Origin of the sequence: Micromonospora rubida (assembly GCF_009908295.1) — a bacterium.
Classification (GTDB): Bacteria; Actinomycetota; Actinomycetes; order Mycobacteriales; family Micromonosporaceae; genus Micromonospora; species Micromonospora rubida.
Genome location: NZ_JAAALO010000010.1, coordinates 171677 through 229148, shown reverse-complemented (window position 1 = coordinate 229148; position 57472 = coordinate 171677). Strand labels below are relative to the sequence as shown.

The 57472-nt window shown below is 74.4% G+C and carries 50 protein-coding genes, 1 pseudogene and 1 riboswitch (2 of these 52 cut by a window edge); of the genes and pseudogenes, 23 read left to right on the top strand and 28 right to left on the bottom strand.

Going from position 1 to position 57472, the window contains the following annotated elements; all coding sequences use genetic code 11:
- Positions 1-992, top strand: the 3' portion of a protein-coding gene (gene fabF / locus GVV04_RS28005; protein WP_161691983.1) for a beta-ketoacyl-ACP synthase II. 235 nt of this gene lie to the left of the window's left edge; 992 of the gene's 1227 nt are visible here — the last part of the coding sequence; its start codon lies beyond the left edge, outside the window; the stop codon is at positions 990-992.
- A 171-nt stretch (positions 993-1163) separates the two neighbouring features.
- Here fabF and GVV04_RS28000 read toward each other — a convergent pair whose 3' ends face one another.
- The 3 genes from GVV04_RS28000 to GVV04_RS27990 form a co-directional block, all read right to left on the bottom strand.
- The gene (locus GVV04_RS28000) at positions 1164-1382 is read right to left on the bottom strand and encodes a hypothetical protein (RefSeq protein WP_161691982.1); all 219 of its coding nucleotides are present in this window, start codon (positions 1380-1382) and stop codon (positions 1164-1166) included.
- Between the two features lie 77 nt (positions 1383-1459).
- Positions 1460-2383, bottom strand: coding sequence for an aminoglycoside phosphotransferase family protein (locus tag GVV04_RS27995; RefSeq protein WP_161691981.1), 924 nt, complete (start codon positions 2381-2383; stop codon positions 1460-1462).
- Between the two features lie 897 nt (positions 2384-3280).
- Positions 3281-3721: a VOC family protein gene (locus GVV04_RS27990; protein WP_328822609.1), complete on the bottom strand. Its 441-nt coding sequence runs from the start codon at positions 3719-3721 to the stop codon at positions 3281-3283.
- A 221-nt stretch (positions 3722-3942) separates the two neighbouring features.
- Between GVV04_RS27990 and GVV04_RS27985 the strand changes: the two genes are divergently transcribed.
- A complete protein-coding gene (locus GVV04_RS27985; protein WP_161691980.1) occupies positions 3943-4659 on the top strand; it encodes a class I SAM-dependent methyltransferase in 717 nt (238 codons plus the stop codon).
- Positions 4660-4781: 122 nt separating this feature from the next.
- Positions 4782-5429: a lipoprotein gene (locus GVV04_RS27980; protein ID WP_161691979.1), complete on the top strand. Its 648-nt coding sequence runs from the start codon at positions 4782-4784 to the stop codon at positions 5427-5429.
- A gap of 72 nt (positions 5430-5501) precedes the next feature.
- On the opposite strand, the gene GVV04_RS27975 is transcribed toward GVV04_RS27980, so the two are convergent.
- The 8 genes from GVV04_RS27975 to GVV04_RS27940 form a co-directional block, all read right to left on the bottom strand.
- Positions 5502-6431: an ROK family protein gene (locus GVV04_RS27975; RefSeq protein ID WP_328822608.1), complete on the bottom strand. Its 930-nt coding sequence runs from the start codon at positions 6429-6431 to the stop codon at positions 5502-5504.
- Positions 6432-6468: 37 nt separating this feature from the next.
- A complete protein-coding gene (locus GVV04_RS27970; RefSeq protein WP_161691978.1) occupies positions 6469-7926 on the bottom strand; it encodes a lyase family protein in 1458 nt (485 codons plus the stop codon).
- Between the two features lie 65 nt (positions 7927-7991).
- Positions 7992-8945, bottom strand: a complete 954-nt coding sequence (locus GVV04_RS27965) for an amidohydrolase family protein (protein WP_161691977.1) — start codon at positions 8943-8945, stop codon at positions 7992-7994.
- Positions 8942-9943 (bottom strand): creatininase family protein, encoded by a 1002-nt coding sequence (locus GVV04_RS27960; RefSeq protein WP_328822607.1) that lies wholly within the window; start codon positions 9941-9943, stop codon positions 8942-8944. Before GVV04_RS27960 ends, GVV04_RS27965 begins: the two co-directional genes overlap by 4 nt.
- A complete protein-coding gene (locus GVV04_RS27955) occupies positions 9940-11733 on the bottom strand; it encodes an ABC transporter permease (RefSeq protein WP_328822606.1) in 1794 nt (597 codons plus the stop codon). Before GVV04_RS27955 ends, GVV04_RS27960 begins: the two co-directional genes overlap by 4 nt.
- The gene (locus tag GVV04_RS27950) at positions 11730-12803 is read right to left on the bottom strand and encodes an ABC transporter ATP-binding protein (RefSeq protein ID WP_161691976.1); all 1074 of its coding nucleotides are present in this window, start codon (positions 12801-12803) and stop codon (positions 11730-11732) included. The genes GVV04_RS27955 and GVV04_RS27950 overlap by 4 nt, the downstream gene beginning before the upstream one ends.
- A gap of 169 nt (positions 12804-12972) precedes the next feature.
- Complete coding sequence (locus GVV04_RS27945) at positions 12973-14034, bottom strand: extracellular solute-binding protein (protein WP_161691975.1); 1062 nt, start codon at positions 14032-14034, stop codon at positions 12973-12975.
- 54 nt (positions 14035-14088) lie between these two features.
- Positions 14089-15252, bottom strand: a complete 1164-nt coding sequence (locus GVV04_RS27940; protein WP_161691974.1) for an ROK family protein — start codon at positions 15250-15252, stop codon at positions 14089-14091.
- Positions 15253-15663: 411 nt separating this feature from the next.
- Here GVV04_RS27940 and GVV04_RS27935 point away from each other — a divergent pair, with 411 nt between their 5' ends.
- Positions 15664-18357, top strand: a complete 2694-nt coding sequence (locus tag GVV04_RS27935) for a sugar-binding protein (RefSeq protein ID WP_161691973.1) — start codon at positions 15664-15666, stop codon at positions 18355-18357.
- A gap of 317 nt (positions 18358-18674) precedes the next feature.
- Here GVV04_RS27935 and GVV04_RS27930 read toward each other — a convergent pair whose 3' ends face one another.
- The 4 genes from GVV04_RS27930 to GVV04_RS27915 form a co-directional block, all read right to left on the bottom strand.
- Entirely contained in the window at positions 18675-21020 is a 2346-nt protein-coding gene (locus GVV04_RS27930; RefSeq protein ID WP_161691972.1) for a hypothetical protein, read from the bottom strand.
- Entirely contained in the window at positions 21017-22063 is a 1047-nt protein-coding gene (locus tag GVV04_RS27925) for a glycosyltransferase family 2 protein (protein WP_328822605.1), read from the bottom strand. Before GVV04_RS27925 ends, GVV04_RS27930 begins: the two co-directional genes overlap by 4 nt.
- A 106-nt stretch (positions 22064-22169) precedes the next feature.
- Positions 22170-23906 carry a glycoside hydrolase family 3 protein gene (locus GVV04_RS27920; RefSeq protein WP_161691971.1) on the bottom strand — a complete coding sequence of 579 codons (1737 nt, stop codon included), beginning with the start codon at positions 23904-23906 and terminating at the stop codon, positions 22170-22172.
- Positions 23907-24012: 106 nt separating this feature from the next.
- Entirely contained in the window at positions 24013-24504 is a 492-nt protein-coding gene (locus GVV04_RS27915) for a DUF3145 domain-containing protein (RefSeq protein ID WP_161691970.1), read from the bottom strand.
- A 392-nt stretch (positions 24505-24896) separates the two neighbouring features.
- On the opposite strand from GVV04_RS27915, the gene GVV04_RS27910 reads away from it, so the two are divergent.
- The 5 genes from GVV04_RS27910 (at position 24897) to GVV04_RS27890 (ending at position 31113) form a co-directional block, all read left to right on the top strand.
- The gene (locus tag GVV04_RS27910; protein WP_161691969.1) at positions 24897-25226 is read left to right on the top strand and encodes a hypothetical protein; all 330 of its coding nucleotides are present in this window, start codon (positions 24897-24899) and stop codon (positions 25224-25226) included.
- Positions 25227-25475: 249 nt separating this feature from the next.
- Positions 25476-26399, top strand: coding sequence for an alpha/beta fold hydrolase (locus GVV04_RS27905; protein ID WP_161691968.1), 924 nt, complete (start codon positions 25476-25478; stop codon positions 26397-26399).
- A gap of 212 nt (positions 26400-26611) precedes the next feature.
- Entirely contained in the window at positions 26612-28729 is a 2118-nt protein-coding gene (locus GVV04_RS27900) for a HelD family protein (protein ID WP_161691967.1), read from the top strand.
- Between the two features lie 111 nt (positions 28730-28840).
- Entirely contained in the window at positions 28841-29755 is a 915-nt protein-coding gene (locus GVV04_RS27895; protein ID WP_161691966.1) for a cation diffusion facilitator family transporter, read from the top strand.
- 153 nt (positions 29756-29908) lie between these two features.
- Positions 29909-30038, top strand: a riboswitch (cyclic di-AMP (ydaO/yuaA leader).
- Between the two features lie 4 nt (positions 30039-30042).
- Entirely contained in the window at positions 30043-31113 is a 1071-nt protein-coding gene (locus GVV04_RS27890) for a coiled-coil domain-containing protein (RefSeq protein ID WP_161692024.1), read from the top strand.
- 96 nt (positions 31114-31209) lie between these two features.
- Here GVV04_RS27890 and GVV04_RS27885 read toward each other — a convergent pair whose 3' ends face one another.
- Together GVV04_RS27885 and GVV04_RS27880 are read right to left on the bottom strand one after the other, a co-directional pair.
- Complete coding sequence (locus GVV04_RS27885) at positions 31210-31680, bottom strand: SRPBCC family protein (RefSeq protein WP_161691965.1); 471 nt, start codon at positions 31678-31680, stop codon at positions 31210-31212.
- Between the two features lie 100 nt (positions 31681-31780).
- Positions 31781-32155 carry an STAS domain-containing protein gene (locus GVV04_RS27880; protein WP_161691964.1) on the bottom strand — a complete coding sequence of 125 codons (375 nt, stop codon included), beginning with the start codon at positions 32153-32155 and terminating at the stop codon, positions 31781-31783.
- A 353-nt stretch (positions 32156-32508) separates the two neighbouring features.
- Here GVV04_RS27880 and GVV04_RS27875 point away from each other — a divergent pair, with 353 nt between their 5' ends.
- Complete coding sequence (locus GVV04_RS27875) at positions 32509-32652, top strand: hypothetical protein (protein ID WP_161691963.1); 144 nt, start codon at positions 32509-32511, stop codon at positions 32650-32652.
- A 207-nt stretch (positions 32653-32859) separates the two neighbouring features.
- Positions 32860-33267 (top strand): hypothetical protein, encoded by a 408-nt coding sequence (locus tag GVV04_RS27870; RefSeq protein WP_161691962.1) that lies wholly within the window; start codon positions 32860-32862, stop codon positions 33265-33267.
- A 227-nt stretch (positions 33268-33494) separates the two neighbouring features.
- Here the strand turns inward: GVV04_RS27870 and GVV04_RS27865 are convergent, their stop codons facing one another.
- Both GVV04_RS27865 and GVV04_RS27860 read right to left on the bottom strand, forming a co-directional pair.
- Entirely contained in the window at positions 33495-36242 is a 2748-nt protein-coding gene (locus GVV04_RS27865) for a cellulose-binding domain-containing protein (RefSeq protein ID WP_161691961.1), read from the bottom strand.
- 215 nt (positions 36243-36457) lie between these two features.
- Positions 36458-38263, bottom strand: coding sequence for a hypothetical protein (locus tag GVV04_RS27860; protein WP_161691960.1), 1806 nt, complete (start codon positions 38261-38263; stop codon positions 36458-36460).
- 223 nt (positions 38264-38486) lie between these two features.
- On the opposite strand from GVV04_RS27860, the gene GVV04_RS27855 reads away from it, so the two are divergent.
- A complete protein-coding gene (locus GVV04_RS27855; protein ID WP_161691959.1) occupies positions 38487-39167 on the top strand; it encodes a BON domain-containing protein in 681 nt (226 codons plus the stop codon).
- Complete coding sequence (locus GVV04_RS27850) at positions 39164-39712, top strand: DsbA family protein (RefSeq protein WP_161691958.1); 549 nt, start codon at positions 39164-39166, stop codon at positions 39710-39712. The genes GVV04_RS27855 and GVV04_RS27850 overlap by 4 nt, the downstream gene beginning before the upstream one ends.
- A 96-nt stretch (positions 39713-39808) precedes the next feature.
- Here the strand turns inward: GVV04_RS27850 and GVV04_RS27845 are convergent, their stop codons facing one another.
- A complete protein-coding gene (locus GVV04_RS27845) occupies positions 39809-40378 on the bottom strand; it encodes a helix-turn-helix domain-containing protein (protein WP_161691957.1) in 570 nt (189 codons plus the stop codon).
- A 48-nt stretch (positions 40379-40426) separates the two neighbouring features.
- Between GVV04_RS27845 and GVV04_RS27840 the strand changes: the two genes are divergently transcribed.
- Entirely contained in the window at positions 40427-41215 is a 789-nt protein-coding gene (locus GVV04_RS27840; protein ID WP_201754246.1) for a class I SAM-dependent methyltransferase, read from the top strand.
- Positions 41216-41272: 57 nt separating this feature from the next.
- Here the strand turns inward: GVV04_RS27840 and GVV04_RS27835 are convergent, their stop codons facing one another.
- Complete coding sequence (locus tag GVV04_RS27835) at positions 41273-44353, bottom strand: LuxR C-terminal-related transcriptional regulator (RefSeq protein WP_328822604.1); 3081 nt, start codon at positions 44351-44353, stop codon at positions 41273-41275.
- Positions 44354-44488: 135 nt separating this feature from the next.
- On the opposite strand from GVV04_RS27835, the gene GVV04_RS27830 reads away from it, so the two are divergent.
- The 3 genes from GVV04_RS27830 to GVV04_RS27820 all read left to right on the top strand — a co-directional run bounded on the left by GVV04_RS27830 (position 44489) and on the right by GVV04_RS27820 (position 47435).
- A complete protein-coding gene (locus GVV04_RS27830) occupies positions 44489-44947 on the top strand; it encodes a hypothetical protein (RefSeq protein WP_161691954.1) in 459 nt (152 codons plus the stop codon).
- On the top strand, positions 44944-46119 hold the full coding sequence (locus GVV04_RS27825; RefSeq protein WP_161691953.1) for a zinc-dependent alcohol dehydrogenase: 1176 nt from the start codon (positions 44944-44946) through the stop codon (positions 46117-46119). The genes GVV04_RS27830 and GVV04_RS27825 overlap by 4 nt, the downstream gene beginning before the upstream one ends.
- A 131-nt stretch (positions 46120-46250) precedes the next feature.
- Positions 46251-47435 carry a saccharopine dehydrogenase family protein gene (locus GVV04_RS27820; RefSeq protein ID WP_161691952.1) on the top strand — a complete coding sequence of 395 codons (1185 nt, stop codon included), beginning with the start codon at positions 46251-46253 and terminating at the stop codon, positions 47433-47435.
- Between the two features lie 2 nt (positions 47436-47437).
- On the opposite strand, the gene GVV04_RS27815 is transcribed toward GVV04_RS27820, so the two are convergent.
- The gene (locus tag GVV04_RS27815) at positions 47438-48118 is read right to left on the bottom strand and encodes a lysophospholipid acyltransferase family protein (protein WP_328822603.1); all 681 of its coding nucleotides are present in this window, start codon (positions 48116-48118) and stop codon (positions 47438-47440) included.
- Positions 48119-48205: 87 nt separating this feature from the next.
- Here GVV04_RS27815 and GVV04_RS27810 point away from each other — a divergent pair, with 87 nt between their 5' ends.
- From GVV04_RS27810 to GVV04_RS27790, 5 genes are all read left to right on the top strand, one after another.
- A complete protein-coding gene (locus GVV04_RS27810) occupies positions 48206-48823 on the top strand; it encodes a TetR/AcrR family transcriptional regulator (RefSeq protein ID WP_161691951.1) in 618 nt (205 codons plus the stop codon).
- Positions 48824-48869: 46 nt separating this feature from the next.
- Positions 48870-49952, top strand: coding sequence for a DNA polymerase III subunit beta family protein (locus GVV04_RS27805; RefSeq protein ID WP_161692022.1), 1083 nt, complete (start codon positions 48870-48872; stop codon positions 49950-49952).
- 176 nt (positions 49953-50128) lie between these two features.
- Positions 50129-51415, top strand: a complete 1287-nt coding sequence (serS, locus tag GVV04_RS27800) for a serine--tRNA ligase (RefSeq protein WP_161691950.1) — start codon at positions 50129-50131, stop codon at positions 51413-51415.
- A 254-nt stretch (positions 51416-51669) separates the two neighbouring features.
- Positions 51670-51819 carry a hypothetical protein gene (locus GVV04_RS27795; RefSeq protein ID WP_161691949.1) on the top strand — a complete coding sequence of 50 codons (150 nt, stop codon included), beginning with the start codon at positions 51670-51672 and terminating at the stop codon, positions 51817-51819.
- A 78-nt stretch (positions 51820-51897) separates the two neighbouring features.
- Positions 51898-52800 (top strand): L,D-transpeptidase, encoded by a 903-nt coding sequence (locus GVV04_RS27790; RefSeq protein WP_161691948.1) that lies wholly within the window; start codon positions 51898-51900, stop codon positions 52798-52800.
- 6 nt (positions 52801-52806) lie between these two features.
- Here GVV04_RS27790 and GVV04_RS27785 read toward each other — a convergent pair whose 3' ends face one another.
- The 6 genes from GVV04_RS27785 to GVV04_RS27760 form a co-directional block, all read right to left on the bottom strand.
- Positions 52807-53430, bottom strand: coding sequence for a response regulator transcription factor (locus GVV04_RS27785; protein ID WP_161691947.1), 624 nt, complete (start codon positions 53428-53430; stop codon positions 52807-52809).
- The gene (locus GVV04_RS34610; protein WP_161691945.1) at positions 53427-54560 is read right to left on the bottom strand and encodes a sensor histidine kinase; all 1134 of its coding nucleotides are present in this window, start codon (positions 54558-54560) and stop codon (positions 53427-53429) included. The genes GVV04_RS27785 and GVV04_RS34610 overlap by 4 nt, the downstream gene beginning before the upstream one ends.
- 33 nt (positions 54561-54593) lie before the next feature.
- Positions 54594-55397: an ABC transporter permease gene (locus tag GVV04_RS27775; RefSeq protein WP_201754245.1), complete on the bottom strand. Its 804-nt coding sequence runs from the start codon at positions 55395-55397 to the stop codon at positions 54594-54596.
- A 1-nt stretch (position 55398) separates the two neighbouring features.
- On the bottom strand, positions 55399-56343 hold the full coding sequence (locus GVV04_RS27770; RefSeq protein ID WP_161691943.1) for an ABC transporter ATP-binding protein: 945 nt from the start codon (positions 56341-56343) through the stop codon (positions 55399-55401).
- 93 nt (positions 56344-56436) lie between these two features.
- On the bottom strand, positions 56437-56691 hold the full coding sequence (locus GVV04_RS27765; protein WP_161691942.1) for a hypothetical protein: 255 nt from the start codon (positions 56689-56691) through the stop codon (positions 56437-56439).
- Positions 56688-56954, bottom strand: a complete 267-nt coding sequence (locus tag GVV04_RS27760; protein WP_328822602.1) for a DivIVA domain-containing protein — start codon at positions 56952-56954, stop codon at positions 56688-56690. The genes GVV04_RS27765 and GVV04_RS27760 overlap by 4 nt, the downstream gene beginning before the upstream one ends.
- Between GVV04_RS27760 and GVV04_RS27755 the strand changes: the two are divergent.
- A pseudogene (locus GVV04_RS27755) lies at positions 56950-57472 on the top strand (DUF5753 domain-containing protein); its annotated part runs 134 nt beyond the window's last position; the annotation flags it as partial. The gene GVV04_RS27760 and the pseudogene GVV04_RS27755 overlap by 5 nt on opposite strands.

Sequence of the window (57472 nt, the reverse complement as noted above, 5' to 3'; positions counted from 1 at the left end):
TCGCGGCCAGACAGGCCTGGGCGGACGCGGGCCTGGCCGACTCCGGGTTGGACCCGGAGCGGCTGGCGGTCAGCGTCGGCTCCGGCATCGGCGGGGCCACCACCCTGCTCGCCCAGGACGACATCCTGGAGGCGTCCGGGCCGCGCCGGGTGTCCCCGCACACCGTGCCGATGCTGATGCCGAACGGCCCCGCCGCCTGGGTGGGGCTGGAGGTGGGCGCGAAGGCCGGGGTGCACGCGGTGGCCAGCGCCTGCGCGACCGGCGCGGAGGCCATCTCCCTCGGGCTGGACATCATCCGCTCCGGCCGGGCCGACGTGGTGGTGGCCGGCGGCACCGAGGCGGTCATCCACCCGCTGCCGATCGCCGGGTTCGCCTCGATGCGGGCGATGTCCACCCGCAACGATGAGCCCGAGCGGGCCTCCCGGCCGTGGGACACCGGGCGGGACGGCTTCGTCCTCGGCGAGGGCGCGGGCGTGCTGGTCCTGGAGCGTGCCGAGCACGCCGCAGCCCGGGGCGCCCGGGTGTACGCGCGGCTGGCCGGCGCCGGGATCACCTCCGACGCGTACGACATCGTGCAGCCGCACGCGGAGGGCGAGGGCGCGATCCGGGCGATCACGAAGGCGGTCGCGGACGCCGGCATCGCGAAGACCGACATCGTGCATGTCAACGCGCACGCCACCTCGACCCCGGTCGGCGACATGCTGGAGATCGGGGCGCTTCGCGCGGCGCTCGGCGACCACCCGGTGATCACCGCCACCAAGTCGATGACCGGCCACCTGCTCGGCGCGGCCGGCGCATTGGAGTCGATCGCCACCATCCTGGCCATCCGCGACAGTGTCATCCCCCCGACGATCAACCTGGACGACCCGGAGGCCGGCCTCGATCTGGACGTGGTCGCCCACAAGGCACGGCACATGGAGATCCCCGCCGCGTTGAACAACGCGTTCGGCTTCGGCGGGCACAACGTGGCTCTCGTCTTCACCCGGCCCTGAGACTTCCGGGGCCCTGAAGGCGGACCTGTCCGGACGACAGGGCCGGCATCGAGTGCGGGTACTACCTGACCGCGACGACGCCGGCGACCGTCCCGCTCCTGGCCCGGGCCAGGAGCGGGACGGCGTGGACTGCGGCTCGGGGGGCAGGCTGGGCTTCAGCTCGATCCCGGGTCAGGCGCGATTGCGGGGGTGCTGCCGCGCGGCGCGTTCGTTGCCCCGGCGGTAGTTGCCGGTCCACCGGGCCATCACCAGTTGCGGGTCTTCGTCGACCTCGGCGAGGAACTCCGCCGCCCGGCCGCCCCGCAGCGTGCCGGCCACCCGGCCGTGGTGCGTGATCACCACTGAACCGTCCGCCCGCTGGGCGTACGCGAAACCCTGTGCTTCTGCCATGCCCGGCACACTCCCACCCCGCCCCCACCTCCCGCACCCCGATTTCGCCCGGCCGCCGGACCCGGGTCATCGCCGCCCTACGCCAGGCGAGGGAGCAACAAGCCAGCGACGTCGAGAGCGCGGCTGATCGGAGACCGGTCCGCGGCGGGGGTCCAGTCCTCGGCCGACCACACATCGGACATGACCGCCTTGACGAATCCCCATGCCACCACCCGGTCCACCGGCATCGCCAGCTCGTCGGCAAGCTGTTCCACCCGCGACGGGACCAGCGCGGCCAACGCCTCGTCGCGATCGGCCGGATCGGGGTTGAACAGCAGCGCGCCGACCTCGTAGCCGGGATCGCCAACGATGCCGTGCGGGTCGATGGCAAGCCACGGCTCGCGGGCCGCGCGCAGGATGTTGTCGTGGTGCAGGTCGCCGTGCAGAACGACACGCTCGGTTGCCGACGCGCACAGCTCACGCATCAGAGCCCCGGCGCGCACGACGAGGTCCAGTGGCAGCGGCCCGGCATCCCCGTGAAGGGCCGCGTAGTTGTCGAACGCCGCAGCCTGGGCCACGGCCTCGGGCAGCGTGCAGCCGGGCGGTGGCGGCACGTGCAAACGCCGCATCACACCAACCGCTGCGGAGGTCGCCTCGCCATCCCGATCAGGCACCAGGTCACGGGCACGCCAACCGGGGGTGACGCGTTCCAACAGCAACGCGCCACGGTCGAGGTCCGCCCGCAGCAACCGGACCGCCCCGCGGCCGGCGAACGCTGCGAGCGCTGGCGCCTCCTCGGCCAGCGACGTGCCGGTCGGCACACCCAGCTTGAGGACAGCTGGCGTCCCGTCCCCGCGGGTGACTGCGGTGACGTAGTGGTAGGAGAGCTCGTACGGCGATCCGACCGTGAGGTCCCAGTCGTTGGCCAATTCCCGCAGGATGGCAGGCAGGTCCGCCAGCCATCGGATGCCGTCATCACCCCAGACTCCCTCGACGTTACGGGCCAACTCCTCGGTGATCACTCCCCAGACAGTAGTCAGCCCTCGCCCCGACCTTGGCGACCGAGCATCCACCCGTACTGAATCAATGGTTTTCATGGTTGGAGAAAATGGCGAAACCGCAGCGCTCAACCCGAAGCGGGATTGACCGTCAACTCCAAGATCCGCCACCCGGATCACCCGCTCATGACTCCATGACGAGGAGTGTCCAGCGCGGAAGCGAAGGCGGCGGTCGCTGAGGAGTCGGCCGGGCTTACTGCAGCAACAGGCCAGGACAGCGGCGGAGCGGCTCGACCTTTTCGTGAAGTGGCTGTAGCTGACGTAGATCATCTCCGCAGGGGGTGCCCCCGGGCTCCGGCAATGTCGCGGGGGGGCCTCTCCCGCGAATGCTCCGGGAAGGCCGGCCACCCCACGCCGCCCCGCACCCCGGGCAGTCGGGCGCCGGCCTGACGAATGCGCCCCGCGCCCGGTCGGGGACCTGTCCTCCGGTCCCTATGGAGCTGCCCCGCCTACGCTCCCACTCCACCGGTAGCACAAACGGGGCAGCTCCATAGGGACCAACGGAGGGTAGGCCAACCCGGCGGACGGCCGCCCCGGCGAAGGTCGACCCGGCGGGGGCCGACCCGGCAGGGGTCGATGGTGTCGGCAGCACGCGCATCCCCCTGAGACCTGCCAGCCGGAGACCCACGACTTTGCCGGGGCCCTGGGGCGCCCCAGGGGCATTGCGTAGGCGCGGGTGCGGTCCCCGGTTGGCCCGGGGACCGTGGCAGGGGTGGAGCTGAGGGCGAGGCGGTCGCTGCCGTGGAGCGGCGCCCACGCCGGGACCCCCAGACCTCCCGATCGAAGCGCTCCCGCCGACTTCGCAATCGCCCTGCCGCGACGCGACCCACGACGAAGACCGGTCCCGAATCCGCACCGGACCTAGCCGGGAGCTTTCTCGGCGAGGATTCCGGTGCCCTGGCCGAGCTCAATGAGATAGTTGTCGGGATCGCGCAGGTAGCACCGGATTTCCACCCCGTGGTCCTTCGGCTCGGTGAGGAACTGTCCGCCCCGCGAGCGCCACAGCTCGTAGACCGCGTGCACGTCGGTCACCCGGACGTTGAGCGCGCTGTGGAGCAGGTTCGGGTCCGTCGGCGCCTGAGCGACGACGGTCGGCTTGTCGTCGGTCGGGCCACCCTCGTCGTTGATGACGAGGTAGCTGTTGTGCAGCCGGAGGATGGCGGGCTGGCGTTCCCGTACCACCGTCGCGCCGAGCACCGTCCGGTAGAACTCACGTGAACGTTCCACGTCCCGCACGATCAACAGGTGGGTGAGCACCATGCCGTGTTCCGGCTGGAAGTAGTCCGGGGCCTCGTTCGTCACTGCCGCCTCCCTCGGGATGGCCCGTCGGGTACCCGCGTACGGCTGTGGCACACCTGGAACGCCTGGTCACGCCCGCCAACAGCCAGGTCCGAGGAGACCCGACAGGCGGCCCTGGTCCGCCGCCCGACCCCGGGTGCTTCCGCACACCCGGGCGGGGCGGGCGGAGCGGAGGGGGCGGGCCGCTAGGGTGGGATCCGCCGAGACCCTGCGAGGAGCACGCCGTGGAAGCGACCGAGATCCGCAAGCTCGCCGCCCTGGAGGACACCCACTGGTGGTACCGGGAGCGGCGGGCCCTGCTGGCCCGGGCGCTGCGCCGGCTCGCCGCCGCAGGCCACTCCCCCGGGCGGGCGCTGGACGTCGGCGCGGCCGGCGGCGGCAACACCCGGGTGCTGCGGGCGCACGGCTGGCGGCCGGTGGCCCTGGAATACAGCGTGGAGGGCGCCGGGGTGGCCCGCGAGCGCGGGCTCGACGTGATCCGGGCCGACGCCCGGCACCTGCCGCTGCCCTCGGCGAGCCTGGGCCTGGTGACCGCGTTCGACATCCTCGAACACTTCGACGAGGACCACCTCGCCACCGCCGAGATCCGCCGCACCCTGCGCCCCGGCGGCGTCGCCCTGATCGCCGTACCGGCCGACATGGCGCTCTGGTCGGCGCACGACGTGGCGGTCGGCCACGTCCGGCGGTACGACCGGGCGTCGCTGCGTGCCGTGGTGGAGAAGGCCGGCCTGGTGGTCGACGAGCTGTGGAGCTGGAACGTGCTGCTCCGCCCGGTGGCGGCCTGGCGGCGGCGGAAGTCCACCGGCAGCGACCTGGACGACCTGAACCCGGTGGTCAACCTGGGCCTGCGGACCATCGTCACCGCCGAGCGGTACCTGCCGGTGCGTTCCCTGCCCGGGGTGTCGCTGATGCTGCGCGCCCACCGCCCGACGGCCGACTGACGCCGACGGCCGACCCGACACGACCCCCGACGGGCGGCTGAGCGTGCCGCCCGACCCGCTAACATCCATCGGCTGTCCGGGGTGGACCGGGCGGCGCGGACGACCACGGGGGACGTAAAACGGTGTTTCGACGTATCGGGGCGGCCGTACTGGCTGTGCTCACCATCGCGACGGCGGCGGGCTGCGCCGAGGACGGGACCCGGCCGTCGGCGGCCCGGGCCGGGGTCGGCCCCGCACCGTCGCCCTTCGTGTCCGGCCCGCCCTGGTACGACGACGTGGCCCCGGCCGAGGCGGGCGTCACCGTCGGGGCGAAGGGCACCCCCTGCGAGCTGCCGATCACGTTCTCGCTGCCGGCCCGGTGGGTCGCCGAGCCGGTGGACGACGCGTCCGGGGTGACGCTGGGCGGGTCGCGGCTGCGCTGCGAGGTCGACGCGAAGCCGGCCGACAACGTGGGGTTCCTGCGGGTCTGGGCGGTCGACGCGGCGCCCCTCGGCGCGCGGGCCTCGCTGGAGGAGTTCCTGGCCGAGTACGGCCGGATCAGCGAGATCGAGTACCGGCGGGTGCGGCGCGGCCCGCTGGACCTGGTGGAGGCCACCTACCTCCAGCAGGACGGGCTGAGCGGGGGCCCGAACCGGCAGCGGGCGCTGGTCGCGAGCACCTCCTCGGGCGGGGCCGTGCTGCTGACCCTCGGCGGGATGGACACCGACGAGTTCGAGGCGATGTTCCCGGCGTACCAGCTCGCCACGAGCACCCTGCGGCCGACCGGCTGAACGACCGGCGGTTCCGGGTGCAGTTGTCGCGGCCGTGGCAACAACAACCGCACCCGGAAACCCGTGAACGGGTCAGCGGGGGGCCGGGACCGCCTCGCGGGCCAGGACGACCGCGCCGAGCAGCGCGGCGTCGTCGGCGAACCCGGACAGCACCACGTCGGGCCGGTACGGCAGCACGGCGGCCAGCCGCTCGACCAGCAGGCCACGGATCAGCTCGCTGCCGGCCACCCCGCCCACCAGCACCACCCGCTGCGGGTCGAGCAGCAGGCAGCAGGTGACCAGGTGGCGGGCCAACTCGTCGACCCGCGCCGTCAGCGCGTCCCGGGCCGGGCCGGGCCGCTCAGCGGCGGCGGCCAGCCCGGCGGCCGTCCCCGGCACCCCGAGTTCGTCGGCGAGCCGGTCCAGCGCCCGGCCGGAGAAGTCCAGCTCCAGCATGGTGCCGGGCCACGGGCCGCCCGCCACGGCGTACCCGATCTCGCCGGCCGCTCCGTGGTGACCGGCCAGCACCGACCCGCGCACGGTGAGCGCCGCCGCGACCCCGGTGCCGAGGCCGACGACCAGGCCGGGGTCGGCGTCGCGGAGCGCGCCGAAGCGCAGCTCGGCGAGGGCGGCGGCGTTCAGGTCGTTGTCGACCGCCACCGCCGGCACGCCGAACCGGTCGCGTACCGCGTCGGCCAGCCGGAGCCGGTCCCAGCCGGGCACGTTCGGGGCCAGGTCGATGCCATCGGGCCGGACCACCCCGGGCGAGGCGATCCCGGCCGCCGCGACCGGGCCGCCGACCTCCCCCACCAGCTTCGCGGCCAGGTCCAGCGCGCGGTCCAGGGCCTGCGGGGCACCCTGTTCGGCGTGCGTCGGCACACGCTCGCAGGCCAGCAGCCGGCCCTCGCCGTCGGCCACCCCGACGGCCATCTTGGTGCCGCCGAAGTCGATGCCGAGCAGCACGGGCGCGTCACCGGCCACCGGCGCGGGCTGGGCGACCCGCCCGGCCAGCCGCACGCTCACAGTTCGGTCCCGTCGGTCGGGTCCGCGACGCCCGCGCTCATCGGGACGCTCGCTCGGCGGCCACGGCGTCCAGCGCCTCGTCGGCCCTGGCCAGCCGGTCCCGCACGGCGGCCAGCCGGCCGGCGACGGTGTCGAAGGTGCCGCGCAGCACGGTCACCTGGGCCCGGACGGCGTACGCGCCGGGGCCGTCGACCTGGGCCCGGTCGAGCACCAGCTCGGGGCGGACGGCGGCGGCGATCAGGTCGCCGATCGCGTCGTCGTCGAGCCGGTCGGTGATGCCCTCGGCCGCCGCCCGGACGCCCTCGGGGGTCCAGGTGTCCGGGGCGCCGCCCCGGACCAGCCGGCCGACCACCGAGTGGGCGGCCCGGAACGGCACCCCGTGCCGGGTCAGCGCGTCCGCGGCTGCCGTGGTGGTGGCCCCGGAGGCGACGATCTCCTCCCGCGACGGCGGCTCCAGCGGCTCGATCTCGGCGAGGAAGCCGCCGAGCAGGGCGAAGAACCGGTCGGCGCGGTCGTTGCTGTCCCACAGCCGCACCTGCACGTCGGTGGTGGCGTTGTTGGAGTCCTCCCACCAGGCCGCGCCGACGTTGTTGAGCACGCTCGCGGCGTCGGCGGCGGTCGCCCCGGCCATCGACACCAGGTGCTCCAGCACCACCGGGTTGCGCTTCTGCGGCATGATGCTGCTGCCCTGGGTGAAGTCGCCCGGGGTGGTCACCCAGCGCCAGGTCAGCCAGTCCATCAGGGTGCGGGCCAGCCGCGCCCCGGTGGCCAGGGCCTGCGCGTTGAGGGTGCCGACCCGGACCAGGTGGTCGGCGCCGGCCACCGCCTCGTACGAGTTGGTGACCAGGCCGCCGAAGCCGAGCAGCTCGGCCACCCGGGCGGGGGCGATGTCCAGGTCGGTGCCGGCGAACGCGCAGGAGCCCAGCGGCGAGGTGTTGATCTGGTCGATCAGGTCGGCGTACGCGACGGCCTCACCGGCCAGGGCCTCGGCGTACCCGGCGAGGGCGTGGCCGATGGTGGTCGGCTGGGCCGGCCGGCGGTGGGTGTAGCCGGTGATGACCACGTCGGCGTACCGGTCGGCGGAGGCCAGGGCGGTCGCCCCGGCGGCGAGCACCCGGTCGAGCACCCCGAGGAGCTGGTCGCGCAGCAGCATCCGGAACACCCCGGCGTCGAGGTCGTTGCGGCTGCGCGCCATCTGCACGTCCAGCTCGGACGTGGGGATGCCGCACGCCTCGGCGATCCGCTTCTCCATGAGGTAGTACGTGTCCTCGAAGCTGCCGTCGAAGGCGGGCGCGGGGCCGGTGTCGGCGCGCAGCTCCGCCAGCCCGCGCAGCAGCCGGGCGCCCCGCGCGGCGGGGATCAGCCCCTGCTCGGTCAGCATGACCACGTGCGCCTGGCTGGCCCGCACCATCGCCGGGTAGAGGTACCCGACGTGGTGGTCGTATGTCGGCCGCAGGTGGTGCCGCTGGTAGGTGGTCAGCGCGGGTGTGCTCATCAGGAGTCTCTGCTTCCTTCCAGGCCGGGTGCGGCGCTGTTCGCCGCGCCCGGACGTCAGCCGGTCTACTCGTGCACGCCGAGCAGGCGCTCGGCGTTCCCGGCGAAGATCGCGCCCAGGTGGTCGTCGGGCAGGCCCAGTTCCCGGCAGATCCGCAGCTGGTCGTCGAGGTAGCGGGTGACGTACCCGCGCGGGAACCACGACGAGTCGCTGCCGTACACGATCCGGTGCGGGCCGATGGTCTCGTAGCAGCGCCGGAACAGCTCCTCCAGCGTGAGCTTGTACGGCATCCAGCGCACCCACTGGTTCGACCCGGACGTGTCGACGTGGATGTTCGGGCAGCCCCAGGCGGCGAAGAGCAGGTCCTGCACGTGCTGGACGCCGAAGTGCGGCACCACCACGGCCAGCTCGGGGAAGCGGCGGGCCATCCGGGCCAGCTCGTCCGGGCCGCCGTACCGGCCGTGGGACAGGCCGCCGGCGCTGCCGTAGTGCCCGATGTGGATCAACACCGGCACGCCGAGCCGCTGGGCGGTGGACCAGAGCGGGTCCAGGTCGGCGTGGTCGAGGGGCCCGCGCAGCAGCGGGGCGAACAGCTTCAGCCCGCGCAGGCCGCGCTCGGTCACCGCGCGGTCCAGCTCGCCGGCCGCGTCGGGACCGTACGGGTCGTGGTGGGCGAAGCCGAGCAGCAGGTTCGGGTGCCGGTCGACGACGTCGGCGACGGTGTCGTTGCCGCCGCCGGTGACGAAGACGGCCCGGCGGACGTCCACCCGGCGCAGCTCCTCGGCCCACCGGTCCGCCTCGTCCTGCCAGCGCTCGGCCGGGGGCTCCGGGTCGGGGAAGGCCCACGCCTGCCGCCACTGCCGGGCGTACGGGGCGGAGCCGGCGGCCCGGACGGCCCGCTCGTGCTCCCCGCCGGGGTGCATCCCGGCGGCGTGCTCACACGCCTGGATGGTCGAATCCACGCCGATGCGGAAGTGCAGGTGGAAGTCGACGATGTCGAGTCCCCGGTCGACGGTCATGATCCCCCCTCGGTCGGTTCGCGGGCCGGCGACGGCGCCGGGGTGGCAGCCGTGCTCGGCGCGGGGTCACCGGCCGGCTCCGGCAGCGGGTCGGCGGTGGGCGGGGCGGGCGGCGGGGCGGCCACCCAGGCGGCGACGATCTCGCGCAGCCGTGTCCCGGCCAGCTCCCGCACCCGCCGGCCGGCGGGCTCGTCGGCCAGCGAGATGTGCCCGGACCAGCCCTGCCACGGGTCGGGCCGGGACTCCACCAGCACGTACGGGTGGGTCACCGGCAGCTTCGGCTTCGGCGGCAGGTCGTCGACCGCGCCGAGCCGGACCGCGCCGGGGTCGAACCCGAGCACCCCGGAGGTCTCGTACGCCCCGCCGTGCCCGCGCGAGACCAGCGGGCCGTACAGCTCGGCGGTCTCGGCGGGGGTGACGAGCTGGAACCAGTTGACCAGCAGCAGGCTGGCGGTGCGCCGCCCGGAGACCCACTCCATGGCGGCCCGGACGGTGGACATGTTGGCGTCGTGCCCGTTGACGATGAGCAGCCGGGGGAAGCCGGCCGCGACGATGCCCTCGATCACGTCGGCCAGGTAGCCGACCGCGATCTCGGGCCGGATCGCCACGGTGCCGGGCCAGGGCCGGGTCTGGCCGGGACAGGCGGCGTACGGGACGGCGGGGAAGAGCACCCCGCGCGGGCCCGCCGCCGGTCGGCCACCGGCCGGGGTCGCGGCCTCGTCCGGGGTCCCGCCGCCGGACGAGGCCGCGTCGTCCCCGGCCGGGAGCGCGCCGGAGCGGGTCGCGCTCTCGGCGGCGAAGCCCTCGGCGAGGATCAGGTCGGTGCCCAGCGGCAGGTGCGGGCCGTGCCACTCGACCGCGCCGACGGGCAGCACCGCGAAGTCCGCCGCCCCGGCGACCGCCGCGAGTTCCCCGCCGGGGACCCGGGCGACCGGGACCAGCCCGCCGTGGGCGAGCCAGGCGGCCACGTGGTCGCCGTCGGGGATCACGCCGGTCACGCCGTCCACTTCGCCGCCTCCCGGGTCGATCGTCCGCCGCCCTCCAGCCGACCGGAGACCACCATCACCACGAAGATCAAAACCACCTGGAGCATGCCGTACGCGGCGGCGGTGCCGACCTCGAACGAGTACATCCGGTTGTTGATCTCCACCGAGATCGGTGCGGTCTCCGAGGTGTAGATGAGCACCGAGGCGACGAACTCGCCGACGCCGTGCACGAAGGCGAGCAGCGCGCCGGCCAGCACGCCCGGCAGCATCAGCCGCAGGGTGACCGTGCCGAACGCCCGCCACCAGGACGCGCCGAGGTTGCGGGCGGCCTCCTCCAGCGACGGGTCGAGCTGCGCCAGGGCGGCCGAGCTGGACCGGAACACCAGCGGCAGGAACCGCACGAAGTACGCCAGCGGCATGATCCAGAAGGTGCCGATCAGCACCTGGCCGAAGCTGAACGCGTTGCCGGTGCTGAACGCCGAGATCAGGTTGATCGCCACCACCGTGCCGGGCAGCGCCCAGGCCAGCATGACCGCCACGTCCAGCAGCCCCCGGCCGCGGAAGTTCAGCCGGCGCACCGCGTACGCGATGAGCACGCCGACCACGACGCAGGCGACGGTCGCGATCAGGCTCATCTGGAGCGAGTTCAAGATCGGCTGGAACGCCCGGGGCTCGGAGAAGATCGTGACGAAGTTCTGCATCGTGTACTGCGCCGGGATCACCTCGGTGGTCCACGAGCCGTCCGCGGAGAACGCCACCAGGGCGATGGTCGCCACCGGGGCCAGCAGCACGGCCGTGGCCAGCAGCGACGCGGCCAGGGCGAGCCACTTGCCCAACGGGTTGGTGATCTCGCGCCGGTGCGCGGCGACCCCCTTGGACTGGGAGCGGTAGCTGCGCCGCCCCTCGTACCAGCGCATGCCGAGCAGGAACAGCACCGAGACGACGCCGAGCACGGAGGCGTACGTGGAGGCCATCGGCAGGTCGCCGTTGGTGCGGTTGATGTAGATCTGCATGGTCATCGTCTGGTCCACCCCGAACAGCAGCGGGGCGGTGTACGACGCCAGCGAGGTCATGAACACCAGCAGCGACGCGGAGACCAGCGCCGGGGTGAGCATCGGCAGCAGCACCGTGCGCCAGACCCGGACCCGGCTGGCCCCCAGGTTGTACGCCGCCTCCTCCACCGACGGGTCCATCCCGCCGAGCGCCGCCGAGGCGGACAGGTAGAAGTACGGGTACATGGTGAACGTGTGCACCACCAGCACCCCGGCGATGCCGCTGAACGGCAGCACCGGGTTCTCCGTGCCGAAGAGCTGCTGGAGGCCGCGCGGCAGGATGCCGGTCTCGCTGTAGAGGAGCTGGAAGGAGATCGCCCCGATCAGCGGCGGCAGGGCCGCCGGCACCAGGATGATCGCCTCGATCAGCTTGCGCCCGGGGAACGAGAAGCGCTTGAGCAGGAACGCCATCGCCACGCCGACGATCCCGCAGAGCAGCACGCTGGCCGCGGAGATGATCAGCGAGGTGAACAGGGAGGACCGGGCCACCCCGTCGCTGGTGAGGAAGCTGCCGTAGTTCTCCACCCCGTCCACGCCGACGCTCTCGGCGAAGGTGGCGAACATGGGCTGCACCACGTACCCGAACAGGACCAGCACGAGCGGGAACACCAGCACGTACGGGAACCAGCGGGAGCCGGTGCCACCGACGAACCGGGCGGCGAGCCGGCGGCGCGGGCCCGGTGGCGGCGTCGGGTCCTTCGTCACCGGCGCGACGGTGGCCGGGGTGGGGGTCGCGGGGATGGTGCTCACGGGCGCACCACCCACATCCGCTCACGGTTGAGCCGCAGCCCGACCTGGTCGCCGACGGCGATCCCGGCGGGCACCTCGACGGCGGCCACCTGCACCTGTTCACCGGCGGTGTCGACGACCAGGTTGGTGGCCATGCCGGTGAACTCCAGGTCGACGACCCGGCCGGGCAGCGCCCCCGGGTCGGTGGTCGAGGTGAGGCCGATGTGCTCGGGGCGCACGGACACCAGGGCGGTCTCCCCCTGGCTCAGGCCGTGGTCGGCGGGCCCGGGGACGACGATCTCGCCGCCGCCGGGCAGCCCCACCGTGACGGTCTCCCGGGTGGCGGCGAGCACCGGCAGGGTGAGCACGTTGCTGCGGCCGATGAACCGGGCCACGAAGCTGGTGGCCGGGCGGTGGTAGATCTCCTGCGGGGCGCCGATCTGCTGCACCCGGCCGGACTGCATGACCGCGATCCGGTCCGACATGGCCATCGCCTCGGCCTGGTCGTGGGTGACGTAGATGCCGGTGGTGCCGGCTTCCTTCTGGATCCGGCGGATCTCCGTCCGGGTCTCCTCGCGCAGCTTGGCGTCGAGGTTGGACAGCGGCTCGTCCAGCAGCAGGGTCTTCGGCCGGATGACCAGTGCGCGGGCCAGCGCCACCCGCTGCTGCTGGCCGCCGGACAGCTCGTCGATGCGTCGGTCGCCGTACCCGGCGAGGTGCACCTGGCCGAGCGCCTCCTCGACCCGCCGCCTCGACTCGGCCCGGTTGACCTTGCGGATCTTCAGCCCGTACGCGACGTTCTGCGCGACGCTCATGTGCGGGAAGAGCGCGTAGTTCTGGAACACCATGCCGGTGTCGCGCTTGTTCGGCGGGCGCCGGGTGACGTCCTCCGTGCCGAACCGGATCCGGCCCGAGGTGGGGAAGTAGAACCCGGCCACCATGCGCAGGGTGGTGGTCTTGCCGCAGCCGCTCGGGCCGAGCAGGGTGAAGAACTCCCCGGCGGCGATGGTGATGTCGACGTCGTCCACGGCTGCGGTGTCGCCGCCGCGCGCGAAGCGCTTGCTCACCGACTCCAGCGTGACATCGATCATGATGTCTTCTCCTTCTGCGGTACCGGATCGGGGCCGGTCGGGTGACGGGTGACGGGTGCCCGGGGGGCGGGCACGTGACGCCCCCGGCGGGGAAGGGCTCCCGTCCGGGTGCCCCGCGAGCGGGCGGCGCCGGGGGCGGGAACCTTCCCGCCACCGGCGCCCGCGCTGGTCAGCCCTTGTTCTTGATCTGGCTGTTCCAGTGGTTGATCCACTCGGTCTCGTTCTTGCCGATCACGTCCCAGTTGACGTCCAGCGGCTTGAGGTTGAGCTGGGCCAGCCACTCCGGCTTCTCGGCGATCTCCACGGCCGGGATCTGGAAGTAGTCCTTGGCCAGGTTGGCGCGGAGCTTGTCGTCGAAGAGGAACTCCATGAACTTCTGCGCGCCGGTGGTGTTGCCGCCCTTGACCGCGGCGATGCCGTCGACCAGCACCGGGGCGCCGGAGGCCGGCATCACGTAGCCGAACGGCATGTTCGACTGGTTGGCCTGGAGCAGGACGTCCTGGAGGTTCCAGGCGCTGAGCGTGCCCTGCTGGCGGGAGAGCTTCAGGTACAGGTCGGCCGGGTTGGCCGCGTACGAGCCGGTGTTGGCGTCGAGCTTCTTCAGCCAGTCGTAGCCGGGCTGCGGGTTGCTGCCGTCCGGGGACTGCCGCATGATCATCGCCGAGTAGATCGACCGCATGGTGCCGGACGCGGCCACGTCCCGAATGATGATCTTGTCCTTCCACTCCGGCTTCAGCAGGTCGTCCCAGTCCTTCGGGGCCTGCTCCGGGGTGAGCGCCTTGTTGTTGTACATGATGACCTCGGGCAGCAGGATCTCCCCGAACCAGCGGCCCTCGGCGTCCTTGTACTTGGCGTCCATCTTGCTGGCGAACGCCGGCTGCCAGCCGGTCAGCAGGTCCTCGGACGCGCCGGCGGAGAGCCCCTGCTGGGTGCCGCCCCACCAGACGTCGGCCTGCGGGTTGGCCTTCTCCGCCCGGACCCGCTCCAGGATCTCCTGCGCGCCCAGGTTGAGGATCTCGACCTTGCCCTTGTACTCGGGGTACTTCGCGGTGAACTGGTCCACCACGAAGGTCGAGACCTTCTTGTCGCGGGCCGTGTAGATGGTGAGCTTCTCGGCGCTCGCGCCGCCGGACGCGCCGCCGGCCGCGTCGTCGTCACCGCCGCCGCCACAGGCGGTGCCGGCGACGAGGACGGTGGCGAGCGCACCGACGAGGAGAAGACGACGTCTCATGGGGTACCTCCGAGGGGAATAAGGGGAAACTCGTGGGTCAGGGGCTCTCGTGGGTCAGGGGCTGGAGAGCAGGATCGGCAGGCCGGCCGCGGCGGCGGAGAGCGCGTAGCTGACCGCGCCGTGCAGCACGGCCCGGTCGCCGAGCACCGCGCGGCGGACCTCGGTGACGCTCGGCGCGGCGGTGTCGACCAACGACTGGAGCCGGTCGACGGCCCGGTCGTCGAGCTGGGCGGCGGCCCCGCTGAGCAGCACCCGACCGGGGTCGATGACGCAGACGCAGGAGACGATCAGCCGGGACCAGGCGGTCAGCACCTCGTCCAGGTACGCGGCGGCCCGCTCGTCGGCGCGGGCCAGCGCGACCAGGGCGGCCACCGGCGCGTCCGGCCGGCGCCCGGGGGCCAGCGCCACCACCCGCTCGGCGATGGCGTTCTCCGACCAGCGGGCCTCGAACGGGCCGATCCCGTCGTGGCCCCGGTCGGCCGGGTCGAGCGGCAGAAAACCGACCTCGCCGGCGGCCCCACCCGCGCCCCGGCGGACCTGGCCGTCGAGCACCAGGCCGGCGCCGATGCCGTCGGCGACGTGCAGCAGCAGCAGGTCGGCGACGTCGCTGCCGGCACCGGCCGCGTGCTCGCCGGCCGCCATCAGGTTGACGTCGTTGTCCACCACCACCGGCACCCCGAGGTGCCGCTGCACCGACTCCCCTATCGGCCGGCCCTCGACGAGGCCGACCGAGGGAGCCAGCCGGACCGCGCCGCCGGAGGAGACGCCGGGCGCGGCGATGGCCACCCCGCGCAGCGCCGGCAGGCCGTCGCCGGCCAGCTCGGGCACCGAGCGGCAGATCGTGTCGATGATGTCGCCGGCGAGTCGGACGGCCCGGTGGGCGACCACGGTGCCGTCGCTGTCGGCGATCTCGCAGCTGATCCGGGACGGCTCCAGGGAGACGGCGGCGACCAGTTCGGCGCGCGGGTTGAACTCCAGCATCGCCCGGGGGCGGCCGGAGCGGGACGCCCCGGGCCCCCGCTCGATGAGGTACCCCTCGGCGATCAGCTCGCGCACGAGCGGGGTGAGCGTGGCGGGGCTCAGGCCGGTGAGCTCGGTCAGCTCGGCCCGCGAGAGCAGCCGAACCTGGCGGGCGGTGGAGATCACGGACAACCGCTTGATCTCCTTCGACCGCTCCCGGCTCACCGGGCTCGTTGGTGGCGTCACCACGTCAGTCACACTTCCTTCCTACGGCGAACGAACTATAGAGTCAAGTAACGAAACCGTCTCGGGCCTTGGCGAACCCCTCCGCGAACAGGGGAAAGGTCCCTCTTTGGCACCGCAGCCGGGTTGGGCGCATGCGGCCACCTGGGCACCGATATGGGCAATCCGGGCGCACTTTCTTTCTTCCGAAAAGAAAGAAAGACCTTGCAAAGCATTGACTGGCCGCCGCGCCGGTCCTTAGCGTCACCGGGCGAAGGCCTTCCAGTGTGTACGGACCACCGTGCCGCTGCTGTACCCGGTGACCATGCGCCCGTCGGCGCCCACCGGCCCGTCCCCCACTCGCCGTCCGATCACGACTCCCGCGTCGACGCTCCATGTCCGACGACGGTGCTCGTGCCCGGACATCGTGGTTCCGGAAGGATCTGCATGCGAATCAAGGCGTTCCTGCTACCCACGGCGCTCGCCCTGGCCCTGTCCGGGGTGCCCACCGCCGCTCTCGCCTCCCCCGCCGGCGGCGCCGCCACCGACGCCGTCGACCTGGACGTCCTCTTCGTCAGCGCCCACCCCGACGACGAGGCGGGCAGCCTCGCCACCCTCGGCCAGTGGAAGGAGCGCTACGGCGCCAAGGCCGGCGTCGTCACCATCACCCGGGGCGAGGGCGGCGGCAACGCCGTCGGCCTCGAGGAGGGCCCGCCGCTCGGCATCATCCGGGAGCGCGAGGAGCGCACCGCGATCGGCAAGGCCGGCGTGAAGAACCTCTACAACCTCGACCGCGTCGACTTCTGGTACACCGCCTCCGCCCCGCTGTCCGAGCAGATCTGGGGGCACGACGACACCCTGGCGCAGATCGTCCGGGTGATCCGGCAGACCCGGCCCGAGATCATCATGACGATGAACCCGTCGCCGACCCCGGGCAACCACGGCAACCACCAGCAGGCCGCTCGGTTCGCCGCCGAGGCGTTCCAGGCCGCCGCCGACCCGGCCGCGTTCCCCGAGCAGATCAGCAAGGAGAAGCTGAAGCCGTTCCGGGCGGCGAAGTTCATGCGCTCCGGAGGCACCGGAACCTCGGCCGCCGGGCCGCAGTGCGCCACCAGCTTCGTCCCCACCGTGCCGACCGACCAGGTCTTCGGCGTCTGGGAGGGCACCCCGAGCAGCACCGGCAAGACCTGGGCCGCGATCGAGGTCGACGCCCGCCGGGAGTACGTCACCCAGGGCTGGGCCAACAGCGCCGACGCCTCCACCGACCCGGCCAAGATCCGCTGCGACTTCTACACCCTGGTCGACAGCCGCGTCCCGTACGACCCGGCGGACACCTCCCCCGAGGCGATCCTCCGCGGCTCCGTGCTGCCGAACGCGGCCGGCGGCCTGCCCAAGGGCTCCGAGCTGTACCTCACCACCGACCGGTTCGACCTCGCCCCCGGCGAGACCGTCAAGGTCACCGCGCACGTGCGAGCGCCCCGGGACCGGGCACTGGCCGCGCCGCGGATCGACCTGCGGCTGCCGCAGGGCTGGACCGCCAAGGGCTCCGGGACGCTGAACAGCGCCGTACCGGCCGGCAAGGAGCGGACCAGGACGTTCACCGTCACCGTGCCGGCGAACAGTGACACCAATCAGCAGCAGCTCATCGGCGCGACCCTGACCACCCGCCAGGGCGTCGGCCGCACCGACCGGGCCGTCCGGGTCGTCGCCGACGTGCGCGGCACCCTGGAGCCGCTGGAGGAGGTCGGCGTGTTCCGGCAGTGGGCCGGCGAGGGCGGGTACCCGCAGCTCGACACCCTGATCAAGCCGGTGCTCACCGTCGGCTCCGGCCAGAGCCGGTCGGTCCGGGTCGACCTGCGCAACCACGGCGAGGCCGCCCAGAGCGGCACCGTCACCCTCGGCCTGCCCGCCGGCTTCGCCGCCGACGCCACGACGAAGAGCTACACCGACCTGGCCCCCGGCGCGACCGGGGCGGTCACCTTCACCGTCGCCGCCGACGCCAGCCTGCCGACCGCCAACGAGGGCGGCACGGGCGGCGACTACGGCATCACCATCACCACCACCAGCGCCGCCGGCAGCACCGTGGAGACCGGCGCACTGGAGATCGTGCCGACCACCGAGGTGCCGCAGGCCGGTCCCGACCACGCCGTCGACGGCGTGGCCTCGCCCGGCGAGTACCCCGGCGCCGAGCTGGACCTCTCCCGCATCTGGGAGGGTCAGGCCACTACCCCGCAGGACGCCTCGGCGAAGGGCCGTATCGCCTGGACCGCCGACGCGCTGAAGGTGTACGTGCAGGTCACCGACGACGTGCTCGGCACAAAGGTCGTCCCGGAGGACTGCAAGCGGCAGCGCCGCACCGACAGCGTGGAGATCATCGTCGACCCGAAGGGGAACTCGGCGGACACCTCCACCGTGTTCAAGGCCGGCATCTTCCCGATCACCGACGACCCGGCCAACGGCAACCCGCCGTGCTGGCAGCGCGACGCCGACAACCGGCAGGGACCAGGCGCCACCACCGCGCCGGGGATGACCGTGGTCAGCAAGGTCACCAGCCCGTACACGGGCTACACCATCGAGGCGAGCATCCCGTTCGCGGTGCTGCCCGACGCGGTGGACCCAGCCCGGATGGGCTTCAACGTGCTGGTCTACGACTCGGACACCCAGGACCTCAGCTCCCAGTCCCGGCTGGGCTGGTCCACCTTCAACGGCGTCCGGGCCGACCCGTACCGCTACGGCCTGGCCCCCCTGCCCGGTTACACCCCGGCGCAGCAGCAGCCCAGCACCCCGGTGTTCCCGGACACCTCCGCCCGCAGCGTGCACAGCCCGCAGACCATCGCCCAGTCGGCGGTGGACGGGGTGGCCCCGGCCGCCGTGGCCAAGCTGCCCGAGAAGGCACTGCGGCTGACCGACCAGCGCCGGGTGGCCGGCGGGGTGCTCGTCACCCTGCGGGCCGACCGGGCCGGCACGGCGTACCTGTACGCCTGGAACGGCACCACCGCCATCGGTGACAAGACGGTCAAGCTGACCGCCGGCCGCCCGGTGACCGTCGTGGTCCCGGTCGCCTCGGGCCGGCCCACGGCCCTGCTGACCGCGTTCGAGTCGAACGGCTCGGCCCTGGCCAGCAAGCTCGCCCTGCGCTGACGCGCCTGAAGGGCCCGCCGGTGACGCTTCGCGTCCCCGACGGGCCCTTCACCCATCCCATCCCACACCCCACACCCCGCCGCCCCACGCCCCACGCCCCACGCCCGCCGCCCCACGCCCCACGCCCCACGCCCCACGCCCCACGCCCCACGCCCCACGCCCCACGCCCCACGCCCCACGCCCCACGCCCCACGCCCCACGCAAATTCTGGGAAAGAGTGGCCTTGCGGCGCTGCATGACCACGAATTCCCAGAATTTGCGCGGCCTTGCGCGGCCTTGCGCGGCCCGGCGCGGCCCGGCGGCGGGCCGGGTGGGGGTCAGCGTAGGTGGTAGACGGCCATTCGGGCGTTGGTGTAGCGGAGGTCGGCGAGGGTCTCCAGGGTCGGGGACTCCGGGGCGACCTCGCGGTCGACGACGAGCCAGCGGACGCCGTAGGAGTCACGCAGCTCCGCCAGGCCGGCGGCCGTGGGGGCGGTGAAGGCCGCGTCGTTGGCCGCCAGCCGCTCCTGCTCCCAGAACGGCGCGTACGGGCCGCCGGGCAGGCCGACCATCCGGGGCGCGAACGCCCACCCCTCCACCAGCACCGACCGCTCGGTGTACCCGCTCAGCCAGAACGACCGGGCGTCGCACCAGCCGCTGACCACCGCCCGGCAGTGCACGTTGGTGGCCACCACGTCGCGCGGGTCGCTGTGCTCGTGCACCCAGCGGGCCGCCGCCACCCGGGAGGCCGGCATCCGCTCCACCGGGTACGCCCCACCGTTGGGAAACCGGTTTGCGGCGGCGGCGTCCAGCACCAGCCCCGGCGCGCCCGCGACCAGGGCGGCGGTGAGCAGCACCGCCGGGCCCCGACCGGCCAGCCCCGGCCAGCGCCCGACCAGTGCCGGCCAGCAGAGCTGTGCCAGCAGCGCCACCGCCAGCAGCGCGCCCGCCCAGGTCAGCAGCGGCAACACCGACGCGTACGACTGGGTGGCCGGCGGCGTGGCCGGGTAGCGCAACTGGACGGCGGTGAGCAGTACGGCGAACCCGGCTGCCCCCGCCCCGAGCAGCGCCCGGCCCCGGGCGCCGAGGGCGGCACGGTCCAGCAGTTCCACCCAACCCCACGCGGACAGGATCACCCCGAACGCGAACCCGGCCCGGGTGAAGTACTGGTTGCTGCTGCCCGGGTGCCCCACCAGCAGGTAGATCGCCGGGCCGGCGAGTGCCCCGCCGAGCAGGAACACCTGCACGGGCTCCAGCCGCCAGCGGCGCAGCCGCAGCAGCGCCACGACCCCGGCCAGCCGGAGCTGGAGGTTCAGCAGGAACGCGACGAAGACCAACACCCACAGCAGCGCCGTCGTCCCCGCCGGCCGCCCCGGCAGGACGTACGGGCGCAGCCCCGAGAACGGGTCCACGCTCACCCCGTGGCTCTCGAACGCGAACAGCACCGCCGTGGCGAAGAGCTGCGCGGCCAGCGCCAGCCCGGCCGCCGCCAGCACCGCCCGGGGCAGCCTGCGGCGGAACGCCAACGACACCGCCGCGACGAACGCCAGCGCGGCCAGCACCACCGGCACCGAGCTGGCCTTCGCCCCGGTCGAGGCGGCCAGGAACAGCGCGGCGAGCAGCCACGCGCCGCGCCCCAGCGCCGGCACCGTCGAGCCCCGGACCCGGCCGACCAGCTCACCCAGCGCGGCGATCAGCGGCAGCAGCAACACCCAGCTGTACGTCATCGACGGGCTGCCCCAGACGATGAAGGTGGCCTGGGTGCCGAAGAGCTGGCGTACCCCGTTCTCGTAGCCGAACTCGCCGACGGTGAACATCAGCCCGGCGGCGACCACCCCGGCGTACGGCCGGCCGGTTACCCGCCAGCCGACCACCGCGACCAGCACGGCGGCCAGCGCGCAGAGCGTCGGCACGCCGAGCCGGAAGAAGACCGTCGGCAGGTCCACGCCGCTGACCAGGCTGGCCGCCGCGAAGTGGGCGAAGCCGAACCAGTGGTAGTGCAGGGGCTCCCCGGCGACCTGCGGCACGTCCAGCGGGGCCTGGTGGGTGGCCGCGCCGGCCAGCGAGAGCTGGAACGCCAGGTCGATGTACTGCGCCTGCCCCTCGTCGGAGGGCAGCACCGGGTTGACCCGCAGGAACGACTCGTACAGGTAGAGGGTGAACCCGGCGACCACCCCGGCCAGCGCCCACGCCCACCCGGTCGGCACCGGGGCGTACCCGGACACCCGCCAGTGCCGGCGCAGCCGGGGCACCGCCGCGAACGGCGCGAGCACCGCCAGCGGCCAGAGCCACAGCAGGTGGGGCACCCCGGCGGCGGTGAACACCGCCCAGCCGGCCAGCTCCAGGACCAGGCCGACGGCCGCGCCGAACGCCAGGTCCTCGACCAGGGTGTGCGGACGGCGGCGCAGCGCCCGGAACACCAGAGTGCCGGGCAGCAGCACGGCCAGCAGCAGGTATCCGGTCCACCGGGCGAGGTCGGCAACCGGGGTGCCGGTGCCGAGCAGGACGGCCGCGACCACGGCGTAGCCGGCGACGGGGGGCGCGTACCGCAGGACGGCCGGACGGGCCGCCGGGGCCGCGAGCCCGGCCGGGCCGGACGGGTCAGAGCCGGACGGGTCAGAGCCGGACGGGTCAGAGCCGGACGGGTCAGAGCCGGACGGGTCTCCGGTGGCCAGTGCGGTCACCGGAGGCTGTCGGCCAGCTCGGCCGGCCCGACGGGGCCGGCCGGGGCCGGGCCGGCCTCCGGGGCCGGAACGGTGTCGGTGTCGGTGTCGGTGTCGGTGTCGGTGTCGGTGTCGGTGTCGGTGGCCACGAAGTACGCCGGGCGGGCCTGCACCGCGGTGTAGATCCGGGCCACGTACTCGCCGAGCAGGCCGAGGCAGAGCAGCTGCACCGCGCCGAGGAACAGGATCGCCACGTACAGCGAGGGCCAGCCGGTGACCGTGCCCCCGGCCAGCCAGGCGACGACCGCCACCACCACCAGCATCCCGCAGACCGCCACCCCGGCCAGCCCGAGCCAGGTGGCCACCCGCAGCGGCGCGGCGGAGAAGCTGGTGACGCTCTCCGCGGCCAGCCCGGCCATCCTGGACAGCGGGTACTTCGTCCGGCCGGCGGCGCGCTCCTCGCGCTCGTAGGCGACCTCGCCGCTGGGAAAGCCGAGCCACGGCACCACCAGCCGCAGCACCGGGCTGCGCTCGGGCAGCTCGCGCAGCGCCTCCACGGCCGCCCGGCTGAGCAGCCGGAAGTCGCCGGCCTGGGCGGGCACCTGCTTGCCGACCAGCCGGCGCATCAGCCGGTAGTAGCCGGCGGCGGTCCACCGTTTGAACCGGGTGTCCCGGCTGCGGTCGGCGCGGACCCCGTAGACGATGTCCAGGCCGTCGGCGCGGGCCCGGCGCAGCATCTCGGCGATGGTCTCCGGCGGGTCCTGAAGGTCGGCGTCGATGCTGACCACGTGCCGACCCCGGGCCCGCAGCACCCCGGCGACCAGGGCGGCCTGGTGGCCGCTGTTGCGGCGCAGCCGCAGCACCCGCAGTTGCGGCCAGCGGGCGCGCAGCCCGGCCAGGCCGGCGGCGGTGCCGTCGGTGCTGCCGTCGTCGACCGCCAGCACCTCGTACGGCTCGTCGAGCGCGTCGAGGACCGCGCGCAGCCGCCGGGCGAACAGCGGCAGCACGCTCTCCTCGTTGAACATCGGGACCACCACGGACAGTGCCGGCTCCGGTCGCGTCACGGGACTGGCCTCCGTCTCGTCTGCGCCGTCGGACAGCCGAACGCTATCAGCCGGAGCCCGGCCCGGAAGGCCCCCGCGCGCGACCCCGGGTGCCGCGCCCACCGGGTCAGTTGCCGCAGGCCGTGGCGGGCAGACCGGAGACCGGCACGGGGGACCGGCCGGCCGGGCGGGCCTTGCCGGCGAGCACGTTGGCCAGCGCGGTCATCGACGCCCGGCCGGAGGAGTACGTGGCCAGCAGCGTCGGCGACTTCGCCTTCGCCAGCAGGTACGGGGTGTCCATCGCCACGGTCACCGCGGCGTCGGCGCTGAGGTCGGCCGAGCCGTCGCCGTACCCGACGAGGTGCACCCTCGTGCCGCCGCTCGGGACCACCTTCACCCCCGCGGCGGTGAGCGCGTCGGTCAGCAGGGCCCGGGTCTTGTCCCGCCCCCCGGAGGAGGTGACGGTGACCGGGCCGCGCACCCCGGTCGCGCAGGAGCCGCGCAGCACGGTCACCGCGCCGGCCGCCAGTGCGTCCGCGGCCTGCCGGTGCTCGGGGCTGTTCAGCGTGGACATCGCCGGGGCGGGCGTGTCGGCCAGGGTGAACTTCATGGTCAACACCCGGGTGGCCGCCTCGACCAGCCGGGCCCGGGGCAGCGAGCCGTCGCGCAGCGCGGCGAGCAGCCCGTCGTACGCCTGGGTGACGTTCGGGGGCATCAGGATCAGGTCGTTGCCGGCCTTGAGCGCCCGCACCGCCGCCTCCCCCGGCGCCCAGCGCTTGGCCGGCGGCATGTTCATCCCGTCGGTGACCACGACGCCCTCGAACCCGAGCTGGCCGCGCAGCACGTCGGTGAGGACCTTCCGCGAGAAGGTGGCCGGGGTGCCCGGGTCGATGGCGGTGACGTCGAGGTGGGCGGACATCACCGCGAGGGCGCCGGCGTCGATCCCGGCGGTGAACGGCGGGAACGCGGTGCCGTCGAGCACCTTGCGGCTCTGGATGATCACCGGGACCTCCTTGTGCGAGTCGGTGGCGCTCAGGCCGTGCCCGGGGAAGTGCTTGACGCTGGCCGCCACCCCGGCGCTCTGCAACCCCCTGACCGCGCCGGCGACCTGCGCCGAGGCCCGCTTCGGGTCGGCGCCGAAGGACCGGGAGCCGATCACCGTGCTGCGGGTGGCAAGCACGTCGGCGACCGGGGCGAAGTCCATGTTGATCCCCATCGCGGCCAGCTCGGCCCCGGCGGCCCGCCAGGCCGCCTCGGTCAGCGCCGGGTCGCCGGCCGCCCCGGCGGCCATCGGGCTGGGCAACAGGGTGACGCCGTCGGTGATCCGGGTGACGATGCCGTGCTCCTGGTCGGTGCCGACCAGGAAGGGCGCGGTGCCGGCGGGGAGCTTTCCGGCGGCCTCGCGCAGGCCGGTGGTCAGCTCGCGGACCTGCTTCGGGTTGTCGACGTTGGTGGTGGACTGGTTGCCGGCGGTCGGGTCGTCGGCGCTGAAGCCGACCAGGATCAGCCCGCCCAGCCGGTACTTCGCGACCATCTCCGCCGGGGTGGCCACCCCGGCGAGGGACCGGTTGCCGGCGGCGGAGCCGTCCGAGACCTTCGTCGCCGAGCTGCCGTACGCGTACGGCATCAGCACCTGGCCGACCAGGTCCTCGTCGGCGAGGGTGCCGACCAGGGCGACGGCCCGGGCGGCCGGGTCGGCGACGGCGGGCGGGCCCCCGGACGTGGTCGGTTCCGCCGTGGCCGTGCTGGCCGACGGCGTGGGACGGGGCCGGTCCGACTCCCCCGAGCATCCGGTGACGAGCACGGCGGTCAGGGCGGCGAGCGCGACGCCGGCACGTCGCGGGGTAATCGACACGCGGACCATCCCACCAGTTCACCCCTTATCAGGGCAACTTGACCTGGTCAAACATCATCCCGTCGGGCGTGTCGGGGGCAGCGCCACTCCTGCCGGGAGGCGCGGCGGGCGCGGTTCAGCCGACCCGGGTGAGCCGGGTCACCGGTGCGCCGTCGCCGGCGTACCGGTAGGGCTCGAGCTCGGCGTCCCACGCGGTGCCGAGCGCCTTGTCCAGGGCGTGCGCCAGGGCCTCCGGGGCCCGGGCGGCGGCCATGACGGCGCGCAGCCGGTCCTCGCCCAGCTGGATGTCGCCGGCCACACCGACGGTGGCCCGGAACAGTCCCCGGCCCGGGACGTACATGAAGCGCTCGCCGTCGACGCCCGCGCTCGGTTCCTCGGTCACCTCGAAACGGATCATGGGCCACTGCCGGAGGGCAGCAGCCAGCTCGGCACCCGTCCCCGGGCGACCGGTCCACCCGCACTCGGCGCGGCGGGCGCCTGGATCGACGGGCTGAGCCGTCCACTGCAGGTTGACCGGCGCGGCGAGGACGCGCGCGATCGCCCACTCGACGTGCGAGCACACGGCGAGCGGGGTCGAGTGGACGTATACGACGCCACGCGTTGGCACGGTGACCTCCCGGAGAGCGAGGTGCGTCTTCCCCTACGACCTCGACCACCCGAGTGGCTGTTGGAACACATGATGACTGGTGGGACGGATGGTGCGCCAGGGAATCGGGGAATTCGCCGGGGGCGGGCGCTCGGATCCACCCGTCCGAGGTGCCTGGAGCGGCCGTCCCTGGTCGGGCGGGCGGGCGGGTCGACCCGGCGGAATGCCGGGCCGGCGTCCGTGGTTGTGTCCTTCAGACAGGCAGGGTGACCAGCCAGGCATCGCGGTCGTGTAAAGTTCTCTCGGCGGCTTGTTGCCGCGCACAACTTCGGCGGGCCGAGGCTCATCCCGAGCGTCACCCGCCACAGCCCCCGGACGTTACCGTCCTCCCGTACGTCTCAAGGAGTACCTCCGTGGCGAGCAACACCTCTAAGACCGCGCGCGCGTCAGTCCGGGCCGGCCAGGCTGGCCAGGGTGGCGCCCTCAGCGTGCTGGGCGAGTTCAAGTACCTCATCCCGCTCAACGGCGGCAAGCACGCCTACGTGCGCAACCTGACCAACGGCAAGACCGCGCACCTGCGCACCGACTCCGAGGCCTTCGTCGAGGAGATCCGGGTGCTGGCCGCCGCCGGCCACGCAGCCAAGATCCGGGCCGAGCTGAACAACCTCGCGGCCACCCACCCGGACCACGGCTGGGACGCCACCGAGAAGCGCCTCGCCGAGGCCGGCGTCTTCGGCGGCTGAGCCCGCCAACCGCGACACCCCGAACCGCCCGCCGGTCTACCCGGCGGGCGGTTCGTCGTCCCCGCCTCCCACCCACCGAAGGCGTCACCTCCCACCCCGCCCACCGTCACCTCCCGGACACCGGGCGGCGGCGGCCAAGGTGCTCTTCCTTCCCCTTGCAGGGTTGGCGTGGTGTCATGACGGGTAGCCGGTGTTACCGCCGGGTCACCAGGTGGTGAAGTTCTCATGGCGGCCCGAGGGGAGGCGGCGATGTCGGAGCAGACCGAGGTGCGGCTTGCCGACGACGTACGGCTGCACGTCGAGGTGTCCGGGCCGGCGGACGCCGAGGTCACCGCGCTTCTGCTGCACGGCTGGACGCTGGACGGGCGGAGCTGGCACCGGCAGCTCGCCGGGGTCCGCGAGCGGTTCGGCGGCCGGGTCCGGGTGGTGACCTACGACGCCCGGGGGCACGGCCGGTCGAGCTGCATGGCGCTGCGCACCGCCACCCTCGCCCAGCTCGGCGACGACCTGGTCGCCGTGCTCGACGCGGTCGCCCCGACCGGGCCGGTGGTGCTGGTCGGGCACTCGATGGGCGGCATGACGATCATGGAGTACGCGCACCGCCACCCCCGGCACTTCGCAGCCCGCACGGCCGGGCTGGTCTTCGTCTCGACCACGGCCGAGGGGCACACCCACACCGCCTACGGCCTCTCCCCGCGCATCGCCCGGCTGATCCGGCTGGCCGAGACCGCCGGGGCCGGGGTGCTGGCCCGCTGCGGCGCGTGGCGCCCGCCCCGGGCGCTGCTGCGGGCCCTGCGGCCCAGCATCCGCTGGATGCTCTTCGGCGACCGCTGCGAGCCCACCGACATCCGGCTGGTCACCTCGGCGGTGGCCCGCGCCTCGCTGCGCTCGATCGGCGGCTTCCGGGCCTCGATCGGGACGCAGCACCGGCTGGACACCCTCGCCGCGCTGGCCCACCTCCCGGCGGCGGCGCTGGTCGGCGACCGGGACCGGCTCACCCCGCCGCCGTGCGCCGAGTCGATCGCGGCGGCGCTGCCGGCGACCGAGCTGACCGTCTGCCCTGGTGCCGGGCACATGCTGATGATGGAGCGGCCGGGCCAGGTGAACGCCGCCGTGGCCGGCGTGCTGCACCGGGTGCTGGCGGACGCGCCACACCCGGCTTCCCCGGCCTGACCGGAGCCGCGTCACAGGTGTGAGCGGCGGGTCCGGGACGTGGGCTGGGTCGCGCCACGACGTGGGCTGGGTCGCTCCTGGACGTGGGCTGGATCGCGGCGACGGCATGGCCCCGCGTCCCGGTCGGCCGGTGGCCGTACCCTCTCCGGTTAGCCCGGCGCGCGGCCTGCGCCCCGGCGCGGCCGTCCGCCGCCGTCTGCGAGGAGCTGCGCGTGACCGACCGGACCACCCTGGAGCAGGAGATCGCCGTCGAGCAGCGGCATCTCGACCGGGTGTACGCCCGCCTCAGCGAACTGCGCCGCTCGGCCGCCCAGGCCGAGAAGGACGGCTACCAACTGGCCCGGGTGGGCAACTTCGGCGCGCTGGTCGAGCGGGACGCGATGGTCTTCCACGCCGCCCAGCGCCGGCACCGGCTCGACGCCGAGCACGAGGGGCTGGTCTTCGGCCGGCTGGACCTGCGCAACCGGCAGGTGCTGCACGTCGGGCGGCTCGGGGTGCGCGGCGAGGACGCGGAGACCCTGGTGGTGGACTGGCGGGCCCCGGCCGCCGCCGCGTTCTACCAGGCCACCCCGGCACAGCCGATGGACGTGGTGCGGCGGCGCACCATCGGGTCCACGGCCGAGCGGGTGACCCGGATCGAGGACGACCTGCTGGACCCGGCGGCTGCCCCGCCGGACATGGCGGTGGTGGGCGACGGGGCGCTGCTGGCCACCCTGTCGCGGGCCACCGGCCGGGGCATGCGGGACATCATCGCCACCATCCAGCGCGAACAGGACGAGGCGATCCGCTCCCCCGGCTCCGGGGTGACGATCGTCTCCGGCGGCCCTGGGACGGGCAAGACGGCGGTCGCCCTGCACCGGGCGGCGTACCTGTTGTACTCCGACCGCAGCCGGTACGCCGGCGGCGGCATCCTGGTGGTCGGCCCGTCGGCGGTGTTCGTGGAGTACATCGCCTCGGTGCTGCCGTCGCTGGGCGAGGAGACCGCGACGCTGCACTCGCTCGGCTCGCTGTTCCCGGGGATGGACGCGACCCGCACCGACCCGCCCGAGGTGGCGGCGGTGAAGGGATCGCTGCGGATGCGACGGGTGCTGGAGCAGGCGGCGCGGGACGCGGTGCCGGGCGGGCCGGGCGAGCTGCGCCTGCTCTACCGGGGCGCGCTGCTCCGGCTGGACCGCCGGGAGTTGGACGGCATCCGGGACCGGGCGCTGTCCCGGGGGGCCCGCCGCAACGAGGCGCGTCGGGCCGGATTCGACGGGGTGTTCGCCGCGCTGTGGGCCCAGGCCCGGCGACTGAGCATCCGCCAACTGCCGGAGCAGCCCGCGTTCGAGGCCGAGATCGCCGAGCGGTCCGATTTCCGCGAGTTCCTCAAGGCGTGGTGGCCCCGGCTGCATCCCCGGCACGTGCTGGGCTGGCTGGCCCGCCCGGACCGGCTGCGCCGGTACGCCGGGGGAATTTTGTCCCGGGCGGAGATCGGCCTGCTCGACGAGGCGTACCGGACGCTGGACGACGAGGGGCTCACGATCGCCGACATCGCCCTGTTGGACGAGCTGGACGCGCTGCTGGGCAAGCCGATGCAGCCGAAGCGGGCCAAGCGGGACCCGTTCCAGCTCGCCGGGGGCGTGCGGGAGCTGAGCACGCAGGCCGACCGGCAGCGGGCGGCCCGGGAGGCGGCCCGGGAGCGCCCGGAGGACTACCGCGACTACGCGCACGTGGTGGTCGACGAGGCGCAGGACGTCTCCCCGATGCAGTGGCGGATGGTCGGCCGGCGCGGCCGGCTGGCGTCCTGGACGGTGGTGGGCGACCCGGCGCAGACCGCGTGGACGGGCGCGGAGGAGGAGCTGACCCGGGCCCGGGACCAGGCGCTGGGGCGGCGACGCCGGCACCAGTTCGAGCTGACCACCAACTACCGCAACTCAGCGGAGATCTTCGCGGTGGCGGCGGCGGAGATCCGCCGGCTCTACCCGGACCTCAGGCTGCCCAGCGCGGTGCGGTCCACCGGCGTGGAGCCGGTCGCGCTGACCGTGCCGCCGGCCGAGCTGGAACGGGCCACCGTCGCGGCGGTCGCCGCGCTGCTCGCCGACGTGGAGGGGACCGTCGGGGTGATCACGCCGGTGCCACGCCGGGACGAGGTCGCCGGCTGGCTCGCCGGCCTGGCCGCGCCGCGCCTGCAGGTGGTGACCAGCCTCCAGGCCAAGGGCATGGAGTACGACGGGGTCGCGCTGGTCGCCCCGGCCGAGATCCGGGCCGATCCGGGATCCGGCGTGCGGACGCTGTACGTGGCGCTGTCCCGGGCCACCCAGCGGCTGACCACGATCGAACCGACCGGCTGACCGGCCGGCACCCCCGTCTCGGTCGGACGCCGGACTTTTACTTGCACACATAGCGATGTGAGCATACATTGGGCCGGGGCCGGGGCCGGATCGGGGACGGAGGGTGTTGGCGTGGGCGCAGGTCATGACCACCACGGCGCGGTGGCGAACGCCGCGAACCGCCACTCCGGGCGGCTCTGGGCGGCCTTCGCGCTGCTCGCCGCCCTGATGATCGTCGAGGCGGTGGCCGCCTTCGGCACCGGCTCGCTGGCGCTGCTCTCCGACGCCGGGCACATGTTCACCGACGTGCTCGGCATCGGCATGGCGCTGGCCGCGATCACCGCCACCCGGCGGGCCACCACCGACCCCCAGCGCACCTTCGGGCTCTACCGGCTGGAGGTGCTCGCCGCGCTCGGCAACGCCGTCCTGCTCAGCGGCGTCGCGGTCTACGTCCTCGTCGAGGCGCTCCGCCGGTTCGGCGACCCGCCCGAGGTGACCGCCGGCCCGATGCTCGTGGTGGCGACGCTGGGCCTGCTCGCCAACGTGGCCGCGTTCGCCCTGCTGCGCAGTGGGGCGAAGGAGAGCCTCAACATGCGCGGGGCGTACCTGGAGGTGCTGGGCGACCTGCTCGGGTCGGTCGGGGTGATCGGCGCCGCCGTGCTGATCACCGTCACCGACTGGTGGTGGGCGGACCCACTGGTGGCCGTCGCGATCGGCGTGTTCATCCTGCCCCGCACCTGGCGGCTCGGGCAGGCCGCCGTGCGCATCCTGGTGCAGGCCGCGCCGGAACATCTCCAGGTGACCGCGGTGCACGACCGGCTGGCGGCGGTGCCCGGCGTGGTCGAGGTGCACGACCTGCACGTCTGGACGCTGACCTCCGGCATGGAGGTCGCCTCGGCCCACCTGACCATGGCGTCGGATGCCGAGGTGGGCGCGGTGCTGACCGCGGCCCGCACCGCCCTGCACGAGGACTTTCACATCGAGCACGCCACGTTGCAGGTGGAGCCCGGGGCCTCGGCGGGCCCCTGCGGACCGACCGGCTGGTGATACCCGCGCCCATCAATCAGGTGGTGTATTGTGCCTTCATGCCGGTTTTAAGCGCATTGGTCCACGCACCGTCCGTCACGGATGCAGCGGGCGACCCATCCGCACCGGTAGGCTCTCATCCGGTCTCCGCCGGGCGGCGCCCTCCGGCGCCTGCGGTGACCGCCGCCTAATCGCCTCCTGGCGAGCCGGGGAACCATGTTCGTGGGGTGCATCCGCATGAGCGGTAGGGATCTTCCGTCCCGAACCCGTCAGCTAACCCGGTCGGCGGCTGACGGAAGGACATGCGTATGCCAGTAGTGGCACCTGTACGAAGGACCGCCGCCCGGATGGCGGCGATGCTGGCGCTGACGCTCGCCGTCGGCCTCGGGTTCGGGCCGGTGGCCCTGGCCGGCGCGGCCCCGCCCACCGGCCTGCGCGCCGCCGCGCCCGGCCAGGACGAGGAGGGCGGCACCCCGGCCCTGCGTGCCCAGCTCGAGGCTGCCAGCAAGGGCTACCTGGACGCCAAGAGCGCCCTGGCCCGCTCGGTCAAGCGGCAGCAGCAGCTCGGCAGCCAGCTCAAGACGGTCGAGGCGGAGCTGACCGTACGCGGCGCCAAGGTCGACGAGATCGCCGGTGTGGCGTACAAATCGGGCCGGCTCAGCCCGGTGTCCGCGCTGCTCAACAGCACCAGCCCTGGTGGCTTCCTGGACCGGGTCGCCGCGCTGGACGCGGTCGCCACCAACGAGGACCGGGCGCTGCGCGACCTGCTGGAGACCCGGGACCAGGCCGCCAATACCCGGCTGGCCCTCGACGGGGAGATCCGCGAGCAGCGCAAGCAGGTCACCGTGATGGCAAAACGCAAGGATCAGGCCGAGCAGGCCCTGACCGTGGCCAACGAGAAGGCCAGCGTCAGCGGCGGCGGGTCCAACCGGGGCACCTCCAGCGCGAACGCCACCCCGGCGAAGCGCAACTCCGACGGTTCCTGGCCGTCGGAGTCGTGCAGCGTGAACGACCCGACCCCGGCCAGCGGCTGCATCACCCCACGGACGCTGCACGCGCTCCAACAGGCCAAGGCGGCCGGCTTCACCCGGTACGTCTCCTGCCACCGGCCCAGCGGCTCCGGCGAGCATCCCAAGGGGCGGGCGTGCGACTTCGCCGCCCAGAAGGGCGGCTTCGGCGGGGTGGCCTCCGGCGGGGACCGCACCTACGGCAACAACCTGTCGGCGTACTTCATCCGCAACGCCGACAACCTCGCCGTCCTGTACGTGATCTGGTTCAAGCAGATCTGGCTGCCCAGCAGCGGCTGGAAGTCGTACAGCGGGGGCAACGGGGACCCGTCCAGCGACCACACCAACCACGTGCACCTGTCGGTGTACTGACCGCGCGCGTCCGGTGGCCCTACCCTCCACCCGGGGCCACCGGACGCCACGCGCACAAGCCGTGGGACCGGGCTGCGGCTGGCCCGGCCGCGCCGCTCAGTCCGTCCGGGCCGGGCCGTCCCCGGCGCGGTCCAGCACCTCGCCCAGCCTCCGGGCCAGCCCGAGGTGCGCCGAGCGGGCCTGCCGGAAGGCGTACCGGAACAGCGGCGCCGGGGCGGCGAGAGTGATCTCCACGTCGATCCGGATTACCCCGCCCGGCTCGTCACGCAGCCGGGTGCGGTTGCGCACGGTGGTGGCCGGCCGCTGCCGGGCCACCGTGACGATCTCGTCGTCGGTGACGACCAGCACATCCGCCTCGTACGTCACCGGGAAGCGCAGCGGCCCGGCGGCGAGCCGGTCGGTGATGGCGTAACTGGCCCGGGCGCCCGGTCGGGGCGGCAGCCGGCGCACCCGCGTGATCAGCGGATGCAGCTCACCCTGCCGGGCCAGGTCGCCGAGCAGCGCCACCGCCTCGGCCCGTGGGCAGCGGGCCTGGACCGAGTACTGGAAGGTGTCTCGCCGAAGCACACCCCGATCGTCCCCCACCCGGCCTCCGGAGGGAAGGACCCCCGCCCATCCAGGGCGAACCGACCCGGCGGCGTATCGCCCCCGGCCAACCGGGTGGCCGTCAGGCGCCCGGCAGCGCCTCGGGGGCGGGTGCGGCGGCGGCGGCGCCGGCGTAGTAGGGCTCCGGGGCGCCGAACAGGCCGAGCAGCCCGGTCACCCAGAGCTGCCGGTGCACGAACCGGCTCGGCTCGGTGACGACCAGCTTCACGCTGCTGACCTCGGCGGTCTGGAAACCGGCCACCATCGCGCTGATTCCGACGGAGTCGATGAAGGTGACGAGGCGCATGTTGAGCTCGATGCGGGCGGGACGCCCCTTGGCGAGCACCTCTGCGATGGCTTCGCGCACCTCGTACGCGGTGTCGACGTCGATCTCGCCGCGCGGGACGATCTCGATGACACCACCCGACAGGACCGACTTCACGATCGACAGGCTCACGCGAGCACCTCCACTCGCCCATTCACGGGCGCCTCATCAGTACGCGGGCCGCGACCGAGAGTATTCCTCCGACGGCCTCGGTCGCCACCCCTCGGGATGAGCAATTCCTGGATCAGGGCACGGCGGGCTGGCCCTTATCCGGACTTTTCAGGTCCTGCTCAGCGGACGATCGGCCCGGGAGCCGATGTCGCCGACCCAGGGTAACGGTGACCCCCGACCTTCGCGCGCACATTGTGCGCCGGGCGCGCCTCGCGGGACCGGTTGAGGGAGGTCACGGCGGGCGACCCGCCACCGTTGCCCGCCCCACCTACGCTCGGTGGCGTCCGTCACCCGGTACCACGGAAGGACCACTCATGATCCGGAAACTGGCCGGCCTCGCCGGCGTCGGCGTGTTGCTCGCTCTCATGCTGGCCTGCGGCTTCGGCGGCGCGGGTGACGACGACGATGACGACGACGACGACTTCGCCCGTGGCGCTGTGGTGGTGTCCGTCCGCTGACCACCGCCGGCGGGCCGCCGCCGGACGGGGCAGCCATCGGCCGAGCCGGGTTTGCGGCCGGGTCCGGCGGGGCACTGCCCGGATGGGCGGACGGGCGGACCGCCGGACAGACCGCCGGACCACGCCGGTGGGCGGGGCGCCCGAGCCCTGCCCTAGCCGAAAGTCCGAAGTGGCCGCAAGCTTCGGCACCCCGAGGAGGTAGGAACGATGTTCGGAACCGATCTGCTGGAACGCCGCAGCAAGCCCGAGCGGATCGCGGACCAGGCGTGGCAGCACCTGGTCTCCACCGTCAGCTCCGCCGGGGACAGCGTCCGGGACACCGCCCGCTCGGCCCGCCGCAACGGTTCGGGCCTCGCCGATGACGCCGGCGACCTGGTCGGCTCCGCGGCCGAGGAGGCCCGCCGCCGGGCGTTGCGGGCCTTCGACTCGCTCGCCGGCCGCCGCCCGGCCCTGCCCTGGACGCTGCTGATCGGCGCCGCGCTGGTCGGCGCGGCGGTCGGTTGGGCTGCGGGGTCGGCCGCGCGGGCCGTCGCCGGCCGGGATTACCGCGACGCCGACGACGTCGAGTTCGTCGACGTCGACCGGCCCGACTCCCCCGTCGGCCTCGACGGCTGACCCGCCCGGCCCCGGTGGCGCGACGGGAGACCGCCGCGCCACCGGGCCGACCAGCCGAGGACCGGGCCGGGCCGACCGACCAGCCGAGAACCGGGCTGGGGCGGGCCGACCGACCAGCCGAGAACCGGGCCGACCAGCCGAGAACCGGGCCGGGCCGACCGACCAGCCGAGAACCGGACTGGGGCGGGCCGACCAACCAGCCGAGAACCGGGCTGGGCCAACCGTGGCTAGCGGGCGGCGGTTGCGGTGCAGCTCAGCACCGGCACCGAGTTCGCCCCGGTGACGCTGCCGAGGAGGCCGAAACTGGTGCTGGCGCCGGTGCCGAGGGCACCGTTCCAGCCGGCGTCCCGCACCACGACCTGGGTGCCGGTCTGGGTGAACGAGCCGCCCCAGAGCTGGGTGATCCGCTGCCCGTCGGCGTAGTTCCAGGCCACCGACCAGGCACTGCTCGGTGCCCCGTTGTTCCTGACGGTCACCTCACCCTGGAAGCCGCCCGACCAGGAGCCGGTCACCTTGTACGTCGCCGTGCAACCGCCGACCGGTGCCGGCGTGGTCGGGGACGGCGGAGGCGTGGTGGGCGGGGGCGTGGTGGGCGGGGGCGTCGTCGGCGCGGGGGTGGTGGGTGCCGGGGTGGTCGGCGCGGGCGTGGTCGGCGACGGGGTGGTCGGGCCGCCGAGCCGGTCGGCGACGAGGATGCCCCGGCCGTTGGTGCCCAGGTAGACCCGGCCGTAGACCCGGGGGTCGCCGGTCAGCGCCTCGCCCGCGTTCCCGTACTGGTGCTTGTCGTCGTTGATCCGGACCCAGCTCGCGCCGGCGTTGTCGGACCGGAACACGCCGTGCTGGCCGTCGACCGTGCCGAGGGTGAACAGCGCCGGGTACGTCTGCCCGGGGGCCGCCCTGCCGAAGCCGACGTTCACCGCCGACGACACGTTGGCGAGCTTGGTGAAGGTGGCGCCGGAGTCGGTGGAGTGCCACAGGCCGCCCTCGCCGGCCAGCCAGATGTCGCCCTCCCTGCCGGGCAGCGCCTTGAACTTCACGTTGCCGGTGCTCGGCAGGCCGGTGGCGGCCGACGCGGCGAAGCTGGCCCCGCCGTTGGTGCTGACGTAGAACCTGCCGCCGCCGAAACCGTAGAACTTGTTCTTGTTGACCCGGTCGGACTCGACCACCGCGTTGGCCGGGATGCCGGTGGCCGCGGCCCAGGAGTTGCCGAAGCCGACCGAGCGGACCACGGCCTGACCGGCGTCGCCGGGCGCCCAGACGAACTGACTGCCGTCGGCGGACGCGGCGACCGTGCCGCCGTTGTTGATCCCGGACGGCTCGCCGCCCTGGAACCAGTTCCCCCCGCCGTCGGTGGAGAACGCGACGTGGCTGTCGCCCGGCCGGTCCGCGTCGGTGAAGTTGCCGGCCCGCACCAGCACCGACGGGTTGGTCTCGGCGTAGTCGAGGCTGGTGGTGCTGGTGAAGTTCGGCTGGGTGAACATCATCGGCGGCACGGCCGCGAGGTCGGTGTGCCGGAAGCCGCCGATGTCCCCGAGCGCGCTGACCAGCGGCGCCCCGGACGGCGGGCTGACCAGGTCGAGCACGGCGGTCTCCTCCAGCCCTTTGACCATCGGCTTGATGGTGAGTTGGCCGCCGGTGTCCCACCTGGTCAGGTCGGTGCTGCCGTAGATGGTCGCGCCGGTGCCGTACAGGAAGCGGTTGGAGTCGAACGGGTCGATCTCCACCGACTCGTTCATCCAGCCCAGCTTCGGGGTCTCCTCCGGCGGGGACGGGTTGCTGCCGAAGGTCAGCCAGGGCACGGAGCTGACGTCCATCGTGTACTTCTTGGTCTTGTTCGGGTAGCTGCCGAACTCCCAGATCCGGGTCCAGGTCGCGCCCCCGTCGGTGCTGCGCCAGAAGATGGCGTCCGGCCACCAGGAGATCTGGGTGGCCACCAGGAGGGTGTTCGGCTTCTGCCGGTCGATGGTCAGCCCGGAGTAGCCGAAGTACGCGTCGGTGCTGGACGACGGGATCGGGCTGATCCGCGTCCACGCGCCGGTGGCCCGGTTGAACTTCCACACGTCGCCCTTGGCCCCGTCGTACGGGCCGCCGGTGTCGCTGGTGGCGATGTAGAGGTAGCCGCCGACCGGGTCCACCACGCCCTTGTGGGCGAGGTGGCCGGTGGGCTGGCCGGCGATCCGCTCCCAGGTCGTGCCGCCGTTGGTGCTGCGGTAGACCGGGTTCTCCTTGTCCGCCACGCCGACGTAGATCGTCTGGGTGGCGGCGCCGGCCGTGCCGGTGCTCTTGTCGAAGCTGACCCAGGTCAGGCCCTGGTTCTGGCTCTGGTAGCCGCTGCTGTCGTTCGGGTCGGCCCGGTAGTTGCCGACGTTGGGGAAGTTCGCCACCCTGGCCCAGGTCGCCCCGAAGTCGATGCTGCGCCACAGGCCGTTGCCGCCCTCGGCGCCGTAGTACAGGACGCTGTTCCTGTTCGGGTCGACCGCCAGCCGCTCGCCCATCCCCCGGCCGGGCATGTTGCCGCCGTTCTTGAACGGCAGCTCGGTGACCTGCCAGGTGGCGCCCTTGTCCGTCGAGCGCAGGATCGCGCCCTTGTTCGGGTCCCAGTCGTTGGTGTACATGCCGACGGCGGCGTACACCCGGTTGGTCTGCACCGGGTCGGTGGCCAGGCTGACCACGCCGTTGTAGCCCCACTTGTCGGGGCCGACCCAGTCGAGCAGCGGCGTCCAGGACTGGCTGGCCTGCTCCCAGCGGTACGCGCCGCCGATGTCGGTGCGGGCGTAGATCAGGTTCTTCTCGGTCTGGTTGAACACGATGCCGGGGACGAAGCCGCCACCGTCGATCCGGACGTTCTTCCAGGAGTACGGCTCCGCCGCCGCGGCGGCGGCCGGGGCGGACGGGGCGACGGTGAACTGAACTGCCACGACTGCCGTGGCGGCGGCCAGCACGGTGGTGACCGCGCCGACGAGACCTCTCCGCATCTGCGGTTCCTCTCGGGATGCCCGTGGTAATGGGGTACGAGCACGACGCGCGGCGGTCGACGGACAACCGCGCCCTCACGCGTCGAGGTGCGGGGAGCGGCCCGGGCTCCCCGCCGGCATACGTGGCTCCCGCTGCCGAGGAAGGAATTCACAGTAGCCTCTCCCCCGACGAGTTTGGAAGCGCTCCCAACACGGTCGGTGGACCACGGCGCAGCTCAGTCGAGGTGGTAGACGAGCCCGTCGCCGACGGCCTCCCGCCGGATGCCCAGCCCGTCCACCGGCCGGGCCGCCGCGTCGGCCCACGGTGTGCCGGCCGCGTACGCCGGCAGCAGCACCACCGTGCGCACCCCGACCTCCCGCAGGTACGCCACCGACGCGGCGTCGGGGAATCCCCCGCTCGCCGCCCGGATCTGCTGCTGGCCGGCCGGGGTGAACGAGGCCAGCCCGTTGACCACCTTCGGGAAGCCGTCGGTGGACCAGAGCATCACGTGGAACTCCCGGATGCCGTCGCTGGGCAGCACCAGCGCCGGGCCCCGCAGCCCGTGCAGCGCCGTCGGCTGCACCGGGGCGGGCACGTGCGGGGTGCGGTTGACCCCCTCGGCGAGCACCAGCAGCATCGGGAGCACCAGCACCGCCCGCCCCCAGCGCCGCCACCGGCCGCCGGGCGGCCCCGGCTCCGGGTCCGGCTCGTGGACGGTCAGTGCCCCGGCGGCGAGGACGCCCAGCAGCAGCGTCGTCCAGAGCACCAGCCGGCCCGGGGTGCGCACGCCGTCCCAGCCGGGCACGTGCTCCACCAGGGTGACGTAGCCGGGGTCGCCGTCGCCGAACAGCGTGGTGCCGGCGGCCAGCGCCGCGCTGACCAGCACCCCGGCGGCCAGCACCAGCCGGTGCCGCAACCGCCATGACGAGACGAACAGCCCGGCGACGGCGAGCCCGATCAGCACCATCCCGGGCAGCAGCGTCATCTCCCCGGCGAAGCTCAGGGTGGCCCGGGCGGCGGTGTGCCGCTCCCCCCACAGCCAGGACTCCGGCGGCGCGGTGAGGAAGCCGCGCAGCGGCGGGGAGAACATCGCGATCTGTTCGACCGTGCGCCGGCCGGCCGGGTGCCGGGACACCACCTCGAAGTAGGGCGCGGCCATCAGCAGGGTCACCCCGGCGAAGAAGGCGCCGCCGGCCAGGTCCGCCACCAGCAGCCGGCGCGGAAACGCCGGCCGGGCCCGCCGCCACCACGACCAGCCGTACCCGCCGGCCGCGCCGAGGCAGAGCAGCCCCAGCACGTACGCGAAGGGCAGGCCGATGCCGAAGCCGAGGCTGACCTGCCAGGCGGCGACCAGCCAGCCGGCCCCCGCCCAGCCCGGCCGGGCCCGGTCCGGCCGGTACCCGTGCCGCAGCGACCAGCCGTGCCCCCGGGCGAGCATGGCCAGCGCCAGCGCGATCCCGCCGATGCTGAGCACGTGCAGGTGCCCGGCCTGGGCCAGCTTCCACGGCGCGTACGCGAAGGACGCCCCGGCCACCGCGGCGCCCGCCCAGCCCGCGCCGAGTTGCCGGGACAGCGCGTACGCCCCGACGAAGGCCAGCGCGTGCACCAGCACGTAGAGCAGGTTGTAGCGGACCACGGCGGCGACCGGCCCGTGCCCGATCATCCCGAACGGGGCGTAGCCGAGCAGCGTGTCGGAGTAGGCGTAGGTGTACGGCTCCGGCCAGAACGTGTTCGAGTGCCAGACGTGCGCCGGGTCGGTGAGCAGGGCGTGCCCGCCCCACGCGACCTGCCACGCCTGGAGCGTCGGGTCGCCGGTGTCCTGCGGGATGGTGCCGGCCAGGTCGCGCAGCGTCGGCCAGGTCAGCACGGCGGCGAGCAGCAGCGAGCCGAGCACCGCGAGGGTCCACTCGTGCCGGGCCAGCCGGCCCAGCCGGACGGCCGCCGCCCGGCCCCGCCCGGGGCCCCACCGCTCGGGGCCCCACCGCCCGGGGCCCGACCGCTCGGGGGCGGCAGCCGGAGCCGTCGTGCGAACCTCACTCATCGCTTACTCCCCGCCGCCGACAGTCACGCCGCCCACAGATGGTGCCGGACTCGGTGGGCCCTTGTCGACGCCCGGCCGCCACCGCACGCCGGAACGGCGGCGCGCGGGCACCCTCACCCGACCGGGGTGGGTCCGGTTCACCCGTTCAGGCGGCAGGATCGGGCCCGGCGGGCGGGCCCACGCGCGCCGCCGACCGTTCGTCGACATTCGGGAGGATGCAGCGATGGCCACCGCGACGACCACCCGCACCGACCAGGACATCCAGTCCGACGTGCTGGACGAGCTGACCTGGGAGCCGCGGGTCCAGCCGCACGAGATCGGCGTGACCGTCACCGGGGGCGTGGTCACCCTGACCGGCTGGGTGGACAGCTACGCGAAGAAGTGGGTGGCGGAACGCGCCGCCCACCACGTCGCCCGGGTCCGGGCGGTCGCCAACGACCTCACCGTCCGGTTGCCCGGCTCGGCCGAGCGCACCGACACCGAGCTGGCCACGGCCGTCGGGCGGGCGCTGGAGTGGGACGCGTTCGTGCCGGTGGAGCGGCTCGAGGTCACCGTCGCCGACGGGTGGGTCACCCTGCACGGCGAGGTGGAGTGGGAGTACCAGCGCCGGGCCACCGAGCGCGTCGTCGGCCGGCTGACCGGCGTACGTGGGCTGAGCAACGGGGTCACCGTGCGGCCGGCGGTCCGGCCGGACACCGGCGACCTCGCCGACCGGATCGTCGACGCGCTGGCCCGCGCCGCGGCGGTCGACGGCGAGCAGGTCACCGTGCGGGTGCGCGGCGACGCCGTGCTGCTGGAGGGCACGGTGCACTCGGTGCCGGAGCGCGAGGCGGTGGAGCGGACGGTCTGGTCGGCGCCCGGCGTCCACGACGTGCGCAACCGCCTCACGGTGGTGGCCGGATGACCACGCCGTTGCAGGTCACCGCCCGGCTCCGGGTGCCGGTGACCGGGACCGACCACGCCCGAGGGCCGGCGGACGCGCCGGTCACCCTCGTCGAGTACGGCGACTTCCAGTGCGGGCACTGCGGCGCGGTGCACTCGATCCTCGCCGAGCTGCTGCGCCAGCGGGCCGACGCGGTCCGGCTGATCTATCGACACTTCCCGATCGCCAACGTCCATCCGTACGCCGAGAGCGCCGCCGAGGTCGCCGAAGCGGCCGGGCGGCGGGACCGGTTCTGGGAGATGCACGACTGGCTGTACGAGCACCAGGACCAGCTCGACCCGGTGCACCTGGGGCTCGGTGTGGCGCAGCTCGGCCTGCCCGCCGACGAGGTGGGCGGCGAGCTGGAGCGACACGCCCACGCCGACCGGGTCCGGCGGGACTTCGTCGGGGGCATCCGCAGCGGGGTGAACGGCACCCCGACGCTGTTCCTCAACGACGTCCGGTACGAGGGCGGGCACGCCCTGCCCGAGCTGCTCGCCGCCGTCGACCAGGCCGCCACCGCCTGACGACCCACCCGTGGCCTCGGGCTGCGCCGCCTGCCGTCCCCTCGTCGTGGGCGGCGCCGGTCGGCCCCTCGTCGTGGGCGGCGCCGGTCGGCCCGGTCAGGGCCTTGCCGGCGCCAGGTGGGTGCGTTCCCCGTCGTGGTCGAGGATGCACAGGATCTCGGCCGCACCGCCATGGGCGCCGAACGCGTGCGGCACCATCGTGGAGAACTCCGCCGCCTGACCGGCCTCGACCAGGATGGTCCGCTCGCCGAGGCGTAGCACCACCGTGCCGGAGAGCACGGTGAACCAGTCCCGGCCCGGATGCACCCGCCCCTCGTCGGGGATCGACCGGGTGATCCGCATCTTGGCGACCGTCACGCCGTGCGGTGCGCCCTCGCGGGACAGCAGCCAGGTGGTGACGCCGCGTGCCTCGTCGCGGTGGGGGCGGATCACCACGTCCTCGTCGGCGCCCGACTCCACCAGTTGGTCGAGCGTGGTGCCCAGCGCCCGGGCGATCGGCGTCAACTGGTCCAGGGCGATCCGCCGGTGGCCGGTCTCGATCCGGCTCAGCGTCGACGGACTCAGAAAGCAGCGAGCTGCCAGGTCGTCGAGCGACCAGCCGCGCGCCGCCCGCAGCCCGCGGATCCGCTGCCGAACCAGGGCGTCCAACTCACCGTCTTGCGTCATACGCAAGATGCTATGTCATCTCAGCAAGAGGCGGGTACGGTCGTCGGCATGGCACATTCTCACCTGGGCGAAATGCTCGACCTCGACGCCGACGTTCTGCACGAGTTCCACCACGAGGTGATCGCCTGGGCCGGCTCGCTGGTCCCCGACCGGCCACGCATCATCGACGTGGGCGCCGGCACGGGCACCGGCACCCTCGCGTTGGCCCGACACCTGCCGGACGCCGAGGTCATCGCGGTGGACCTCTCCGACGAGATGCTCGAACACCTGCGGCACAAGGCCCAGGCGTCCGGCGTCGCGGACCGGATCCGCACCGTGCAGGCCGACCTGGACCAGCCGTGGCCGGACCTCGGGCCCGCCGACCTGGTGTGGGCGTCGGCCTCGCTGCACCACATGGCCGACCCCGTTCGTACCCTCGCCCAGGCCCTCGCGGCGCTGCGCCCCGGCGGCATCCTCGTGGCCACCGAGCTGGACTCGCTCCCCCGATTCCTGCCCGACGACGCCGGTGCCGCGCTGGAGGAACGCGGCAACGCCGCCGTCGCCGAGATCCGCGCCGAGGCGGGATTGCACATGGGCGAGGACTGGACGGCCCACCTCACGAAGGCCGGCTTCACCGTCGAGGCGCAGCGGCACTTCGACATCGCCCTGCGAGCACCCCTGCCCCCGGCCACCGGCCGCTACGCCCAGCTCTGCCTACAGCGCCTGCGGCACGGCCTCGACGGCCGGATCGGTGCCGACGACCTGGCCGCCCTGGACACGCTCGCGGCCGGCGTCCTCGACCGCGACGACCTCATCGTCCGGGCGACCCGGACGGTATGGCTGGCGCGACGCCCATAGCAACCCGCACCCCGAGTCCACGCCTCGCGGAGGCCCACGACACCGGCCCCGCGAGGCTCAGATCAGGTGCAACTCCCGGGCCCGGCGGACGGCCTCCCGGCGGCGGGTGGCGTCCAGCTTGCGGTAGATGTTGCGCACGTGCGTCTTGACCGTGTTGACCGACAGCGACAGCTCGCCGGCGATCTCCACGTTGGACAGGATGCTCTGCAGGTACCGCAGGATGGTCAGCTCCCGCTCGGTGAGCGGCTCCTCCAGCGCCCGCCCCGACGCCGGGTCCGGACGGTCAGCCGACTCCTGGGCGCGAACCAGGTCGCTGACCGTCGGCCAGTACGCCGTACCGGAGTCCAGGTGCGCGGCGAGCAGGTCCCGCGCCCCCGGCTCGGCCCGGGTGAAGACCCGCCGGTACCCGTCCGGTTCGGCCAGCTCCAGCGCCCGCTCCAGCAGCCGCCCGGCCCGCCGCTCGTCGCCGGCCCGCCGGGCCAGCAGCGCGGCGAGCACCCCCGCGTCGAGGCGTACGGACAGCGGCCAGGCGGCGGCGTCGGGGCCGTCCCAGTCCGGCAGGGCGTACCCGGCGGCGCGCGCGTCCCCGGCGCGCAGCTCGATCCGGGCCAGGGCCACCGCCAGCGCCGGCGCCGGCCCGCCCGGGTGGCGCAGCCCGTCGGCGAACAGCCCCCGGGCGGCGCCCAGGTCGCCGTGGGCGGCCCGCAGCTCCGCCTCGGCGGCCAGCAGCCAGCCGACGAGCTCCCGCACCCCGACCGACGGCTCCCCGACCGCCCCCTCCCCGGCTGCTCCCTCCCGGGCTGCCCCCTCCCCGGCCCCGCCGAGGCGGTCCCGCGCCGCCGCGAGCAGGCGCAGGCCGGCGGCCGGGTCACCCCGGTCACTCAGCAGCTCCGCCCGGCACAGCGCGGCGAGCGCCGCGACCGACGGCTCCCCGACGTTGTCGAAGTCGCCACGGTCACGAGGGCTGCCGGGATCGCCGGAGGCCCGGGGGTCGCTAAAGGTGCCGGGGTCGCGGGAGGTGCCAGGGGTGCCCAAGGCGTCGCCGTCGGCGGCCGGGGCGGCCAGCGCCAGGTGCGCCGCCGCCTCGTCGGGCTGGTCCCGGTGCAGCGCCACCAGGGCCAGCGCCAGGTGCCCGTGCGCACAGTCGACCCGGCATGACCAGCCCTGGCAGGCCGGCAGGGCCAACGCCGCCCGGGCGGTCCGCTCGGCCGCCCGCAGCTCGCCGAGGGCCGCGTGCAGCAGGGCCGACCGGCTCGCGCAGAGCAGTTCGGTGCGGGGCCGCCCGCCCTCCCGGGCCGCCGCCAGCGCCGGCCCGAACTCGGCCGCCGCGCCGCGCAGGTCGCCGTCGGCGAGCGCGGCCAGGCCGAGCGCCGCGCCGGCCGTCGCCCGCACGTCGGCGTCGTCGGCCGCGCCGGTGCGCGGGTCGTCCGCCGACCCCCCGGGGGTACGCGTGGCGAGCAGCCGGTGCGCCGCTCGGCGTACCTCGTCGTGGTCGCCGGCCAGCCGGGCCAGGGTGACCTCCAGCGCGGTGGCCAGCCGACGGAACCGGTCCCGGCGCGGCACGGGCAGCGACCGGGCGTGAGCGGCGGCCCGGTGGAGCTGCGCGGCGGCGGCGTCCGGATCGCCGGCGTGGGCCCGCTCGGCGGCGGCGGCGAGGCCCAGCTCCGGGTCCCGCCGGACCGCCTCCTCCGGCGGCGCGGCCGGCGGCGGCCCGCCGAAGCCCTCCCGGTCGTACGGGACCAGCTCCGGCCAGCGGGTGACCAGCAGCTCGGTCGCCCGGTCCCAGTGGCCGGCGGCGAGGTCGTGCCGCAGCGCCTCGGCGGGGCGCCCGTGCCCGGCATACCAGCCGGCCGCCCGCAGGTGCAGCTCGCGCAGCTCCTCGGCGGGCAGCCCGGCCAGCTCGGCCCGGAGCAGGTCGGCCAGCAGGGGGTGGCAGCGGTACCAGGGCGGCCGGTTGCCGTCGCGGCGCACGAATCCCCCGGTCGCGGCCAGCGCGGCGAGCACCGGCTCGGCACCGGGGCCGCCGGTCAGCGCGTCGACCAGGTCGGCGCGGAACGCGTCGGCCACCGCGCCCCGACGCAGGCGGTCCCGGGCCGCCCCGTCGAGCGGGTCGAGCACCTCCTCGCGCAGGTAGCCGGCGACGTCCGGCTGGTCCCCGCCGAACTGCTCCAGCCAGCGCACCGGGTCCGGCCGGTCCCGCACGGCCAGCGCGGCGAGCCGCAGCCCGGCCGCCCAGCCGGCGGTGCGCTCCCGTAGCCGGGGCACCGCCGCCGCCGGCAGGTACACGCCGTGCGCGGTGAGCAGGTCCGCCACCTCGTCGTCGGTGAAGGCCAACTCGTCGGGGCCGACGGTGGTCAGTTCCCCGGCCAGGCGCAGGCGGTGCAGGCCCGGCGGCAGGTCGGTGCGCGCCCCGACCAGCAGGCGCAGCCGCTGACCCGCGTGGCGGAGCAGGAACTCCAGCCCGGTCAGCGCCGCCGGGTCGGCGATCCGGTGCAGGTCGTCCAGGACGAGCAGCACCGGGCGCTCCCGGGCGGCGAGCGTGGCGGCCAGCAGTTCGAGCTGGTCCGGGCGGGGCGGCGCGTCGGCCGGGGGCGGGGCGGGCGGGGGCGGCTGCGCCGGGTCGGGCCGCCGGCCGGTAGCCCCGTGCAGCGCCGCCGCCAGGTACGACCAGAGCCGCGCCCCCGTGTCGCCCGCCTCGACCGTCACCCACGCCGGGGGCGACTCGACCGTGCGGGCCCAGGAGCCGAGCAGAGTGGTCTTTCCCCAGCCGGCCGGGCCGGAGACCAGGGTGACCGGGCCGGCCGTCCCCTCGTCCAGCCGGCGCAGCAGCCGGGGGCGGACCAGCACCGGCTCGGCCAGCGGGGTCGGGGTCAGCCGGGACGCCAACAGCGGCGGCGGTCCGCCCGCCCCGGGGCTCCCGGCGGCGGGACCCGGGACCGCATCCCCGTCGTAGGCCCCCGGCCCGGCGTCCCCGTCGTAGGCCCCCGGCCCGGCGCTCGCGGCGGCCACGGCCGTGGCGTCCCAGTCGTGCTGCGGCATCCGGCCCCACCCCCACGGACGCGTCCACTTCCCCAGGTCGTGCGGCGGGCGGTTACCCCGCCCCGGCCGGTTCACCCCTTCGGGGGGAACCCGCTTCACCCGGCCGGCGGCCACCGTGGGGGCACGCGGGGGCCGGCCGCCTGTCCGCCGCCCAGGTCCGCAGCAGCTCGAAGGTGGGTGCCCGGGCGCCCGCCGGCCGACGAGGGCCGCGACGACGAGGGGTGGGTGGGACGGATGGGGAGCGGGACGCGGGGGGCGCGGGCGGTGGCCCGTACCGCCGGGGCGATGGCGGCCGGCGCGGTGGCCGCGGTGACGGCGGCGCGGGCGCTGCGCGGACCCGGGCGCGCGAACCGGTCCCGGACGGCGGGCCCCGACCGGGGGGACCGCTGGCAGGTGGTGACCGTCGACCGGCCGCCGGAGCGGGTGCTGCCGGGCGGGCGACGACCCGAGCCGCTACGCCGCCTCGGCGACGGGGTGGACGTGGCGCTGCGCCCGGCGCCCGGCGGGCGGGGCACCGAGCTGGCCGCCCGGTCGGCCGGCGGCGGCCCGCTCACCGGGCCGGCCGCCCACCTGGTCGGGGACGACCCCGGGCTGCTGATCCGGGAGACCCTGCGGCAGGTCAAGCAGCTCGCCGAGACCGGTGAGCTGCTCCGCCCGGACCGCTCCCCGCTGGACGGGCCGGCGCGCGGATGAGGGCGCTCTGCTGGCTCGGCGCGGACGGCCTCGGGGTGCGCGAGGTGCCCGACCCGGAGCTGCGCAACTCCTCGGACGCGATCGTCCGGGTGCGGCGCAGCTCCACCTGCGGGGCGGACCTGCCGCTGCTCGGCGGCCGGGGGCCGAGCCTCACCGTCGGCGACGTGCTCGGTCACGAGTTCCTCGGCGACGTGGTCGAGGTGGGCCCCGGGGTGCGCCGGCACCGGGTCGGCGACCGGGTGGTGGTCTGCGCCGTCGTGTCCTGCGGGAGCTGCTGGTACTGCCGGCAGGGCCGGTACGCCTGCTGCGACAACGGCAGCACCGGGACGGCCGTCGCCGAGCAGGCGTGGGGGCAGCCCGTCGGCGGCTGCTACGGCCAGCCCCGCTCGGCCGGGGGCTTCGCCGGCAGCCACGCCGAGTATGTCCGGGTGCCGTACGCCGACGTCGGGGCGTTCGCCGTGCCCGACCCGGTGGACGACGACCGGGCCGTCTTCGCGTCCGACGCGGTGCCGACCGGCTGGCTCGGCGCCGAGCTGGGCGAGGTGTGCCCCGGCGACGTGGTGGCGGTCTGGGGGGCCGGGGCGGTGGGCCAGATGACCGCGCAGGCCGCCCTGCTGCGCGGCGCGGCCCGGGTGGTGGTGATCGACCGGTACCCGGACCGGCTGCGGTCGGCCGAGCGGCACGTCGGCGCGGAGACCCTCGACTACCGGGTTACCGACGTCGTGGCCGAGCTGCGCGAACGCAGCGGCGGGCGGGGCCCGGACGTCTGCGTGGAGGCGGTCGGGATGGCCTGGGACGGCACGGGATCCCGGTCGCTGGCCGACCTGTTCGCCGCCGCCGGGCGGGCCGGCGCGGTCCCGGACCGGCCGATCGCGGTCCGCGAGGCGGTGCACGCCTGCCGCAAGGGCGGGACGGTCGTCGTGCTCGGCACGTTCACCGGGTTCGTCGACACGTTCCCGCTCGGCGCGGTGATGCACAAGGGCCTGACCGTACGCAGCTCCCGGCAGCACGGGCAGCGGTGGATCCCGATGCTGCTGGACCGGATGGCCCGAGGCGAGATCGACACCGGTCACCTGGCCACCCACCGCCTACCCCTGGAGCAGGGCGCACACGGCTACGACCTGTTCCGCGAACGCGCCGATGGCTGCCTGCGCGCGGTCTTCACGCCCTGACCCATTCCCTGAGCCGTGCCCTGAGCCATCCGTCCTCGGGTCCGTCCTTGGGGAACTGTCCTCGGGGAGCCGGCCGTCCGAGCCGTCCTCGGAGCCGGGCGGGGTGCCGGCCCGGGTGGGACACTCGCAGGATGCGTGAGGACCGGGCGTACGACGTCGTTCTGTTCGGGGCCACCGGGTTCACCGGGGGGCTCACCGCCGAGTACCTCGCCCGGCACGCGCCGGACGGGCTGCGCTGGGCGCTCGCCGGGCGCAACCCGGCGAAGCTGGCGGCCGTCCGGGACCGGCTGGCCGGCATCGACCCGGCGCTGGCCGGGCTGCCGCTGCTCACCGCCGACGTCACCGATCCGGAGTCGCTGCGCCGGGTCGCCGACAGCGCCCGGGTGGTGGCCAGCACGGTCGGGCCGTACGTGCACCACGGTGAGCCGCTGGTCGCCGCGTGCGCCGCGGCCGGCACCGACTACCTCGACATCACCGGCGAGCCGGAGTTCGTCGACACGATGTACGTGCGCCACCACGCCGAGGCGGTCCGCACCGGGGCCCGGCTGGTGCACGCCTGCGGCTTCGACTCCGTCCCGCACGACCTGGGCGTCTGGTTCACCGTCAAGCAACTCCCGGCGGACGTGCCGATCACCGTGGACGGGTTCGTCCGGGCCGGCGGGCGGTTCTCCGCCGGGACGTACCACTCGGCGCTGACCGCGTTCTCGCGTACCGCCGAGGCGGGCCGGGCGGCGCGGGAGCGCCGGGCCGTCGAGCCCCGGCCGGAGGGCCGCCGGGTCCGGGCGGTGCCCGGGAAGGTGGGCCGGTCGAAGGAGCTGGGCACCTGGGCCGTGCCGCTGCCGACCATCGACCCGCAGGTGGTCCGCCGGTCGGCGGCGGCCCGCCCGGAGTACGGCCCGGACTTCCGCTACCGGCACTTCGCCGCCGTGAAGCGACTGCCGACGATCGTGCTCGGCGCGGCCGGGCTGGGCGGCCTCGTCGGGCTGGTCAAGCTCCCGCCGACCCGGCGCTGGCTGTTCGGCCGGCTCGCCTCCGGGCAGGGGCCGAGCCCGCAGCAGCGGGCGAAGTCCTGGTTCCGGGTGCGGTTCCTCGGCTCGGGCGGCGGCCGGCGGGTGCTCACCGAGGTCTCCGGCGGCGACCCCGGGTACGACGAGACCGCGAAGATGCTCGCCGAGTCCGCGCTCTGCCTGGCCCTGGACGAGGGCCTGCCGGCCACCTCCGGGCAGGTGACCCCGGTGACCGCGATGGGCGACGCCCTGCTCGACCGGTTGGTGCGGGCGGGGCTGACGTTCCGGGTCCTGGACCCGCCCCACTGACGTCAGCCCGGCTCGTCGCCGGGCGGCGGGTTGTACGTGTGGGCCCGCTGCTGGCCAGAGAGCGCGCCGATGGCGTCCATGATCTGGTCGGTCACCCGGCGACGGGCCGGGGCGGAGCCGGAGTTCCCCCGGTGCGCGGGGAACTCCAGCACCGGGCCGAACCGGACCACCGGCCGGGCGGCGCCGGGCAGCAGGGCCGCCGCCGACCCCAGCCGGGCCGTGCCGGCCACCGCCACCGGCACCACGGGGGCGCCGGAGGCCATCGCCAGCCAGGCCACCCCGGTGCGCCCCCGGTGCAGCCGGCCGTCCCGGGAGCGGGTGCCCTCCGGGTAGATGCCGAAGGCGCCGCCCGCCTCCAGCACCGCGAGGGCGGCGTCGAGCGAGGACTGGAACTCGCGGTTGACGCCCCGCCGCACGGGGATGGCGCCGAGGCCGGCGAAGAACTGGCGGCGCAGCAGCCCGCCGGCACCGTGGCCCTCGAAGTACTCCGCCTTGGCCAGGAACGACACCGGGCGGGGCGCGGACAGGGGGATGAGCACGCTGTCCTGGAAGGACAGGTGGTTGCTGGCCAGGATGACCGGACCGGTGGCGGGCACGTTGGACGCCCCGTCGATGCGGGGGTGCCAGGCCAGCCGCATCAGCGGTCGCAGTACGGTGCGGACGGGGGCGGCGGCTCGGGGCACGGCACTCTCCTGGAGTGAGGGGTTCTCCGCACTATAGCGACCGAACGTTCGGATGTTATTGGCTGCGCGCGTCGATACACTGTCCCGATGAGTCCCCGCTCGTCCCTGGCCGACGCCGCCCGCACGCGCGCCGCCATCCTGGCGCACGGTGCCGCAGTCGCCTCGGTCGAGGGCCTCGCCGGGCTGACCATCGGCCGGCTCGCCACCGACCTCGGCATGAGCAAGTCCGGGCTGCTCGGCCCGTTCGGCAACAAGGAGACCCTGCAACTCCAGGTGGTCGAGGCCGCCGCCGACGTGTTCTGGCGGGAGATCTGGGAACCGGTCGCGGACCGTCCGGCCGGGCTGCCGAGACTGGCCGCCGTCTGCGGCAGTTGGGTACGCCACCTCGCCCGTCCTGTCTTCCCCGGTGGGTGCTTCTTCATCGCCGCCGCCAGCGAGTTCGACGACCGGCCGGGCCCGGTCCGCGACCTCGTCCTCGGGTACGCCGACCGCTGGCACCGCGAGCTGCACGGGCAGGCCCTGCGGGCCGTCGCCGACGGGGACCTGCCCGCCGACACCGACCCGGAGCAGTTGGTCTTCGAGCTGACCGGGCTGGTGCTGGCCCTGCACCAGGCGCTGCGGCTGCGCCAGGACGCGGGCGCGGTGCCGCGCGCCTGTCAGGGCATGGCGCGGCTGCTCGGCGTTCCCGTCCAGCCCATGGCTTGACCCTCGACCAGGTAGAGGCAACAGGATCCTCGGTGTGGAGAGCGAACTGCACAGCATCGGCGAGCTGGCCCGGGCCAGCGGGCTGACGATCAGCGCCCTGCGGTTCTACGACCGCTCCGGGGTGCTGGTGCCGGCCCTGGTCGACCCGGTCACCGGCTACCGCTGGTACGCCGACGAGCAGGTGGTCCCGGCCCGGCTGGTGGCCGGGCTGCGCCGGGTCGGAATGCCGCTGGCGGAGATCGCCGCCGCGGTCCGGCACCGCGCCGAGCCGGCCGTGCTGGGCCGACTGCTCGACGCGCACCTGCGACGGCTGGAGGACGGTCTCGCCGACGCCCGCCGTGAGCTCTCCCGCGTCCGCGCCCTGATCGACCCCGAGGAGAACCCGATGACCACCGCTCTTGCCCTGTCCCGCGTCGACCTCGCCGCCGCGATCGACGCCGTCCGCTTCGCCATCGGCGCCGACCCCGAGCTGCCGGTGCTGTCGGCCGTCCTGTTCGAGGTCGAGGACGACGGCGTACGCCTCGTCGCCACCGACCGGCACCGGCTGGCGGTGTCCCGGGTGTCCGGCCGGGTCGACGGCCCCCCGGTACGGGCGCTCGTCCCCGTGGACCTCGTCGACCGGGTCCGGGCGCTGCTGGACGCCGACGCCGGCAGCGACGCCGAGGCGGAGCTGCGGCTCGACGGGTCCGCCGTCACCGTCATCGTCGCCGGCCGGGAGGCCACCGGCACCGCGCTGCCGTACGACTTCCCGGACTACCGGCGGCTGCTGCACGGGCACGTCACGGGCGTTCCGACGTACCGGATCCCGGTGGACGTGCCGGCGCTGCGCGCGGCGCTGAGCGGCGCGGCGCCGGCACTGGTGCGCGAACACGAGGGCGTGGCCGTGCCGGTGACCGTGCTGGGCCTGGACGACCGGGGCGCGCTGCGGGTCCTCGACGGTGACGCGCTGGCCGGCGGCGACCCGGGCGCGGTGCGGATCGGGGTCAACGGGCGGTACCTGCTCGACGCCCTGGACGCGGGCGACCGGGGCCAGCTCGTGCTGGAGCTGGACGGGCCGATCGCCCCGCTGGCCGTGCGCCGACCCGACGACGCCGACGCGTTCTCGATCCTGATGCCGATCCGCCTCTGACCGAGGGCCCGGAAGGGCCACCGCGACTGCGGTGCGTCTGTTGTCGCTCGGGCGGCCACAGACGCACCCGTTGCGGGTAACGGCGGGCGGCGGGCGGCGGGTCCGGTGGCAGGCGGCAGCGACGGTAGCATCGGGGTCTTACCTGACCACCCCCGGACGGAGGCGTACGGAGCAGCATGCTCGACATGGAGTTGATCCGGAAGGATCGCGAGGCGGTGGCGACCGCGCTGGCGAAGCGACTGGATCCCGCCGAGGTCAACCGGGCGCTGGACGAGATCCAGCGGCTCGACCAGGAACGTCGCGCCCTCATCACGGAGATCGACGCCGAGCGGCAGCGCCGCAAGGCGGACGCCCGGGCGTACGCGGCGGCGAAGCGGGCCGGCACCACGCCGGAGAGCGTCGCCCCGGAGGCGGAGCGCAAGCAGCTCTCCGAGTTGGAGTCCCAGCTCGACGAGGTGCAGTCCCGGCTGCGCGACCAGATGAGCGAGCTGCCCAACCTGCCCGCCGACGACGTGGTCGCCGGCGGTAAGGAGGCCAACCAGGTCGTGAAGACCTTCGGCCAGCCGCCGGCCATCGAGAAGGTCCGCGACCACGTCGAGCTGTCCCGGTCGCTGGGCCTGGTCGACTACGAGCGGGGCGTCAAGCTCGGCGGCTCCGGCTTCTGGATCTACACCGGTCAGGGCGCCCGGCTGGAGTGGGCGCTGATCAACTGGTTCATCGACCGGCACATCGCGGCGGGGTACGAGTTCCTCCTCCCGCCGCACCTGCTGCTGGACAGCGTCGGGTTCGCCTCCGGGCAGTTCCCCAAGTTCTACGACGACGTCTACCGCCTGGACCGGGAGTCCGCCCCGCGCGGGCAGTTCCTGCTGCCCACGGCGGAGACGGCGCTGCTGGGGACGTATCAGGACGAGATCCTGGAAACCCCGAAGCTGCCGCTGAAGACGTTCGCGTACACCCCCTGCTACCGACGCGAGTCGGCCGGGTCGCACTCCGACGAGCGGGGCACCGTGCGGGGCCACCAGTTCAACAAGGTGGAGATCTTCCAGTTCACCCTGCCGGAGCAGGCGGACGCGGCGCTGGAGGAGATGCTCGGCCACGCGGAGAGCCTGGTCGAAGGGCTGGGCCTGCACTACCAGCGCACCCTGCTGTCGGCCGGCGACGCCAGCGCGTCGATGAAGAAGACCCTCGACATCGAGGTGTGGATGCCGAGCACCGGAAAGTACAAGGAGGTGTCGTCGGTCTCCTGGGCCGGCGACTACCAGGCCCGTCGGGCGGCGATCCGGTACCGGGAGCCGGGCGGCAAGCAGACCCGGTTCGTGCACACCCTCAACGGCTCGGCGCTGGCCACCAGCCGGCTGTTCCCGGCGATCCTGGAGCAGTTCCAGCAGCCCGACGGCTCGGTGCTGGTGCCAGAGGTGCTCCGCGACCGAGTGGGCACCGACCGCCTCACGCCCCTCCACTGACGCCCACGCCGGGGCGGCACCCCACCGCCCCGGCCCCGGCCCACCCCACACCCCCCACCCCACACCCGTTCGCACTTTCACGGAAAGAGTGGTCATTCCGGCCGGGATGGCCACTCTTTCCGTGAAAGTGCGCGGGGCGGCGGCGGCGGTGGCGGTGGGGTGCGGTATTTGTCGGGGCCGTAACTGCAAGATCGCGGGGCTCAGGAGTGTCCTGAGCACCAGGGGCGGCCGGTCAGGGCGGCGGCGCTGCCGGGGTGGGTCTGCGCGGCGACGTCATCCACGGCGACTTCTCGGGTGGGGCGTGCAGTGGCCCGGTGATCACCGTGGACGCGAGCGGCTGGTTCGCCGCGGGCGTCGCGGCCCACGACGCGATCGCCATCCACGTCGGCGCCAAGCTGAGCTGAGCTGAGCAGGAGGGGCCTCTCCGGGCGCATTTCGCACAGGAGGGGGCCCCACCCCGGCCACGTGGTTACAGTTCATTTGTGCTGTTTGCCCGATTGACCTCCCGGTGGGTGCTCGGCTGGCTGGCCGCCGCGCTCGGCGTACCGCTGCTGCTGGCCACCGCGTTGCTCGCCGGCCGGGCCCTGACCCCCGACCCGGTCCGCCCGCTCCCGCCCGCCGCCGCCCCCACCGGGGACGCCGCGCCCACCAGCGCCGCCGCGCCCACCGACGAGCCGGTCCCGGCGGCGGCCCCCGCACCCGCCACCCTGCCGGTCGTCGACTACGACCCGGCACCCGCCGGCTTCCCGGCCGACCCCCGCCCGCTGGACGCCACCCCGCTCACCGAGGGGCTGCGACCGAGCCGGAAGATCGCCGCGTACGACGCGCCCGGCGGCCGGCCGCTGGCCTTCCTCGCCCCCACCATCAACGGCGTCGAGTTGACCATGCCGATCGTCGAGCGCCGGACCGGCTGGACGGCGGTGCTGCTGCCCTCGGCCAACCGGCGGCTCGCCTGGCTGCCGCCCGGCGACGACCGTGGCGTCGTGCCGCTGCGCGACCAGATCGTGGTGGAGCGCCGGCAGCACCGGCTCACCTGGCACCGGGACGGCCGGGCGGTGAAGTCGTGGCCGGTCAGCCTCGGCATGCCGGGCCAGTCCACCCCGCTCGGCCGCACCTTCGTCCTCGGCCGCACGCCCCCGCCCGAGGCGGTGTACGGCGGCGTGGACGTCTACGCCCTCGGCGCGATCCCCGACGACCCGGACGCCGTGCCGGCCGGGCTGCGCGGCGCGCACATCGGCGTACACAGCTGGCACAACGACGACACCCTCGGCGAGAACGTCACCAACGGCTGCATCCGGCTGACCCGCAGCGGCCAGCGCCAACTCCTCGCCGAGGTCCCGCCCGGCACCGGCGTGCTGGTAGTCGACGCCCTGCCCACCCCGTGAACCCGGTCAGTCGCCGAGCAGCCAGCCATTCTGCTCGGCGATGTGGACGGCGGTGGTGCGGTTGCGGGCGCCGGTCTTGCCGATCGCCGCCGACAGGTGGTTGCGTACCGTTCCCTCGGACAGGTGCAGGGCCGCCGCCAGGTCGGCGACCGTGCCACCGCCCCGGGCCGCGCGCAGCACCTCGGTCTCCCGCCCGGTCAGCGGGCTCGCCCCGGTGGCCAGGGTCTCCGCCGCCAGCGTCGGGTCGACCACCCTCAGCCCGGCGTGCACCCGGCGGACCGCGTCGGCGAGCTGCCGGGCCGGGGTGTCCTTGACCACGAAGCCGTTCGCGCCGGCCTCCATCGCCCGACGTAGGTAGCCGGGACGGCCGAACGTGGTCACCACCAGCACCCGACAGCTGGGCAGCGCGGCCCGCAGCGCGGCGGTGGCGGCGATCCCGTCCAGCCCCGGCATTTCCACGTCGAGCAGCGCCACGTCCGGGCCGGCGCGTCGGGCCGCATCCACCACCTCGTCGCCCCGCCCCACCTCGGCGACCACGTCGAGGTCAGGCTCCAGCGAGAGCAGCGCGGCGAGCGCACCTCGGACCAGCGCCTGATCATCAGCGAGCAGCAGCCGGATCGGGGCGCTCACCGGGCCGCCCCCGCCGGCACGGACACCCGGAGCAGGAACCCTGAGCCGTCCGGACGCCGGCCCTGGGTGACCGTGCCGTCGAGCCGGCTGGTCCGCTCGCGCAGCCCGAACAGCCCGTGCCCGGCGGCGGCATCCACCTCGGACGGCCCGTGCCCATCGTCGGCGATCTCAACCCGGTCCGGGTGGACCAGGATCACGCACCGCCGTGCGCCGCTGTGCCGTACCACGTTGGTCACTCCCTCCCGGACCGCCCAGCCGAACAGCTCCTCCCGCGCCGCCGGCAACTCCGGCAGGTCGTCCGGCAGGTCACCGACGATGCCCGCCGCGGCCAGCGCCGACCGGGCGCCGGCCAGTTCGGCGGTCAAACTGATCTCCCGGTACGCCCCGACGGTGCGCCGCACGTCGGCGAGCGCCTGCCGGGCCAGCCGCTCGACGTCGGCGATCTCGGTTGCGGCGCGGGCCGGGTCCAGCTCCAGCAGCCGTCCGGCCAGCTCCGCCTTGACCGCCACCACGGTCAGCGAGTGCCCGAGGATGTCGTGCAGGTCGCGGGCGGTGCGGACGCGTTCCTCGGCGACTGCGAGCCGGCCGATCTCGGTCTGCGCGGCCCGCAGCTCGCCGTTGCGCTGGGCCAGCCGGCTCACCCCGAACATGGCGAAGGAGGCGAGCAGCACCGCGAAGGCGACCGTGCTCTGCGTCTCCCAGCCGGGAACCAGCGCGGCGGCGACCGGCGGGGTCAGCGCGGACAGCGCGACCACCACCACGGCGTCCACCAACGGCAGCATGAACACCGCCGCCGCGGCGACGAAGACCAGGGTGGCCAGCGAGTCCCCCTCGGTGCCGGGGATGCCGGCCAGGCCGAGGCCGACCAGCAGCGCCACGTACGCCCGGGCCCGGCCGGCGGGGATCGGGTGCTCCTGCTGCAGGCCTCGTGCCCACTGGAAGATCAGCACGTAGAGCACGCCGAAGACGACCAGGGTCGACACGCCCACCGCCCGCCGCCACGGTTGCGCCTGGTGCAGGGCGGTGACCAGCGGGATGTTGAGGAAGAAGAGCCAGACCCCGGCAAGCAGCCAGCCGGTGACCCGCCAGCGGAGGGTCACCGGCCACGGCCGGCCGGGCGGAAGGTCCACCCGGTACACGCTAGTCCTCGCCGGGGCCGGTGCTCAGACCCGTTGGGTGTCGCGGCGGAACAGCCAGGCGGCGCCGAGGGCGAAGACCGCCGCCCAGCCGAGCACGTTGGCGAACACCCCGACGCTCACCGGGTCTCCGGTCAGCGGTGCCCGGGCCAGCTGGCCCACCCCCCAGACCGGGGTGAACTCGGCGATCCGCTGCAACGCGTGGGGCAGCATCTCCAGGGGCATGAACAGGCCGCCGAACATGGCGAGCAGGGCGAGGACCGGGCCCATGAACTGCATGACGTTCTCCGCCGGGCCGAGGTAGCCGATGAGCAGCCCCAGCGCGGAGAAGACCAGCGAGCCGAGCCAGGTGGCCAGCCCGGCCAGCAGCCAGACGTACGCCGGCAGCCGGACCCCGGCGGCGGCACCGACCGCGAACTCGACCACCACCGCCACCAGGCCGAGAATCATGGCGGTGGCGACCTTCGTCGCGACGTACGCGGCCGGGCGCAGCGGGGTGAGCCGGAGCTGACGGCTCCACCCCAGGGCGCGTTCGGTGGCCACCGCCGCGCCTGCGCTGGTGGTGGCGACCATCGCCCCGTAGACGGCGAGGCTGACCATGATCCAGGCGAGCACCTGCCGGCCGTTGGGCAGCAGCTCGCCGCGCTGCGGGAGCCCGAACAGCAGGAAGAAGACCGCCGGCATCACCATGGTGAAGATCAGGGTCCGGCGGTTGCGCAGTATCCGGCGCATCTCGATCAGCAGCACCGCCGGGGAGAAGCCGCCGAGGGCGGGTGGCCGACGGTCCATCGTCGACGCAATGGCGGGGGTGGTGAGGGTCGAGGTGGTCATCTCAGGCTCCGATGGTCGCGGGGGCGGTCAGCGCGGGCGCGGGGGCGGTCGGGTGGCCCCCGGCGGTGGTCAATGCGAGGAAGGCGTCCTCGAGGTTGTGGGAGGTGATCTCCACGTCCCGGGCGGCGGTGCGGGTGAGCAGGTGCCGCGCGACGGCGTCCGAGTCGCCGGTGCGGATCAGCACGGAGTCGCCGCGTACCTCGACGGTTTCGGCCCCCGGCAGCGCCGCGAGCCCGGCCTGGTCGGCGCCGGGCAGGGTGGCCCGCACGGTGCGCCCGGCGGCCAGGTTCTTGATCTCGGCGGTGGTGCCGTCGGCGACCACCCGGCCCTGCCGGACCAGCACGATCCGGTCCGCGTACGCGTCGGCCTCGTCCAGATAGTGGGTGGCGAAGATGATGGTCCGCCCGGACCGGGCGTCGGCCCGGATCGCCTGCCAGAAGTCCCGTCGACCCTCGACGTCCATCCCGGTGGTGGGCTCGTCGAGGACCATCACGTCCGGGTCGGGCAGCAGGGCCAGCGCGAACCGCAGCCGCTGCTGCTGGCCGCCGGAGCACTTGCCGACCGGGCGGTCGGCCAGGTCGGCGATCCCGGCCCGCTCCAGCACCTCGGCGACCGGCCGGGTCCGGCCGAAGAAGTGGGCGGTCATCCGGACAGTCTCGGCGACGGTGAGATCCTTGAGCAGGCCGCCGCTCTGCATGACGGCGGCGACCCGGCCGTACCGGACGGCGTCGGCGGGGGTGCCGCCGAGGAGCCGGACCTCCCCGGCGTCCGGGCGGGCCAGACCGAGCAGCATGTCGATCGTGGTGGTCTTGCCGGCGCCGTTGGGGCCGAGGAACGCCACCACCTCACCGGCGTGGACGGTCAGGTCGAGACCGTCGACGGCGGTCACCGGTCCGAAGCTCTTGCGGAGGCCGGTCAGCTCGACGGCCGGGTGCGTACTGGTCATACGAGAATGTTGCGGCCGCCGCGCCGTCCGCTCCCCGACCGCTCGTCACCTTCCCCCCATGACAAATGTCAGGCCCGCCGAGTAGGCCGACGCTCACCGCCACGGATGCCGGCGGGAGCACTCGCCATCGTGGTCAGGCCGGAGCAGGCACCGCCGGCCGCCGGACAGGAGCCGGTCGCAGAAGACCCAGTGGGGTACGTTCTGGTCGTCCTCGGCCGAGACGGTGGTGCCGCCCGGTTCGGTCTGCGGCAGGACGTGGGTCCAGTGCGCCACCACCCGGGCGAGCCGCTGGGCGGAGACGATGTCGTTGGCGACCACCGGCAGGTGGATGACGAAGCGTTCGCTCATCGGCCCCACTCCCGTTCGTTTCGGACGTGCGCCCGCTCGGACTGCAGGTGACACAGCGCGAGCTTGATCCGGCTGGTCTCCCGCCGGCTCTGCGCGAGCGCTTCGTAGACGGCGGCCAGGTCACCGGCGAGCCGGTCGAGGAACTCCCCCACCTCCTGCGGGTCGAGCCCGCGCCGGCCGAGCGGGGTCGGCCGGAACCGCTGCTCGCGCACCTGCCAGGGCAGCAGCGGACGGTAGGTCGCCGAGCGGTGGCCGACCGCCACCCGCGAAAACAAGAACTGGTGGCACGACTACATCGGTTCCGGTCTGCCACGCTGGTTCCAGCTCTACATCGGGCTTGAAGCTGCCGCATCCAGCATCAGGCAGTACGAGGCCGAGCTGATACCCGGCCTGCTTCAGACCCGTGCCTACGCCGAGCAGGTTCTCAAACTCCCCAGCGGCGGGATCGACACCAGCGACAACGAGACACAGCAGCGCGCCGTCCAGCTCCGGGTGGAGCGACAGGCGCTGCTCACCCGGTTCTCCCCGCCACAACTCGGCGTGATTATCAACGAGGCCGTGCTGCGCCGCCCCGTTGGAGGCAACGCGATCATGGCAGAGCAGCTTCGCCAAATCTTGAAAGCCGCAGAGCTACCGAACGTAACCGTCCGGGTGATGGATTTTTCTGCCGGGCTACACGCCGGGATGACGGCTGGAGGCTTCTCGATGCTGGAGTTCCCACAGGACGGCAACGGCAGGGAAACGGAGCCGCCGGTGGCCTACCTGGAATCTGCGACAGGGG

What these genes read in the sequence shown, in the direction of transcription:
- GVV04_RS27970 (WP_161691978.1), bottom strand. Translation starts at nt 7,926, where the DNA reads ATGAGCACACCCGCGCTGACCACCTACCAGCGGCACCACCTGCGGCCG.
- GVV04_RS27825 (WP_161691953.1), top strand. Translation starts at nt 44,944, where the DNA reads ATGAGGGCGCTCTGCTGGCTCGGCGCGGACGGCCTCGGGGTGCGCGAG.
- GVV04_RS27935 (WP_161691973.1), top strand. Translation starts at nt 15,664, where the DNA reads ATGCGAATCAAGGCGTTCCTGCTACCCACGGCGCTCGCCCTGGCCCTG.
- GVV04_RS27855 (WP_161691959.1), top strand. Translation starts at nt 38,487, where the DNA reads ATGGCCACCGCGACGACCACCCGCACCGACCAGGACATCCAGTCCGAC.
- GVV04_RS27905 (WP_161691968.1), top strand. Translation starts at nt 25,476, where the DNA reads ATGTCGGAGCAGACCGAGGTGCGGCTTGCCGACGACGTACGGCTGCAC.
- GVV04_RS27945 (WP_161691975.1), bottom strand. Translation starts at nt 14,034, where the DNA reads ATGAGACGTCGTCTTCTCCTCGTCGGTGCGCTCGCCACCGTCCTCGTC.
- GVV04_RS27965 (WP_161691977.1), bottom strand. Translation starts at nt 8,945, where the DNA reads ATGACCGTCGACCGGGGACTCGACATCGTCGACTTCCACCTGCACTTC.
- GVV04_RS28000 (WP_161691982.1), bottom strand. Translation starts at nt 1,382, where the DNA reads ATGGCAGAAGCACAGGGTTTCGCGTACGCCCAGCGGGCGGACGGTTCA.
- GVV04_RS27765 (WP_161691942.1), bottom strand. Translation starts at nt 56,691, where the DNA reads ATGAGCGAACGCTTCGTCATCCACCTGCCGGTGGTCGCCAACGACATC.
- GVV04_RS27870 (WP_161691962.1), top strand. Translation starts at nt 32,860, where the DNA reads ATGTTCGGAACCGATCTGCTGGAACGCCGCAGCAAGCCCGAGCGGATC.
- GVV04_RS27850 (WP_161691958.1), top strand. Translation starts at nt 39,164, where the DNA reads ATGACCACGCCGTTGCAGGTCACCGCCCGGCTCCGGGTGCCGGTGACC.
- GVV04_RS27770 (WP_161691943.1), bottom strand. Translation starts at nt 56,343, where the DNA reads ATGACCAGTACGCACCCGGCCGTCGAGCTGACCGGCCTCCGCAAGAGC.
- serS (WP_161691950.1), top strand. Translation starts at nt 50,129, where the DNA reads ATGCTCGACATGGAGTTGATCCGGAAGGATCGCGAGGCGGTGGCGACC.
- GVV04_RS27920 (WP_161691971.1), bottom strand. Translation starts at nt 23,906, where the DNA reads ATGGTCCGCGTGTCGATTACCCCGCGACGTGCCGGCGTCGCGCTCGCC.
- GVV04_RS27845 (WP_161691957.1), bottom strand. Translation starts at nt 40,378, where the DNA reads ATGACGCAAGACGGTGAGTTGGACGCCCTGGTTCGGCAGCGGATCCGC.
- GVV04_RS27860 (WP_161691960.1), bottom strand. Translation starts at nt 38,263, where the DNA reads ATGAGTGAGGTTCGCACGACGGCTCCGGCTGCCGCCCCCGAGCGGTCG.
- GVV04_RS27775 (WP_201754245.1), bottom strand. Translation starts at nt 55,397, where the DNA reads ATGACCACCTCGACCCTCACCACCCCCGCCATTGCGTCGACGATGGAC.
- GVV04_RS27810 (WP_161691951.1), top strand. Translation starts at nt 48,206, where the DNA reads ATGAGTCCCCGCTCGTCCCTGGCCGACGCCGCCCGCACGCGCGCCGCC.
- GVV04_RS27820 (WP_161691952.1), top strand. Translation starts at nt 46,251, where the DNA reads ATGCGTGAGGACCGGGCGTACGACGTCGTTCTGTTCGGGGCCACCGGG.
- GVV04_RS27875 (WP_161691963.1), top strand. Translation starts at nt 32,509, where the DNA reads ATGATCCGGAAACTGGCCGGCCTCGCCGGCGTCGGCGTGTTGCTCGCT.
- GVV04_RS27840 (WP_201754246.1), top strand. Translation starts at nt 40,427, where the DNA reads ATGGCACATTCTCACCTGGGCGAAATGCTCGACCTCGACGCCGACGTT.
- GVV04_RS27830 (WP_161691954.1), top strand. Translation starts at nt 44,489, where the DNA reads ATGGGGAGCGGGACGCGGGGGGCGCGGGCGGTGGCCCGTACCGCCGGG.
- GVV04_RS27890 (WP_161692024.1), top strand. Translation starts at nt 30,043, where the DNA reads ATGCCAGTAGTGGCACCTGTACGAAGGACCGCCGCCCGGATGGCGGCG.
- GVV04_RS27950 (WP_161691976.1), bottom strand. Translation starts at nt 12,803, where the DNA reads ATGATCGATGTCACGCTGGAGTCGGTGAGCAAGCGCTTCGCGCGCGGC.
- GVV04_RS27865 (WP_161691961.1), bottom strand. Translation starts at nt 36,242, where the DNA reads ATGCGGAGAGGTCTCGTCGGCGCGGTCACCACCGTGCTGGCCGCCGCC.